Consider the following 55682-nt stretch of genomic DNA (forward strand, 5'->3'; position numbering starts at 1 on the left):
AGCGCGGGCTTGAGCAGGTTGGAAGCGTCCATCGCCCCGCCGCTGGTCGCGCCGGCGCCGATCACGGTGTGGATCTCGTCGATGAACAGGATCGCGTGCGGCATCTTCTCCAGTTCGGAGACGACCTGCTTCAGCCGTTCCTCGAAATCACCGCGATAGCGGGTGCCGGCCAGCAGGCTGCCCATGTCGAGCGAATAGATCACCGCGTTGGCCAGCACCTCGGGTACTTCGCCTTCGACGATCTTGCGCGCGAGGCCTTCGGCGATGGCGGTCTTGCCGACGCCCGGATCACCCACGTAGAGCGGGTTGTTCTTGGACCGGCGGCACAGGATCTGGATGGTGCGGTCCACTTCGGGGCCGCGCCCGATCAGCGGATCGACCTTTCCGCCCAGCGCCTTCTCGTTGAGGTTGACGCAGAACTGGTCGAGCGCGGAATCCTTCTTCTGCCCCTTGGCGTCGGCCTTTTCCTCCGGCTTGGGCTGGTCCTCGTCCGTGCCCTTGGGGTTGCGGCCTTCCACCTGCCGGCCGCCCTTGCCGATGCCGTGGCTGATGTAGCTGACCGCGTCGAGCCGGCTCATGTCCTGCTGCTGCAGGAAATAGACCGCGTAGGAATCGCGTTCGGAGAACAGCGCCACCAGCACGTTGGCGCCGGTCACGGTATCCTTGCCGGACGACTGGACGTGCAGGATGGCGCGCTGGATCACGCGCTGGAACCCGGCCGTGGGCTGTGGATCGGCCTTTTCCTGCGTTTTCAGCGACTGGTATTCCTGATCGAGGTACTGGCGCACCACGTCGCCCAGGTCACCCAGGTCGACTCCGCACGCCTGCATTACCTGCGACGCATCGGGATCGTCGATCAGGGCCAGCAGGAGGTGCTCGAGAGTCGCGTATTCGTGGCTGCGCTCCGAGGCGTTGGCGAGCGCGGCGTGCAGCGTTTTCTCAAGGCTCTGTGCGAAACTGGGCATAGGCTCTTACTTTCTGGCTTGCGCCGGGTTGTCCCCGTTCTTCAAAAATGCACGGACATGGTTAACAGGGGCCAAACCAGCCGCGGAAAGGGCACCGGAAAAGTGCCTTGAAAATGCACCGAAGCGGATCGCTGCGGTGACCATACGGGATATATGGGTATGCCGCCCGGAAAGAGGAAGGGCGGCCCGGTTCATCGCGGAGTGCCGTCCGGCGGAGAGCTTCGGAACAGCGCCTCGGCCGCAGCGCGGTGGGCCGAAGCCCGTTCCCGGTGCGCGGTAACCCGTTCGATTTCCTGCTTCAGCAACGCGATGCGCGCGTCGAGTTCGGCGCGCGAATAGGTGTCGAGCACTTCCCCGGCCAGTTGGCTGGCCAGATCGCCTTTGCGACGGGGGCGGTCTTCTTCATCCATTGCAGTGCACAATCTTGGACGGCAAGTGCTTGCTGTCAACGGGGTGCGTGGCTAGTCCTTGCAATTGACGGGGGTTTCGTCGCGAAAAGGGGGCTGGACCATGGCGACAACGGTGTCGGAAACGATGACGGCGGTGGGCTTCGATGCCCCGGGCGGTCCCGAAGTGCTTCGCCCCGAAACCGTGCCGGTGCCCCAACCCGGCCCCGGGCAGGTCCTGCTGCGAGTCGCCTATGCCGGAGTCAACCGGCCCGACGTGATTCAGCGCCAGGGTTTCTACCCCCCGCCGCCGGGTGCGTCGCCGCTGCCGGGGCTGGAAGTCTCCGGGCAGGTCGCGGCCATCGGCGAGGGCGTGGTTACGCTGCTGCCGGGCCAGAAGGTCTGCGCGCTCGTCGCCGGGGGCGGCTATGCCGAATATTGCCTGGCCGAAGCCGGCCAGTGCCTGCCCGTGCCAGAAGCCCTGTCGATGGCGGAGGCCGCGGCGATTCCGGAAACCCTGTTCACCGTGTGGCACAACGTGTTCGAGCGCGGCTGGGCCAGGGAGGGCGAGACGCTGCTGGTCCATGGCGGCACCAGCGGGATCGGCTCGATGGCGATCATGCTGGGCAAGCTGTTCGACCTGACGGTGATCGTCACCTGCGGCGGGGCGGACAAGTGCGCGGCGGCGCTGGCGATCGGTGCAGACCACGCGATCGACTACAAGGAGAGCGACTTCGTAGCGGAAGTGGCGCGGATCACCGATGGCGCCGGCGTCCATATCGTGCTCGACATGGTGGCGGGCGACTATGTCGCGCGCAACCTCAAGTGCCTGCGCGACGATGGCCGGCATGTCACCATCGCGGTGCAGGGGGGCGTCCGGGCCGAGATCAACATGGCCGAAGTGATGCGCCGGCGCCTGACGCTGACCGGATCGACGCTGCGGCCGCGCTCGAACGAGTTCAAGGCGCTGCTGGCCAGCGAGATCATGGAGCTGGTGTGGCCGCTGGTAGCCGATGGCGCGCTGCGTCCGGTAATGGACCGCGTGTTTCCGCTCGCCGATGCCGCCGCCGCGCACGCGCGGATGGAATCGGGCGGCCATATCGGCAAGATCGTGCTGGCGGTGGGTGCCGCCGCGGATATCGGGTGACCCCTTCGCGCGGCGGATTTCCGGCGATATTTCCGAAGGTTGCTGGATAGAGCTTGCCGTTTTCGGGCGCGTGGCCTACATCGTCACTCTGCACGGCCGCTCCGCAAGGGGCGGCCCTTATTGTATCCGCATTCGGAGACTTTCCCGTGAGCAACCAGCCCGCGTATCCGCTGATGCCGCACGCGACGGCGTCCTGGCTTGTCGACAACACCGCGCTCACTTTCGAGCAGATTGCCGAATTCTGCGGCCTGCACCTCCTTGAAGTGCAGGCGATGGCGGACGATCTGGCTGGCGCGAAGTACACCGGCCGCGATCCCGTGCGCTCGGGCGAACTGACCCAGGTCGAGATCGAGCGCGGCCAGGCGAACGCTGAATATCGCCTGCGCATGCAGAAGGCCCCGCTGTCGGTCAACCGCACCAAGGGGCCGCGCTACACCCCGGTGTCGAAGCGCCAGGACAAGCCCGATGGCATCGCCTGGATCCTGCGTCACCACCCTGAAATCTCGGACGCGCAGATCGGCAAGCTGATCGGCACCACGCGCAACACCATTGCCGCGATCCGCGATCGCAGCCACTGGAACATCCAGAACATCAACCCGAAGGACCCGGTCACGCTGGGCCTCTGTTCGCAGCGCGAACTGGACGGGCTGGTCGCCAAGGCGGCCAAGCGTGCGGGCATCACCGAAGAGGACGCCGGCGGCGACAACCGCCTGGGTTCGGATCGCGATGCGCTGATCGAGGAACTGCGTGCCGAGCGCGAGGCCCAGCACAAGGCCGCCGTGGAAGCCGCGCAGGAGGCCGAGGCCCGTGCCTGGCTCGAAGCGCGCCGCGCCGAAGGTGTGTCGGACAGCTAAGTCGCGTTCGAGGGATTGCACCAGAAGGGCCGCCGGGAGCGATTCCGGCGGCCTTTTCGCGTGTCCATCCGCGCCGTGGCATGGAGCGCGAAATGGTCCGGTCCTCGTCAATGCTCTGGACCGTCCGCGCCATTTGCGCGAACAAGGACGCCGGAAGAGGATAACAGCCGGATCACGCCATGAATTTTGCCGATCGCGTCACCATCACTGTCGAGAACCATGTCGCCCACGTCCTGCTGGACCGGGCGGACAAGCTGAACGCGCTCGATGACGCCATGTTCGGCGCCATCGTCGATGCGGGCCACGCCCTGTTCGACCTTGGCGGCGTGCGCGCCGTCGTCCTGTCCGGCGCGGGGCGGGCGTTCTGCGCCGGGCTGGACCTGGCGAGCATGGGCAACACCGATCGCTGGAAAGAGGGATCGCTGGTCGATCGCACCCACGGCAACGCCAACCGCGCGCAGGAGGCTGCGATGGTCTGGCGCAAGCTGCCGATGCCGGTGATCGCGGCGGTGCACGGGGTGTGCTTCGGCGGCGGGTTGCAGGTGGCGAGCGGGGCCGACATCCGCATCGTCGCGCCCGATGCGCGGCTGGCAGTGATGGAAGTGAAGTGGGGGCTGGTGCCCGACATGGCGGGCTACGCCCTGTGGCGCGGCAACGTGCGCGACGATGTGCTGCGCGAACTGACTTATACCCACCGCGAATTCGGCGGTGAGGAAGCGGTCCGGCTGGGCTTCGCCACGCATGCCGCCGCCGATCCTCTGGGCGCCGCCCTGGCGCTGGCGCACACCATCGCCGGCAAGAGCCCGCACGCGGTGCGCGCCGCCAAGCAGCTCAGCAACCGCGTTCCCGATCTGCCGGAGTCGGACGTGCTGCTGGCCGAAAGTGTGGCCCAGCAGGAACTGATGTACAGTCCGAACCAGCGCGAGGCGGTGCTGGCCGGGTTACAGAAGCGCGCCGCGGACTTCATCGATCCCTGATGGCGGCGAACACGGCACGCACGGCCAGGGCTGACTCCACACGATGAAGGCATTGCACGACCCGCAGGGCATCCTGTCGCAGGGCCTCGCCGCGATACGCGACCGCTTCCAGGTGCCGCAGGGTTTTCCCGCGCCGGTGCTGGCGGCGGCCGAACAGGCGGCGAAGCGCGTGCCATCGCTTCACGTCGACCGGACGGCCGAGCCCTTCGTCACGCTCGATCCCGCCTCGTCCACCGATCTCGATCAGGCGTTCACCATTGCCCGGTCGGGCGCGGACCTCGTGCTGCGCTATGCCATCGCCGATGTCGCGTGGTTCGTGGAGGATGGCGATCCCGTTGATGAAGAGGCATGGCGGCGCGGCGAAACGCTCTACCTGCCCGATGGCAAGGCCGGCCTCTATCCGCCGGCGCTGGCCGAAGCGGCGGCCAGCCTGCTGCCCGCGGGGCCACGCCCGGCCGTGGTCTTCACCGTTCGCGTCGCGCCGGATGGCGAGGCACGGCTGGACGGGGTGGAGCGCGCACTGATCCGCAGCCGGGCCAAGCTGGCCTATGCCACCGTGCGCGATGGCGATCTGCCGCCTGATTTCACCGAGCTGGCTGCGCGGGTCGCTGCCGCCGAAGCGCGTCGCGGGGCGGCGCGCGTCGATCCGCCCGAACAGGAAGTGGTCGCGCTGGGGCAGGGGCGCTATGCGCTGGCCTATCGCCCGCTGCTGCTATCCGAAAGGCGCAATGCCGCGCTGTCGCTGGCGACCAACCTGGCCGTGGCGCAAGCCCTGCTGGCGCACGGCACGGGCCTGTTCCGCGTGATGGCCGGTCCCGACGACAAGGCGGTCGCGCGGCTACGGCAAACCGCGCTGGCGCTGGCGCTCGACTGGCCGGCGGCGATGCCGCTGGCCCAGTTCGAAAAGACGCTCGATCCGGCACAGCCCCGGCAGGCGGCGTTCATGATGGCGGTCCGCCGCGCCGGCAACGGCGCCGGCTATGCCCCGCTCCAGCCGGGCATGCCGCCGTGGCACAGCGCCATCGCGGCCTCCTATGTCCACGCCACCGCGCCCTTGCGGCGGCTGGCCGACCGCTACGTGATCCGTGCGGCGCTCGCCGTGTGCCATGGCGATCCGGTGCCCGAAGCGGTAACCCGCGCCTTTGCGGCCCTGCCCGAGGTGATGGCGCGGGCCGACGCGCTGGCCGGGCGGATCGAACGCGGCGTCATCGACCTGGCCGAAACCGTGATGCTGCGCGACCGGACCGGGGAGCGGTTCGATGCCGTCGTCACCGACAGCGAAGGCGATTCGGCGCGCATCCAGCTTGCCGGGCTGCCGGTGGTCGCGCGCGTCCGGGCGGCCGGCGTCCTTCCCGGTACCCGCATCATGGTGCGGCTGGACCAGGCGGACTCCGCCAACGGACGGCTGGCCTTCAGCCTCGCGTCCTGAACCGGCGCCACATCCGGCGCCACATCCGGCTTCGCGCCCAAACCGATACCTGGCAAAAATCGGAAGAATCCGATTGCGGCCAACCGGCGTTCCGGCTAACCGCCCCTCTCTCCACGCGCTTGCCGCGCATCGAGGCCCGATGGCGGAGTGGTGACGCAGCGGACTGCAAATCCGTATACGCCGGTTCGATTCCGGCTCGGGCCTCCACTTCTCCCTATCGCGCGTTTCGCATCGCTCTTGGCAACCGCAGCGCGCTGCCGGACCAAGTTCGGCATTGCGCTTTGCCGCATGAATGACGACGTAGGCAGGCATGACTGAAGAAGAAAAGAACCGGGAGCTTATCAACCGGAAGTTCTACAAGGCCGAGCAGGAAGCGGGCTTTGTCGAATCCCACCCCAGAACAACCCCGCAGCAGCAGGATCCGGCCTATCGGCTGGCGTTCCGCGATACCGATTTCCTCCTGCGCGAGGAATTGCGGCCGGTGCGGTTCCAGCTCGAACTGCTCAAGCCCGACATGCTGCTGGACGAAGCGGGCATCGGCTCCACGCTGGTGATGTACGGATCGGCGCGGATTCCCTCCCCCGATCACGTCGAGGGGCTGCTGGCTGCCGCCACCTCGCCCGAGCGCAAGGCCGTGGCCGAGCGGCTTGCGGCCAAGGCGCACTATTACGACGAGGCCCGCAAGCTGGCCGGCATCGCCAGCCGCTGCGCCGTGGTGGAAGACGGCAAGCGCCAGTTCGTGATCTGTTCGGGCGGCGGGCCTTCGATCATGGAAGCGGCCAACCGCGGCGCGGCGGAGGCAGGCGCGGAATCGATCGGGCTCAACATCGTGCTGCCGCACGAACAGGCGCCGAACGGCTATGTCACCCCGCACCTGTCGTTCCAGTTCCACTATTTCGCGCTGCGCAAGATGCATTTCCTGCTGCGCGCCCGGGCCGTCGCGGTGTTTCCGGGCGGGTTCGGCACGTTCGACGAATTCTTCGAATTGCTCACGCTGATCCAGACGGGCAAGATGAAGCCCATCCCGATCCTGCTGTTCGGCAAGGATTTCTGGAACCGCGTGGTGAACTTCGAGGCGCTGGCCGAGGAAGGCGTGATCAACTTCGATGATCTGAAGCTGTTCCACATGGTCGAAAGCGCCGAGGACGCCTGGCGCCACATTACCGGCTTCTACGATCTGGAATGCGAGTGAGCGGCCGGCCTCAGGGCCCGGGATCGAGGTCTTGGCGCACCGCCTGATGGCCCAGCGGGCCGTGCCCGGCGCCGAAACCGGGCGCGGCTTCCAGCGCGGCGCGCACGAAGCGGCGCGCGCCGTCCACCGCGTCCTCCAGCGCAAGGCCCCGGGCCAGCAGCGTGGCGATCGCGCTAGATAGCGTGCAGCCGGTGCCATGGGTGTGGCGCGTGACGATGCGCGGCGCGGCCCAGACCCGCTCTGGCCGGCCGGGCACGACCAGCCGGTCCACCACCTCTTCGCCATCGGCATCGCCGCCCTTGGCGATATAGGCGACGCCGCGCGCGCGCATCGCCGCGTCCCCGCCCAGCGCCGCGAGTTCGGGCACGTTGGGCGTGGTCAGCGTGGCCGCGCGCATCAGCCGCTCGAACGCGGCGATGGTCGCCGCGTCGGCCAGCGCCGCGCCGCTGGTGGCGATCATCACCGGGTCGAACACCACGGGCACGGCCAACCGCTCCACGCGATCGGCCACCACGGCGGCGATCGCCGGCGAACCGAGCATGCCGATCTTCACCGCATCGACGCCGATGTCGTTCAAGCAGGCATCGATCTGCGCGGCGACCATCACCGGATCGACCGGCAGCACGGCGTGCACGCCGGTGGTATCCTGCGCCGTCAGCGCGCAAATCGCGCTCATGGCATAGCCACCCAGCATCGTGATCGTCTTGATGTCGGCCTGAATGCCGGCGCCACCGCCCGAATCGGACCCAGCGATGGTGAGGATGCGGGGCGGGCGGATCATGGCTGCGGGCAAAAGTTGCGCGCCATCACGCCTTGAACTTGCGCTCGCTGGACGGCGGATGCTTGGCGTGAAGCGCCTTGGCGCGCGTGGGCCGGTCCATCAGCTCGCCGCCGCAGTTGGGGCAGCGATCATCCAGCTCCTCGGCGCATTCGGCGCAGAAGGTGCATTCGAACGAGCAGATGAACGCACCGGGCGCCTCGGCCGGCAGGTCGGTTCCGCAGCGTTCGCAATCGGGGCGCATTTCCAGCATGGCCAGTTCCTTCCGCAAGGGCGCCTACTTCCCCGCCCACCCCCAACCCCTCCCGCAAGNNGGGAGGGGAGCGAGACTTGCGCCGCCGCAGGTGGCGTTAGTCGCAGCGGGGTAGGCCTGTGGTACGCACGGCTACCAACACCCACTGGCCGCGAAGCACAAAACCATGCCCCCGACAAGCGCGCCGTCAACAAGCGCGCGCGTTACGCCGCCTTGCGCACGGCGTCGCAGATCGCGTCGACCACGCGTTCCACTTCTTCGGCATCGTCGCCTTCTGCCATCACGCGGATGACCGGTTCGGTGCCGGACGGGCGGATGACCAGCCGGCCCTTGCCCGCCAGCCGCGCTTCGGCATCGGCGATCGCCGCCTTCACCGTGTCGGCCTCCAGCGGCTTGCCCCCGGCGAAGCGCACGTTCTTGAGCAGTTGTGGCACCGGATCGAACAGGTGGAGCAGTTCGCTGGCCGGCTTGCCCGAGGAGACCAGCGCCGCCAGCACCTGCAGCGCGGCGATCGTGCCGTCGCCGGTGGTGGCATGATCGGCCAGGATCATGTGGCCCGATTGTTCGCCGCCCACGTTGTAGCCGCCCTCGCGCATCTTCTCGAGCACGTAGCGATCGCCGACGGCGGTGCGGATCAGGTCCAGCCCCTTGCTCTTGAGGAAGCGTTCGAGGCCGAGGTTGGACATGACCGTGGCCACCACGCCGCCGCCGCGCAGTTCGCCGCGCGCGGCCAGCTGGCTGCCGATCAGCGCCATGATCTGGTCGCCGTCCACCGTCTGCGCCTTTTCGTCGACCACGATCAGGCGATCGGCATCGCCATCCAGCGCGATGCCGATGTCGGCGCGCACTTCGCGCACCTTGGCCTTGATCGCTTCCAGGTGCGTGGAGCCGACGTTGAGGTTGATGTTCTTGCCGTTGGGCTCGACGCCCAGCGTGATCACTTCCGCGCCCAGTTCCCACAGCGCGGAGGGCGTGACGTGATAGGCAGCGCCATTGGCGCAATCGAGCACGATGCGCAGGCCGTCCAGCCGCACGTTGTCGGGCAGCGAAGCCTTGACCGCGTGGATATAGCGGCCGCGCGCATCCTCGATGCGGCGGGCGCGGCCGACTTCGGTGGCGTCGGCCAGCGGCAGATCCTGTTCGAGCATCGCCTCGATCGCGAGTTCCGCCTCGTCCGACAGCTTGTAGCCATCGGGGCCGAACAGCTTGATCCCGTTGTCCTCGAACGGATTGTGGCTGGCCGAGATCATAACGCCCAGATCGGCGCGCATCGACCGGGTCAGCATGGCCACGGCCGGCGTCGGCATCGGCCCCAGCAGCACCACGTCCATACCCACGCTGGTGAACCCCGCCACCATCGCGCTTTCCATCATGTAGCCCGAAAGGCGGGTGTCCTTGCCGATCACCACGCGATGGCGGTGATCGCCCCGCTGGAAATAGCTGCCGGCGGCCTGACCGACCTTCATCGCCGTTGCCGCGGTCATCACCCCGGCGTTGGTCCGGCCGCGAATGCCGTCGGTGCCAAAGAACTTCCGTCCCATGAAAACCCTTTATCCCTGTTCGCGCGCCCTGGCGGGTCGCCGCGCATTGCGCTCTTGCCCTACACGATTAAATGTCACCAGCGCATGAACCAAGCGATTAACGATCCGTCATCGCCCTCCGCCTTGCCGCCGATCGCGCAAGTGCCGGCCCTGTGGACTTTCGCCGCGCTGACGGCGGGCCTGCTGGGCGGGCTGGCGTTGGCCTTCGCGGCGCCACAGGCGCTGCCCGCCGTGCTGGGCGTGGTGGAGCCGGTGGGCGACCTGTGGCTGCGCGCGCTGAAGGCCACGATCGTGCCGCTGGTGGCGGCGCTGCTGTTCACGGGCATCGTGCAGACGGTGGCGACGGCGCAGGCCGGGGCGATGGCGCGGCGCAGCCTGGGCGCGTTCCTGGCCTTCCTGGCGTTCAGCGCGGCGATGCCGATGGTAGTGACGCCCGCGCTGCTGGCGCTGCTGCCGATCCCGGGCGGGTCCGGGTCGGCGCTGCGCACCAGCCTTGCCGGCAGCGCGCCTGTGACCGGCGCCGTGCCGGGAATCGGCGAATTCCTGCGCTCGATCGTGCCGACCAACGTGATCGATGCCGCCGCCAACGACCGGATGCTGCCGATGATCCTGTTCATGGCGGTGTTCGCGCTGGCCAGCACCCGCATCGCGCGGCCGCAGCGCGATATGCTGGCGACGTTCTTCGCCGCGCTTGCTTCCGCCATGCTGGTGGTGATCGGCTGGGTGCTGGCGCTGGCGCCGCTGGGCGTGTTCGCGCTCAGCCTGTCGGTCGCGGCGAAAAGCGGGACGTCGGCGATCGGCGCGCTGGCGCACTACGTGGTGATCGTGGTGCTCACGGGATCGGTGGTGTTCCTGGCCGGATACGCGATCGCGGCGCTGATCGCGCGCAAGCCGTTGATGGGCTTCGCCCGCGCCGTCCTGCCCGCGCAGACGCTGGGGCTTTCGACGCAAAGTTCGCTGGCCTCGCTGCCGGCGATGCTCGGCGCCTGCCGCACGCTGGGCCTGCGCGAAACCACCGCCGAATTCGTGCTGCCACTGGCCGTGGCGCTGTTCCGCGCGACCAGCCCGGCGATGAACCTCGCCGTCGTGATCTATGTCGCGCACTGGTATGGCGTGCCGCTGGCGCCGGCGCTGATCGTCTCGGGCTGGGCTATGGCGATCCTCGTCTCGCTCAGTTCGGTCAGCCTGCCCGGCACGATCAGCTTTGTGGCCTCGGTCGGCCCGATCGCCATCGCCATGGGCGTGCCGGTCGAACCGCTGGCACTGCTGGTGGCGGTGGAAGTGCTGCCCGATCTGATGCGCACGCTGGGCAACGTGACGATGGACGTGGCGATCACCGCCGTGATCGATCGCGCAGCGGGAACAGGGGGAGACGAGGAGCCACGGTAATCGGCAAACGCACCATCGCTGATTAGAAAAAATCGCTGGAAAATCGGCGCGAATGCCATAGGCGGCGGGCAACCAAACGTCTTCCCGGGCGTTGGTTGCACGAACCGTTTTCTCCCCACGATCGATCTGGAGCGACCATGGCCATTTCCCTGATTACCCTGCCCTATGCCGAAGACGCGCTGGCTCCGGCCATTTCCGCGACCACCGTGCAGACGCACCATGGCAAGCATCACCGCACCTATGTCGATCGCACCAACACCGCGATCGAGGGTGGCGACCTGGCCGACAAGCCGCTGGAAGACATCGTCGCCGCCGCCGAGGCCAAGGGCGACAAGGGCCTGTTCAACAATTCGGCGCAGACCTGGAACCACGGCTTCTACTGGTTCAGCCTCGCCCCGTCGTCGGCCGCGCCGACCGGCGATCTCGCCGCCGCCATCGAAAGTTCGTTCGGCTCGTTCGACGCGCTGAAGCAGGAACTCGCCGCGCAGGGCACCGCGCACTTCGCGTCGGGCTGGGTGTGGCTGGTCGAAAAGAACGGCAAGCTCTCGGTGGAACAGACCCATGATGCCGCCACTTACACCACGCTCAGCGGCAATCCGCTGCTGGTGATCGACCTGTGGGAACACGCCTATTACCTCGACCACAAGAACGTGCGCCCGAACTACCTCAAGGACGTGATCGACAATCACCTGAACTGGGAATTCGCCGCCGAGAACTTCGGTCGTGGCGCGCTCTGGACCTATCCGGCCTGATCGGTCCGGTCTGGACGTGACAGTCCGGACGTGACAGGCTGACAACATGCGCAGGGCCGGCCCGTCAGGGCTGGCCCTGTTCCGTTTCGTAAGACGCGTGCCCCAGCGATGGCATCGGCCCCTCCGGCTCCACCGTGTCGATGCCCGGCTCGAACAGCGGTTCCCCGAACAGGAAGCCCACCACGTTGGGGTGCCCCAGATGCTCCAGCAGCGCCGAAATGGTCAGCAGGATGGGGACCGACAGCAACGCGCCCAGCACGCCCCAGATCCACGTGAAATAGCTGATCGCCAGCAGGATCGAGACCGGATTGACGGTGAAGCGCGCGCCCAGGATCGAGGGCGTGATCAGATTCGATTCGATCGCGTGCAGGCCCAGGTAAAGCAGCATCGGCAGCAGCCCCAGCGCCACGGTGGAGGCGGTGCCCAGACCCACCAGCGCCAGCAGCGCCATCATCGTCAGCGGTCCGATATAGGGCAGGAAATTGAGCACGAAGGCCAGGCCGCCCCACATGATCGGCGCGGCGAGGCCATAGCCCCAGGCGCCGCCCGCCACGATCAGCCCCACCCCGAGGTTGATCTGCGCCACCGTGAGCATGTACGAGGCCACGCGGTCCTGCACGTCACGCATGACCTTGGCCATCCGCACCGACGCGCCGAAGCTGTGCCGGTCAAGCAGCAGGCGCCGCTTCATGCGGATGCGCGCCTCGATCATGAAAAAGGCCATCAGCAGCGTCAGCAGCGTTTCCAGCACCACGCTGGGCGTGGCGAATGCGACCTGTTCGATCACCGATGGCCCGGCCAGCACGACCTCGCGCGCGGGATGGCCGGCGATGCGCCCCAGTTGCCGGTTGATATCGCCCAGCCACGCGAAGTTGTCGCGCAGTTCCGCCGACCGCTGGCTGATCTGCCGCACCAGTTGCGGGACCTGATCGACCATGACGAAGGCCGGTTGCAGGATCAGCGTCAGCGCGGCGACGATTACCGCGATCATGGTGACGATCGCCACAAACGAGGCGAGCATGTTGGGCAGGCCCAGCCGGACCAGGCGATCCGCCAGCGGCGACAGCACGATGGTGAAAATCATCGCCGTTACCGGTGGCAGGAATACCACCGATCCGATCGACAGTACGAAGGGCAGCGCCAGGAACAGCCCGGCGCCCAGCAGCAGCAGGATTGCCGATTGCAGGCGCGCCTGTGGATCGGCAGCCGCATCGGCGCCTGCTGCGGGAACGGTGGCGGGTCGGTCTTCAGGCTGCGGCACGGCACGCGCTTTCGGATAGGATCGCTGTCACCCTACGCAAGGGTGCCGCGCCGGTTCAAGCCCCGCGATGGTCGGCCATGGGGTCGATCCCGTGATCTATCCTGCCCGCACGGCGCTGCCGCCGGGCGCGGTCACGCTTACGCGCCGGACTGCACCGATGCGTCCAGTTCCGCCATGATCGCATCATGGGCCACATCGTTTCCGCTGCGGCGCGGCAACTGCCCGCTTTCGATCATCTGCGCCAGCGCGGCGCGGGCGCGTCCGACGCGGCTCTTGATGGTTCCCACCGCGCACTGACAGATCTGCGCCGCTTCTTCGTAACTGAAGCCGCCAGCGCCCACCAGCAGCAGCGCCTCGCGCCGTTCCGGGGGCAGCGTCAGCAGCGCCCGGTGCATGTCCGAAAGGTGGAGCGGCGCTTCCTGCCCGGCGGGGGCCACGAGGATGCGCTCGGCCACGACTTCGTCGTAGTCGGCGCGAAAGCGGTTGCGGCGCATATCGGTGAGATAGGCGTTGCGCAGGATCACGAAGGTCCAGGCGCGCATGCTGGTGCCCGGCTCGAACCGGTCCTGCGCCGCCCACGCCTTGAGCAGCGTTTCCTGCACGAGATCGTCGGCAAGGTCGGGCCGTCCGCACAGCCCCCGCGCGAAAGCGCGAAGGTGGGGGATCACAGCGGTCAGTTCGCGCTTGAACGACGCGGCGTTGGAAGAGGTCGCGTCCTTTCGGGGTGCGTCGTCTCCGTTCGTCACGCGTTCACGCCGGCCGCTCTCCGGGATCCGGGCGGGCTCAGCCATGCTGGTCGTCATCGAGCTGGTCAAGCAGGCGCGCGAAGCTGTCGGGCAACGGTTCCTCCACGACGGAATCGTAAAGACGCTTCAATCCTTCGGCCCATTCGGGCTTCGTGGACTTTGCACCGGGCCGATGAGGCGCATCGAGGGACTTCATGGGTTTCTCTTTCGGCATTCGTTCTTGCGAGCCTCCCCCCCTTTGAGGATCATGGCAAAAAGGATCCGCAACGCGGCGATGTGAGCATTAGCCCGCCACGGAGCCGGCAAGCCAGCGATCATGACGGGACGTTTGATTGTGGAACGAAACCGGCGGCGGGAAGTTCCCCCGAAATTGCCGGGAACGCCCGATCGGGCAAGACATGGACCCGTGCGCCGGCCATAAACGTTTGGCATGGTAGTCTGGCACGATCATCGACGGTGATCAGCCGCAAGCAAGGATAACAAGCGGGTGGAGACACGCCTGTCGCGCAGGACCATGAAGTCACGCTGGTATGCCCGGTTTCCCCGGGCCGTGCCGGTGGGGATTTTCGTGCTGACGATGGCGATCACCGGCGTCAGCGTCTATGCGATCGAGCGCGCCGAACGGCAGCGTGAAACCGCGCAACTCGGCCAGATCGCGCAGTCCGTGGCGTCGGGCCTCGAACGGCGCGCCAACGCCAGTTCCGCCTATCTGCGGTCGGGCGCCGCGCTGTTCGCGACGCAGCGCGTGGTCGAAGCGCCGCTGTTCCAGACGTTCATTGGCCAGTTGCATCTCAACGGCACCTATGCCGGTTCCGACGGCATCGGCTGGGCCATGAAAGTGAACCGGCAGGATATCCCCACGGTGGAGGATGTGATCCGCCGCAACGGTGATCCCGCCTTTGCCATCCGTCCCCGTCCGGCGGCAAGCGCACGCTTCGTGGTGCCGATCATGTATCTCCAGCCGGACAGCGAGCGGAACCGCCGCGCGATCGGCTTCGACATGCATTCCGAGCCCGTCCGTCGCAGCGCGATGCAGACCGCGGAACGCCTGGGCCGCCCCACCGCGACGGGCAAGGTCGTGCTGCAACAGGAAGGCCCCGGCGGCGGTTCTCCCGGATTTCTCATCTACATGCCGGTCTATGGCCTGGGCGGAACGCGGATCGAACAGAACCTGCGCGGGTTCGTCTATAGTCCGTTCAACGCCCGCCAGTTCCTGGAAGCCTCGATCGACACGGTCAGCATGGAACCGGCGGGCATTCGCCTCTACGATCAGGCCGTCGCCCCGGCCAACCTGCTGGCGGAAGTGCCGCTGGCCAGCCGTTCGGGCCTTGTCGCCCGCCGCGCGATCGATCTCGCCGGCCGGCGCTGGGTGCTGGAAGTGGAAGCGCCGGCTTCGGCCATGCTCAGCGGCATGTCGGTAATGACCTTGCTGTTCGGGTTGCTGGTGGCCACCCTGCTGCTGGTCCTCGCGCGCGTGCTGACGCATCAGGCTTCCGAAGACCGCGAGGCGCTGGCCTGGTTCGAGCAGCAGGCCTCGATCCGCAACTCGCTGACGCGCGAACTGAACCACCGGGTCAAGAACACGCTGGCCAACGTGCTGTCGATCATCGCGCTGACACGCCGGCGCGCGACCAGCCTCGACAGCTTCGCGGACAGCCTTGAGGGACGCATTCGCGCGCTGTCCGCCACGCACGACCTGCTCACCCAGTCCGAATGGGGCGCAACGCCGATCCGCGCGATCGTGAAGGCCGAAATGGCGCCTTACGCGCAGGATGCGGAACGCCACCTTGTTCTGGACGGGCCGGACGTGGATCTTGCCCCGAACGACGCGCTTTCGCTCGGCCTTGCCATTCACGAACTGGCGACCAATGCCGCCAAGTATGGTGCGCTAAGCGTGGAGGATGGGCAGGTGTCGGTGCGCTGGGCGATGGTCGCGGACAATCTGGCCCGGATCGAATGGCAGGAGCGCGGCGGCCCGGCGGTTTCGGTGTCCGGGCGCCGCGAACGCGGCTTCGGCACCGATCTGATCGAGAAGATCGTCGCGCACGAACTGCGCAATCCGGTCGATCTGCGCTTCGATCCGGAGGGGGTGTCCTGCACGCTGACCGTGCCGGTGCGCCGTCGCGGCGATTTCGCGATCCGCGAGAGCAAGGCCTAGGGCCGGGACCCATCGCAGGCGCCCGCTACAAGGCAGGCCCGCCTCCTTGCGGAAACGAGCCTCCATCGCTTTAGCGCGGCCTCAGACCAGCGGTTGGCTTGATCCGAAGAACAGCGCCTGGCTTATCGCCGCGCGCACCGTCGCTTCCTGGAACGGCTTGGTCACCAGGTAGGTCGGCTCGGGCCGGTCCCCCGTCAGCAGACGTTCGGGATAGGCGGTAATGAAGATCACCGGCACGTCGGCGATGGCGAGGATGTCGTCCACCGCGTCCAGCCCCGAACTGCCGTCGGCCAGCTGGATATCGGCCAGGACCAGGCCCGGCGTGTGGTCCGCCACGATCGCGCGCGCCTGCGTGCGCGTGGCCGCCATGCCGCAGACGTCGTGTCCCAGCGACCGCACCAGGTCTTCAAGCTGCATGGAGATCAGCGGCTCATCCTCGATGATCAGGACCGACGTCGCCGATTCCAGATCGATCTCTGCCACCGCTTCGCGCACGAAGTCCTCGATCGCGGCTTCGTCGACACCCATGATCATGGCGGCTTCCGGCGTGGAGAAATCCTCCAGCGTGGTCAGGAGCAGCGCCTGGCGGTTCAACGGCGTGATCGCGGCAAGGCGTTCCTGCACGGCCGCTTCATGCAACCCCGCCACACCGCTGCCCGCACGTTCGCCGATGTCCACGAAGCCGCTTGACCACACGCGGTGAAACGCATGGTACAGCTGAGGCCGGCCTTCGCCGATCAGCGCGCGCAATTCGCCATCGGCCAGCGCCGCTTCCAGCGTGGCGCGCACGAAGGCGTCGCCGGTGGACTGGCTGCCCGTCAGCGCGCGCGCGTACCGGCGCAAATAGGGAAGATTGGTGGCAACCTTGGCACCCAATGACATGCAAATCCTTTCCCGATCGATCGGATATCGCCCCTAAACGCGCGTGCCTCGCATCTGGTTCCCGCCGGCATCGAACATGGTTTCCCGGCGCGGACTATTATGGATCAAAACAGTCGGAAATATTTTTCCATGGCCGGGAACCGGCCGTCCGGTCGCGCATTTAGCATTTGTCACTGCCGAGACCCCCCTCCCGTCCAAGCGGCCGTGACACGATCCCTGAAGGCTCTCGCCGGTACCCCCGGCGAGAGCCTTTTTCCTTGATGACATTGTCAGAGCCGGTCGCGGATCGGAAAAACGGGGCCGGAAAACATCCGGCCGGACAAACGGGAGGCGGGCGGCGCTTACAGCGCCTTCTGGTAGATTTCGTATTCCTTGTTCACATGGCTGTCGATCGCGTCGGCAATGGCGATCATTCCCTGGTTGTCGTCCAGGATCCAGCCGATCTCGCCGCGGCTTGCGCCATAGTTGGCCACCGAATTGCGCCGGATGTACTCGATCATCATGAAGGCGAGCTGGCTGGCGAGGCGCGAGGCCTGCAGCCGTTTGCGCACGCCCATCAGCGGCACGCGCATCGTGCGCACCTTGGGCTTGCGCAGCCACAGCAGCAGCTTGATCCAGTTGAACGGGAACAGCTTGCCCTTCATCGGCCGGAGCACTTCGTTGAGATCGGGCAGCGTCATCATGAACGCGACCGGTTCGCCCTCGTATTCGGCGACCATGATCAGATCCTCGCGCACGATCGGCTTGAACTTCTTGCCGGCGTAGGCGATTTCGCGGTCGGTGAAGGGCACGAACCCCCAATTGTCGGACCAGGCATCGTTGAGGATGTCGAGAATGAGCGCTGCCTCGGCATCGAACTTGCTCTTGTCGACATTGCGGATGCGGATCTTCGGATTCTTCTCGCCCGACTGGACGATGCGCTGGATCAGCGGCGGAAACTCCTTCGAAATGTCCAGCTCATAGGTCTTGAGCGTCTTGGCCGGGGTATAGCCCTGCGCCTCGATATAGGTCTGGTAGCGCTTGGGCTGGTGCCCCATCATCACCGTGGGCGGATGATCGTGCCCGCGCGTGAGCTGGCCCGGCTCCTCCCACACCGACATCGACAGCGGCGCCAGCACGCGCGTCATGCCCTTGCCGCGCAGCCAGTCCTCCGCCGTGGCGATCAGCGCGCGGGCGACGTCGCCGTCCTCCGCCTCCAGCAGCCCCCAGTTGCCGATACCCGGCCCCATCCCCTGCTCCGGGTCCATCGCCAGCGCCAGGTGATCGAGATGCGCCGAGATGCGGCCGACCACGCGACCATCGCGACGGGCCAGGAAGAACTGGACATCGGCGTGGCCAAAGAACGGATTCTTCGCCGGATCGACCAGTTCCAGTGCTTCCATCCGCAGCGGCGGCACCCAGTTCGGCTCGTCCGCGTTGATGCGATAGGCAAGGTCCACGAAAGCCTCGCGCTCCGCCTTGCCGGAAACGGGAGTGATGACTACTTCGCCGTGAGCCACGATCTTGCCTTTGTTTGGGATTAGAGGGTCTTCACCGGCGACCTGCGGTTGGTCCCGGCGACTTGTCAAGCCGGACGGAGCGTGAGAGCCCGGCATCGAATCAGGAACCGGTTCCCAGGCCGGCCAGGGTCACTGTGGAATAAAGACATGATTGCTTCCGACATTCTCGAAACCCCGGCAACCACGCCGTCCGGCGTCGCCAGCGGCCGGAGCCTGGCCGGCACGCCCGACGACAAGGACATGCTGCGCGCCGCCGTGGACCTCACGCGCGATATCGCGACGGCGCAGCCCGGAATCTACTGGCCCGACATGCTGGCTTCGGCCACGCTGGGTTATGCCGCGCTGGCGGGCGCGATCCTGCTGGCCAGCCCCTGGGCCGCGCTGGCCTGCGGCGTGCTCGCGGCGCTGGCGCTCTACCGCGCGCTGCTGTTCATCCACGAACTGACGCACATCCACAAGAACGCGCTGCCGGGCTTCCGGCTGGTGTGGAACCTGCTGGTCGGCATCCCGATGCTCACGCCGTCCTTCATGTACGAAGGCGTCCACACCCTGCACCACGCCCGCACCCGCTATGGCACGGCGGAAGACCCGGAATACCTGCCGCTGGCGCTGATGAAGCCGTGGTCGCTGCCGGTGTTCCTGATCTCGGCGATCCTGCTGCCTCTGGCGCTGCTGATCCGTTCGGGCATTCTGGTGCCGCTGGGCGTGGTCATCCCGCCGTTGCGGACGCTGGTGTGGGAACGCGCCTCGGCGCTGGCGATCAACCCCGCGTTCCGCCGCCGCCCGCCCGAAGGCGATTTCGCGCGGATGGTGTTCTGGCAGGAACTGGGCGCGTCCGCCTGGGCCATCTTCCTGCTCGGTTGGTCGGCCACGCACGGCTGGCGGCCGCTGGCGATCGGCCTGGCGGTGATTTCCGCCACGGCGGTGCTCAACCAGATCCGCACGCTCGTCGCCCACCTGTGGGAGAACGAGGGCGATGCCATGACCGTGACGGGGCAGTATCTCGATTCGGTCAACGTGCCGCCGCCGGCGCTGCTCGCGCCGCTGTGGGCGCCGGTGGGCCTGCGCTACCACGCGCTGCACCACCTGCTGCCCAGCATGCCCTATCATTCGCTGGGCGAAGCGCACCGGCGGCTGCGCGCGCAGCTGGGTGGGAAATCGACCTACGAACAGGCCAACTATCCGGGGCTGCTGCCGCTGGTCGGCCGATTGGCGCGCAGCACCATGGGCGCGCGCTGATACGTCGGGAAGGGCGCGAACCGTTCGCGCCCGCTTCCCCGGCACTACTCTTCGGTTCGCACCAGCACCGTTTCGCCGATCAGCAGGAACAGGAAGAACGGCGCCCAGGCCGCGAGCAGCGGCGGGTATCCGCCGAAGTTGCCCATGGCGAGCGCGGCATTGTCCACCACGAAATAGGCGAAGCCCAGCGCCATGCCGCCGATCGCGCGGATGAACAGGTGGCCCGAACGGGCTAGGCCGAACGCCGCCGTGGCGCCCAGCAACGGCATCAGCAGGGCTGAAAGCGGCCCGCTGAACTTGTGCCACCACTTGCCGTCGATCTCGCCCGTGCGGAATCCGGCGGCGCGGATCGCCTCGATCGAGCGCGACAGGTGCGTGACCGATTCGCCATCGGCATCGACGTTCTTGATCACCACCTGCACCGGCTCGACGCTCTGGGCATAGACCTGCGGCCCGGGCAGGTCGGTCTGCCGCGCGCTCTGCACGTCGAAGGCTGTCGGCCGGTCGAACCGCCAACCCGGCCTGGCATAGCTGGCCGAAGGCGCGGCCACGATCTCGGTCACCATGCCGGTCGGATCGCGGCGATACCAGCTCACGTCGCTCATGCGGATCGCGGCGCCTTCCCCGGTCACCGAGCGCGCGAACAGGATGTTCTGCCCGTCCTGCAGCCACACGTTGGTCTTGACCCCGCTATCCACGGGGATCGGGCCGTAGTCCGCCGCTTCCCACGCCTTCAGCGTGGCGGTGGAGCGCGCCACGACCCGTTCGTTGAACGCAAAGGTCACCAGCGATGTCACCGCCGCCACCAGAAACAGCGGCGCCAGCACCTGATGGGCGGAAAGGCCGGACGCCTTCATCGCGATGACCTCGCTGTTCTGGTTCAGCGTCATCAGCGTGATGATCGTGGCAAGTAGCACCGAATAGGGCAGGAAGCGGCTGACCAGTTGCGGAAAGCGCAGGCTGACGTAGGTCAGCAACTGGGCCTGGCCGTTGCCGGGCGCGGCCAGGATCGATCCGCTTTCGCTGAGCAGGTCCAGCATCTGCAGGACCAGGACCAGCATCAGCAGCACCGCCACGATCCGCACCGCGAACATCTTGGCGATGTAGAACGTCATCGTCCGCGACGGGAAGAACTCAAACTGCACCGGTCGTCTCCGCGTCGCTTGCCGCCGGCGTGGCGCGTTCGTGGCGCTGCGCGAACAGCTTGCCCACCGCGCCGGCCAGCTTGGCGAAGCCGCGCTCCAGCGCGCCGATCGGCTGACCGCCCGGCACATAGGCCAGCCGCCAGTACATCCACACGATCAGCGCGGCGAACAGCAGGAACGGCCCCCACAGCGCCAGCGTCGGATCGATTCGGCCCAGGCTGGCGACATCCTGCCCGTACTGGTTCACCTTGTGATAGGCCACGACCATGACGATCGACAGGAACACGCCGAGCGAGGAGGTCGATCGCTTCGGCGGCACCGCCAGCGCCACCGCCAGCAGCGGCAGCAGGACCATCATCACCACTTCCACCAGGCGGTAATTCAGGCTCGCCCGGCTCTCGTTGCGCATCTGCTCGGAATACTTGTCGTTCCAGCCGATCTTGAGCAGTTCGGGCAGGAAGTATTCCCGGTCCTCGTTGCCGCGCTGGCGGAACTGCTCGATCTTGGGCAGGTCGATCGGCAGGTCATGGCTGGCGAACGAGAGCACGCGCGGCGAATTGATGCCCTGACCTTCCTGCACGATCTGGCCGTCGGTCAGGCGCAGGATCACCGTGTCCGGGTTCTCGCGGTTGGCGAAGAACCGCCCCTCGCGGGCCGAAACGACCAGCGTCTGCCCTTTTTCGGTCACGATCCGGGCGAAGATGCCGCGCAGGTCGCGCCCCTCGTCACGGCTCGCGTCCACGCGCAGCGCGGTCTTGTCCTGCAGCGAGTTGAATTCCCCGACCTTGATCGAGGCGCCCAGCGCGCCCGAGCGCAGCTCGAACTGGAGCTGTTCGTAGTAATAGCGCGAAAGCGGCTGAAGATAGCCAACGATCAGCAGGTTCACCCCCGCCAGCACGATCGCGAAGATATAGGGCACGCGCAGCAGCCGCGTGTAGGACAGCCCCACCGCGCGCATCACGTCGAGCTCGGAACTGGTCGCCAGCTTGCGGAAGGCGAACAGGATGCCCAGCATCAGGCCCAGCGGAATCGCCAGGCTGGCGTATTCGGGCAGGAGGTTGGCCAGCATCTTGAACACGACGCTGACCGGTCCACCTTCCGTCGCCACGAAATCGAACAGCTTCAGCATCTTGTCGAGCACAAGCAGCGACGCCGCGATCGCGAACACCGACAGCATCGGCACGATCACGAGCCGGGCAATGTAACGGTCTGTGGCGGTGAGAAATTTCACGTCTGGGGCGATCTTCGTCGTGCAAATCCGGCGGGTCCAGCTTCCCGCATCGCCCCGACTAGCGGGGAAACCGTGCGCGCGAAAGTGGCAATCGCGGTGTTACGCTTTGGGAAAAAGGTAACAAGACGGTTGTCAGAGCGAAGCGGCGGCGGAATAACCACGCCGGCCAAAACCGAAATACGGCTGTCACAGCGGCCCGGCAGTCGGGTCATGGGCTTGATCGCGGGGGATGGAAGCGTTGTGAGCCAGGAGGCAACCGGCGCCGTATGGTGGAAGCGGCAACTGGCGCGCAACTGCGCGCAGCCGGACGATCTGCACCTTCTGGCCCGGCAGTGCGAACAACTGCACCCCGATGAACAGCATATCGGGTTCGAACAGGTGCTGCGCCTGCTCGCCGACGCGGGCCTCGCCCAGGGAAAGGCGGCGCCAGGCAAAGCGGCTCCCGGGCTGGCCAGCGCGGATCCGGTGATGCTGTGGGTCAGCCTGCTGGCGGATTCGGGGGCCTATGAAAGCGCGGCGATGGCCATCATGCCGTCCGACGCGGTCTATTCCGGCGGGCGTCGGGCCGATGGCCTGCATAGCGCGCAAGTGACCCTGCCGGGCGGGGCCGCCGCCGATTCCCGCGCCGCGCGCTCGCAGGCAATGGCCTGGCTGGCCGCCCTGCTTCGCGCGCTGGCGCACGCGATGCTCAAGCGGCACTGAGCGGATTACCCGGTAGGGGTCAGGCCTTTTCCAGCGTGCATTGCAGCGGGTGCTGGTTCTGCCGGGCGAAATCCATCACCTGGTTCACCTTGGTCTCGGCAATTTCGTAGGGGTACACGCCGCACACGCCCACGCCTTTCTGGTGAACGTGCAGCATGACCCGGGTCGCCTGTTCCAGATCCATGTGGAAGAAGCGCTTGAGCACCATCACCACGAATTCCATCGGCGTGTAATCGTCGTTGAGCATCAGCACCTTGAACATGCTGGGCTTCTTGGGCCGTGCGCGGGTCTTGGTGGCGATGCCCACCACATCATCGCCATCGGTGCCGTGATCGCCGTCCCCGTCTTCACCGGGGCCGTCACGTACGATCAGATTGTGGTGCGACATGGCAAAGGCGCGCGCGCCGCCGCAGGGGACTGCGGCCGGGCCGGGCCGGCTTCCGGAAATCGAGACGGGGTCAAAGGCCATTGCAGTCCGAATATCGCATCGCGATGCCCCGGCGACAAGGGGGGCACCCCCCGCTCATGCGCGAAAGAGGTTGCCGGGGGGTAAATGGCGCGACCGGCCGAAAACGCGAACGGACCGGCCGATCGCTCGGTCCGGTCCGTCACGGAATAATTCGGTGCGGCGCGCGCAAGCGCACGCCGCGAACCCGAGATCAGGCAGCCTTCTTCACCTTTTCGACCGCGAGCGAAACGCGGGTCGAGATCGGCTGGAACGCTTCGTTGGCGAGCTTGAGGAACGCTTCGCTGTTCTTCGAGCTGGTGGCGACGACCGCGTCGAACTGCTTGCGCAGCAGCGCGCTCTGCTTTTCGAAGAACTCGGTGGGCGACTTGGCCGACGCCAGTTCCTTGATGTCGGCCGACATCGTTTCGAACGAAGCCTTGCCTTCGCTGACGTAGCCCTTGCCGAGTTCCTGCAGGCCCGAAGCGAGGATCTTGCCCGATTCGACCAGCGCTTCGACGTTGCCCTTGGCGAACTCGCCGGCTTCGCCGAACGCGCCCTGGCTCTTTTCGAAAGCGGCCTTGGCCTTCTCGGCGGCGTCCTTGAACGTGGTCTGCAGCTTGTCGGTGAATTCGGTGGTGGTAGCCATGATGAAAAGTTCCTTCCTGGGGGCCGGCGCGGCGGCGGCGGCGGGTTTCACGCTGGTCCGTACCGGCGCGGACTTTGCCGCAACCGGTTTGATGGCGGCGGGCTTGGCGGTGGCGGTCTTGACAGTGACAGGCCTGGTTGCCTTGACGACCGGTGCCTTTGCGACGGGCGTCTTGATCGCCGGGGACTTCACCGGCTTGGCTTTTACAGGCTTGGCAGCCGCTACCGGCTTCGGCGAAACCGAAGCCTCTGGCGCTTTGGTGGTCTTCGGGGCCGGTTTGGCCTTCTGGACCGGTGCCGGGGCTGCCGGGGCGGGCTTTTCCGCCTTCGGCGCCGCGACCAGCGCTGCCTTTGCCGCATCCTTGCGTGGGCGACCGGCCTTCCTCTTGGTGGGAACGGGTTCGGTCACCACGGTCGTCTCTGCCACCGGCGCTTCGGGAGCGGCCGTTGCCTTATCGTCTACAACGACGGGCGCTTCCACCGGAACGGAAACCGTTTCGGCAGAGGTGGTGACGGTGCTGTCCTTCACTTCGTCGGTCATGACCGAGGCGACTCCTGCTATGCGCAAAAAAGCCGGAGCCTGTGGCGCCGACGGCTTTGCTGCAATGCACAAATAAGCATCGCATGCGCGAAGTCAAGGATTTTTGTGCAGTGCACAATATCCGGAATGACAGCAATCGCGAGGGCTTTCCGCCCGGTCAGCGGGCCTTCACATAGCTGCCAGGCGCGTCGCCGAACACTTTATCGCCACGCCCGCCGGGTACCCGCCGGCCCTTGGCGGGAACGCGCGTATCGTCATGGGCGACGATCCAGGAAATCCAGTCGGGCCACCAGCTTCCCCTGGTTTCGCGCGCGCCAGCGACGAACTCTTCGAGCGTCGCCGGGGCGTCGTCGTTGAGCCAGTACTGGTACTTGCCCGAGGATGGCGGATTGACCACGCCGGCGATGTGCCCCGATCCGGCGAGAACGAACTTCCACGGACCGGAAACGTGCCGGGTCAGCTTCCACACGCTTTCCGCGGGCGCGATATGATCCTCGCGCCCCGCCTGGATATAGAGCGGCGTGGCGATGCGGTGCAGGTCGATCGGAGTGCCGTCGATCACGAGCGAATCCGGCACGACCAGCCGGTTGTCGCGATAGAGCTCGGTCAGATAGGCCTTCTGCCACTTGAACGGCAGGTTGGTGGTGTCGCCGTTCCAGTGGAGCAGGTCGAACGCCGGGTATTCCTCGCCCAGCAGGTAGTTGTTGACCACGTAGCTCCAGATCAGGTCCCGCCCACGCAGCATGTTGAACGTCGCCGCCATGTAGCGCCCGTCGAGGAAGCCGTCGGTCGCCAGGCTTTCGAGCAACTGGAGCTGCTGGTCGTCGATGAAGTTCTTGAGGTCACCCGCCTTCTCGAAATCGACCTGGGCGGTGAAGAACGTGGCCGATGCCACCTTGTCCGCCTCGCCGCGCCGGGCCAGGAACGCCAGCGTCGCCGCCAGCGTCGTGCCTGCCACGCAATAGCCGATGGCATGGACCGCCGGCACCTTCAGCCGCGCGCGCACCACGTCGATCGCTTCCACCTGCGCGCGGATGTAATCGCCCCACAGCACCTCGGCCATCGCGGCATCGGCCGATTTCCACGAGACGATGAACACCGACAGCCCTTGTTCGACCGCCCAACGGATGAAGCTTTTCTGCGGGTTGAGATCGAGGATGTAGAACCGGTTGATCCACGGCGGAAAGATCACCAGCGGCACCGCCAGCACGTTCTCGGTGGTCGGGCTGTACTGGATCAGCTGGAACAGCGGGGTTTCGTGCACGACCTTGCCCGGCGTCGTCGCCAGGTTGCGGCCCAGCTCGAACGCGTCGGGATCGGTATGGGTCAACTGGCCCTTGCGCAGGTCGGTCAGCAGGTGCTCCACGCCCTTGACCAGATTCTCGCCCTGCGTTTCCAGCGTCCGCTCGATCACCATCGGGTTGGTCAGCGGGAAATTGGCCGGCGAAAGCGCGTCGGTAACGACACGGGTCAGGAACCGGATCTGCTCGTGCCGTTCGGGGGACACCCCGGAAAGATCGTTCGCCAGCGCGTTGATCCGCTCGGCCAGCAGCAGATAGGTCTGGTGGATCAGCGCGAACACCGGCTGTTCGCGCCAGCGTGGATCGCCAAAGCGGCGGTCCTTGCGCGGCAGTTCCGGCGCCTCGCCCTTCCGCGTCGTGAAGCCGCTGCCGTATTGTTCCAGAATCGCGTTCCACAGCGCGATGCTGTCTTCCACCAGCTTCGCCTGCGTGTCGGGATTGGCAAGCGGCAGGGCACCGGCGATCTCGGCCAGCCACTTGTTCCACTTCGCCTGCCAGCCGTCCGTGCCGCCGGCACGCGCCAGCAGCGATTCGCCTTGCCCCACCTGTTCGGCGCCGAAATCGAGCCACATCTTCTGGAGCTTGGCGGCGGACATCGCCCAGTGCTGGAGGTCCATCGGATCGGGAACGCGGGCGCCGGCGGTCGGCAGGAACGGCGCGAACAGCGCCTGCACCGCCTCTCCCTGCTGGCGGAACAGATCCTCGATCACGGCGGCATCGGTGGTCTTGTCCTGCACCATTCGCATTCCTTCCCGCTTCCTCGCCAGGCCAGCCAAGCACGCCGGCCGGTTCGCCCCTGCCACCCGTACCGATCTATACACCGCCCGCCGCCACCGTGAAGACTGTCGCTCCACCCGCGCCTTCCGCGATCGTCCACTCCGGATCAATCGCAGCAGCCTTGCCACCTCGGCCCCCGCCCCTGCGCCGCCATACCCTGCGGCAATGGCGGCAGTTGGGTTTCCACCCGCGCCGGATTGGCGTAAGGGCCGGGAAGCGGCAATTCCGCCGCGCCATCAAGAGTATCCCACCCGTGGACGAAGAATTCTACCGCATGAAGCGCCTGCCGCCCTACGTCATCGCCGAAGTCAACGGCATGCGGGCCGCAGCACGCGCCGCCGGTAGGGACATCATCGACCTGGGCATGGGCAACCCCGATCTGCCGCCGCCCAGCCACGTGATCGACAAGCTGTGCGAAGTCGCGCAGAAGCCCGATGCGCACGGCTATTCGGCCTCTTCGGGCATTCCCGGCGTGCGCAAGGCGCAGGCGAACTATTACGGCCGCCGCTTCAACGTCGATCTCGATCCGGAAACGGAAGTGGTCATGACGATGGGGTCCAAGGAAGGCCTCGCCAGCCTGGCCACCGCGATCACCGCGCCGGGCGATGTCGTGCTCGCGCCCAACCCCAGCTACCCGATCCACACCTTCGGCTTCATCATCGCCGGGGCCACGATCCGCTCGGTCCCGACGACGCCCGACGAACGCTATTGGGATTCGCTCGACCGCGCGATGAAGTATTCGGTCCCGCGCCCTTCGATCCTGATCGTGAACTACCCGTCGAACCCCACGGCGGAGACGGTCGACCTCGCGTTCTACGAACGGCTGGTCGCCTGGGCGAAGGAGAACAAGGTCTGGATCCTGTCCGACCTCGCCTATTCGGAACTCTATTACGACGGCAATCCCACGCGCTCGATCCTCGAAGTGCCCGGCGCCAAAGACGTGGCGGTGGAATTCACCTCGATGTCCAAGACATTCTCGATGGCGGGCTGGCGTGTCGGCTTCGCCGTGGGCAACGCCCGCCTGATCGCCGCCTTGAAGCGGGTGAAGTCCTATCTCGATTACGGCGCGTTCACGCCGATCCAGGCCGCCGCCTGCGCCGCGCTCAACGGACCGCAGGATATCGTCGAGAAGAACCGCCAGCTCTACCAGAAGCGGCGCGACGTGATGGTCGAGGCGTTCGGCCGCGCCGGGTGGGAAATCCCCAGCCCGCGCGCGTCGATGTTCGCCTGGGCGCCGCTGCCGCCGGCGCTCAACCACCTCGGCAGCCTTGAATTCTCCAAGCAGCTGCTGACCCATGCCGAAGTCGCGGTCGCGCCCGGCGTCGGCTATGGCGAGGATGGCGAGGGCTTCGTGCGCATCGCGATGGTCGAGAACGAGCAGCGGCTGCGCCAGGCCGCGCGCAACATCAAGCGCTACCTGACCAGCATGGGCGTCAACGTCACCGCTGCCTGATATGCCGGTTTTCGATCATCCCGCGTCCGCCTGGACGCAGGGATGATCGGGGACGGGAACCAGGATCAGCTGACCAGCGTCAGCGTCGATTCGCCGGCCGGCGCGGCGCGTGGCGCGAAGCGGCCGTCGACCTGCGCGCCCTGCTCGATCGTCAGCGCGTCGTAGCTGACGTCGCCGTGGATGCGCGCGCTGCGCAGGATCACCAGTTCGCCGGCCTCGATCGCACCGTGGACCGTGCCCGAAAGGCGCGCGGTCTGCGCCTTCACCGCGCCTTCGATCACGCTCGCTTCGCCCTGCACCAGCGCGGCGCAGGTGATATCGCCCTTGACCCGCCCGTCGATATGCAGGTCGGCGGTGGCGGCAACGTCGCCCGTGACGACAAGGTCCGCGCCAAGGACCGAGAACGTCCCGCCCGCGGTATTGCGGCTGGCCATAGTGCTAGCTCCGGTTGCTGGCCGGCTGCCCGGCGCGGCCTTCCTGGAAAACATTCGGTCTTGCCTCCAGAAACGGGCGCGGATTGACCGGCTGGTCGTTGATCCGCACTTCGAAATGCAGGTGGGGGCCGGTGGAACGGCCGGTGCTGCCGATCTGCCCGATGACGGCGCCGGCCGCAACCTTTTCCCCCACGCGCGCGCCGATGCGCGACATGTGGGCGTAGCGGGTCATCAGCCCGTTGCCGTGGCTGACTTCCACGCAATTGCCATAGCCCTGGCGGATGCCGGCGAAGCTGACGGTGCCGGCGGCGGCGGCATAGATCGGCGCGCCGATCGGCCCACGGAAATCGAGACCGGCGTGGAACGCCGCGCCGCCGGTGAAGGGATCGCTGCGATAGCCGAAGCCGCTCGAGATATATTCGAGGCTGGCGGGCAGCGTATTGGGAATGCGGGCCAGGCCGTCTTCCAGCCCGCTCATCCGTTCAAGGCTGGCGCCCAGCCGCGCGAAGCGCGGATCGACATCGTTGCCGGGGCCGGTGACCAGACGGATCAGCGGGCCGCCCTGCGCGCCGCGGTTCGACGCCATGATCATCGAGGGGTTGAGCCCGACGCGGCGAATCGCGGTTTCGGCGCGCGCCGCGCGGGCATCGGCAAAGCGGGTGAGCTTTTCGATGAAGGCCAGCTGGCGCGCCTCGATCCGGGCAAGCCCGGCGGCCTCGGGCAGCTCCATCGAGATCTTCTTCACGGTCTTGCCGGCTTCGGCGCTGCTGTCGCTGACCGTGCCCTTGGGCAGATCGTTGGGCAGCGCGCCGACATGGCTTTCGACCATCTTCTCGATGAAGTCCTGCCGCTTCTGCAGATCATCGGCCACTTCGCCCAGGCCGTTGCGATACTTCGAGACGCGCGTTTCGGCCGAGGCGACGGCGGCTTCGCGCTGGAGCAGCCGTTCACGGTCGCGCGCGTCGAGATAGCGCGAGACCAGCATCGTCACCATCATCGCCAGCCACAGGCCCAGCGCGGCGGCGATGGCGGCGGCCACGATCATCTGGAGCCGGCTGGTTATCCGGATGAAGCGGACCTGGCCCTGCGAACGCATGAAAAACTCGCGTTCGGGAAACCAGCGCTTCAGCCGGGCGACTAGCCCGTCTCTGGCTGTTGCTGACACGTGTGACGACCCCCGGTGCGGCATCTCTGGCTTTTATCTTTGCTGCCCCTGCGGATGCGCCGGAAGGACGCGGCCGATTACCGGTGCGTCCGCCGCAGGTCGAATCCGATCCCCCTTTGCCGGGTTGAATCGTGCGAGTCCTCCGGTGAAGCGTTGGAACCATGTGATTCCGGCAACGAATCGTTTCGATTCGCCGTGCTTCGCGGCCGCGACTCGCCGGGCAATCCGCGGGAGCGCCGCCATGCGATGCGGGCTGACAGCGGCCGGGGCGCGTGGTAGGGCGCGCCCATGTCCAGCCAGCCCCAGATTTCCCCCGATTCCGTGACCGATCTCGTCGAAGGCCTCGCCCGCGCCGGCCGCGTGGCGCAGCGCGTTCTGGCGCGGATGCCGGCACCGGCGAAGGAACAGGCGCTGCGGCTGGCGGCGGCGGCGTTGCGCCGCGCCGAACCGGAAATCCTCGCCGCGAACGCGCGCGATGTCGCCGCGGGCGAAGCGAATGGCCTGTCCGGCGCGCTGCTCGACCGGTTGCGGCTCGATTCGGGCCGGCTCGCGGCCATGGCCGATGCGGTGGAGCAGGTCGCCAGCCTGCCGGATCCGGTGGGCGAGGTGATCGACAGCGCCACGCGGCCCAACGGCATGGTGCTGCAGCGCGTGCGGGTGCCCATCGGCCTGATCGGCATCATTTACGAAAGCCGCCCCAACGTGACGGCGGACGCCGCCGCGCTGTGCGTGCGCTCGGGCAATGCCGTGCTGCTGCGCGGCGGCAGCGAGGCGGTGCATTCCAACCGCGCGATCCACCAGGCGCTGGTCGCCGGGCTGGCCGAGGGCGGCGTGCCCGCCGATGCGGTGCAGCTCCTGCCCACGCAGGACCGCGCGGCCGTGGGCGCTATGCTGACGGCGGCGGGCTTGATCGACATGATCGTGCCGCGCGGGGGCAAGAGCCTGGTCGCGCGCGTCCAGTCCGATGCGCGCGTGCCGGTGCTGGCGCATCTCGACGGGATCAACCACACCTACGTCGATCACGCCGCCGATCCGGCCCGCGCCGCCGCGATCGTGTTCAACGCCAAGCTGCGCCGCACCGGCGTGTGCGGGGCGATGGAAACGCTGCTGATCGATGCGACCTATCCCGATCCGCATGGGCTGATCGCGCCCTTGCTCGACGCTGGGTGCGAATTGCGCGGCGATGCCCGCGCCCGCGCCATCGATCCGCGCATCGGCCCCGCCAGCGCGAACGACTGGGACACCGAATACCTCGACGCGATCCTGGCGGTCGCGGTGGTGGATGGACTGGAGGAGGCGCTGGGCCATATCGCGCGCCATTCCTCGGGCCATACCGACGCGATCGTGACCGAGGACCAGGCCGCCGCCGACCGCTTCCTGTCCGAAGTGGACAGCGCGATCGTGATCCACAACGCTTCCAGCCAGTTCGCCGATGGCGGCGAGTTCGGGCTGGGCGCGGAAATCGGCATCGCGACCGGGCGGCTGCACGCGCGCGGGCCGGTCGCGCTTGAAGGGCTCACCACCTACAAGTGGCTGGTGCGCGGTTCAGGCCAGACCCGGCCCTGATCGCCGCATCCCCCTTCGACAAGCACGCGGCCGGTCGCTAGTTTGGCCGCAAACCCGAAGGCAGAGGATTCTTCCATGCGTACCAACCGTTTCGGCAATACCGGCCTGATCGTTTCCGAGCTGTGCCTCGGCACGATGACGTTCGGCGAATCGCAGGGCCGGTTCGGCCCGATCGCGGGGCTGGATCTGGCGGCGTCGACCGCGCTGGTGCGGCAGGCGATCGACGCCGGGATCAACTTCATCGATACGGCCAACGTCTATTCGGAAGGCCGGTCCGAAGAGATCCTGGGCCAGGCGCTGCGCGATCTGGGCGTGAAGCGGCCAGACGTGGTCGTCGCCACCAAGGCCATGGGCACGATGGGGCCGGGGGCGAACGAGGCCGGCGCCTCGCGCTTCCACCTGCTGCACGAGATCGACGCCAGCCTCGCCCGGCTGGGCATGGACCATGTCGATCTCTACCAGATCCACGGCTGGGATGCGCTGACCCCGATCGAGGAAACCCTGCGCGCGCTGGAGGACATCGTGCGCAGCGGCCGCGCGCGCTATATCGGCGTCAGCAACTGGGCGGCCTGGCAGATCATGAAGGCGCTGGGCATTTCCGAACGGCTGGGCATCGCCTCGTTTGCCTCGCTCCAGGCCTATTATACCGTTGCCGGCCGCGATCTGGAGCGCGAGATCGTGCCCCTGCTGCAAAGCGAGGGGCTGGGCCTGATGGTGTGGAGCCCGCTGGCCGGGGGGCTGCTTTCGGGCAAATACACCCGCGCCACCGACGGCGGCAACAGCGGCCCCAACCAGGGCGAAGGCCGCCGCGCGGTGTTCGATTTCCCGCCGGTGGAACTCGATCGCGCATACGATCTGATCGAGGCTATGCAGGAGATCGCTGCGGGCAAGATGGTTTCGGGCAAGCCGGCCACGGTCGCGCAAGTGGCGCTCGCCTGGCTGCTCTATCAGCCGGTGGTGACGACGGTGATCGTCGGCGCCAAGCGCGCCGACCAGCTCGCCGACAATATCGCCGCCTGCGAGGTGGAACTGACGGCGGACGAGCTTTCGCGGCTGGATGCACTCTCGGCCCTGCCGCGCGAATATCCCGGCTGGATGTTCGCCATGCAGGGCGCCTATCGCGCCAAGGCGGCTTCGCCCCGACGCGTGGCGCGCTAGGCGGGGTGGCGGAGCCTTCATCCTGACCGGTCCGATTCCTTCCCCCCGCGTCGGCCTGCCCCGAATCGGCCTGCCCCGCGTCGGTCTTCTGGGCGGCAGCTTCAACCCGGCCCATGGCGGCCACCGCCGCATCAGCCTGTTCGCGCGCGAGGCGCTGGGGCTGGACGAGGTGTGGTGGCTGGTATCGCCGGGCAACGTGCTGAAGCCGGTGAAGGGCATGGCCCCGCTGCCGGCGCGCTATTGTTCGGCGCGGGCGGCGGCCCGCCGCGCGCCGATCCGCGTGACCGCGATCGAGGCGCGGCTGGGCACGCGCTACACCGTCGATACGCTGGCGGCGCTGCACCGGCGCTACCCGAAAAAGCGCTTCGTCTGGCTGATGGGGGCCGACAATCTGGCGCAGTTCCACCGCTGGAAGGACTGGCGGCGCATCGCGCGGGAGACGCCGATTGCGGTTATCGCGCGTCCGGGTTATGATGCGCGTGCCTTGGCGAGCCCCGCCATGGCCTGGTTGCGCCGCTGGCGCCGGCGGCCCGGACAGTTGATTGACGGCGCAAAGCGGAGCGCCCCGGCGCTGACGATCCTGCGTTTCGATCCCGATCCCCGTTCGGCCACGGCCATTCGTGCCGCCGATCCGGAATGGTTTCGCCGCTTCGTCGATGCGGAGCCGTTCGATGCCCTCACGCATCGGCCGGTCGTTCCGCAAACCGGCCCATCCACCGGCAACACGCGCTTCGGCGGGGCAGGCAAGCCCTGAGCCGCGGCGCACTTCCCTTGCGGTCGGTTGCCGGGATTCCGGTGGCCCGGCCCGTTTCGGGGGCCGGGCGATTGACCGGTGCCCGCTTCCTTTTCATTGACAATCCAGCCACGGAGACCATCTCACCGCGATGACAACTGTCCAGACCATTCCGGCCCAGGCCGGGGCCGCCACGTCCACCGCCAGCTCGGGCGCCAAGGCCAAGCCAGCGTCGCTGCACGATCTCGTCCTGCAATCGCTCGACGACGATCAGGCGCAGGAGATCGTCTCGATCCCGCTCGAAGGCAAAAGCTCGATCGCCGATTACATGGTGATCGCGTCGGGCCGTTCGACGCGCCAGGTCGCTGCGATGGCCCAGAAGCTGGCCGAACGGATCAAGCAGGGCGGTTACGGCCACGCGCGGCTGGAAGGCCTGCCCGCCGCCGACTGGGTGCTGATCGATGCCGGCGACGTGGTGGTCCACCTGTTCCGCCCGGAAGTGCGCAGCTTCTACAACCTCGAACGCATGTGGGCGTTCGGAGACGCGGGCGCGGCCTAAGCACGCGCGCGCGCCCTTCCGTCAGGAGGGGGGAAGAGCGTTCCCGATCGGAAACCGGATGCTGCTGCACATCATCGCGCGCGGGAAGATCGGGCGATCGCCCGAGGCCGAGCTGGTCGACCGCTATGCCAAGCGCGTCGCCTGGGGCCTCAAGGTTACCGAGCTGCCCGATCGCGGCGGCACGATCCCGCCGCCCGCGGCCACGCCCGTCCGCACGGTCGCGCTCGACGAGCGCGGGCGCCAGCTGACCTCGACGGAGTTCGCCGGCATTCTGGGCCGCTGGCGCGACGATGGCGTGCGCGAGGCGCGCTTCCTGATCGGCGCGGCTGACGGGCACGATGCGGACGTGCGCGGCAAGGCCGATCTCCTGCTTGCCTTCGGCGCGGCGACCTGGCCGCACATGCTGGCCCGCGCCATGCTGGCCGAGCAGTTGTGGCGCGCCACCAGCATTATCGCTGGCCATCCCTATCACCGCGAAGGATAAGCGCCGCGTCATGACGTCGCGCACGCTCCTTCTCGCCACCATGGCCGCGCTGGCCGGCGTGTTAGGCTGGCAGCTTGCCGTGGCGCAGCAGGCTGCGCCTTTCGACGATGCCGGGCAGGCGGGCGACGCGCTGCGCCAGGCAACCCGCGAACTGACGATGGCGCGGGCACGCGGCGAACAGCTGGAGGCGGAAGCGCGCAAGGCCACCGAAGCGGCCGACCGTACCGCGCGCGAAACGGCGGCGGTGGCCGCGCGCATCCAGCAGTCCGAAGCCGAAATCCAGGTGGCGCAGGCGAAGATCGCGCTGATCGACCGCCAGCGCGAAGCGCTGCGGCTGCGTATCGCCGCGCGGCAGGAACCGGTGGTGCGGCTGACCGCGGCGCTGCAGCTCATGGCGCGCCGCCCGCTCGCCTTCAGCCTGATGCGCGCCGATACCCTGCGCGATACCGTCTATCTGCGCGCGGTGCTGGAAACGATGCTGCCCGAAGTGCGGCAGCGCACCGCGGGGCTGCGGCAGGAAATCATGCGCGGCCGCGCCCTGCAGGCCAGCGCGCGGCTGGCCGCCGACCAGTTGCGGCAGGGCGAACAGGGGCTGACCGCGCGGCGCCAGCAGCTTGTCGCCCTCGAAAGCCGCCAGCGCATCGAATCGCGCGCGGCGCAAGGGACGGCCAGCCGCGAGGCGGACCGCGCGCTCGCGCTGGCCGAACAGACGCGTGATCTGCGCGCGCTGATGGACCAGTTGCAGGCCGATGGCTCGCTGCGGCAGAAGCTGGCCGCGCTGCCCGGCCCGGTGCCGCGCCCCGAACGGCCGGGCGACGCGCTGATGGTGGCGGATACCGGCCCCACCCCTTCGGCTTCGGCGGCGCTTTCGTGGATTCTGCCGGTGGGCGGACGGATCGTGACCGGCTTTGGTGAACGCGGCGCGGGCGGGCTGTCTTCCGGCCTCACCTTCGCGCCGGTCGGCGGCGCGCAGGTGGTCGCGCCGGCGGCCGGGCGCGTGGCGTTCGCCGGCCCCTATCGCGGCTATGGCCGGATCGTGATCATCGAACACGATGGCGGCTGGACCTCGCTCGTCACCAATCTCGGCCGGCTTGACGTGAACGTGGGCGAAACCGTGGTGCAGGGCGCGCCGCTGGGCGCGGCCGGGCCGGGCCGACCGACGGTGACGGTCGAACTGCGCAAGGATGGCGCTCCGATCAATCCGCTGCAGGCACTGCGCGGATGACGATCCCCGGATGACTCACCGTGTCACGCCATCTGGCGTTCATCGCGCTGCCGCTATAGAACGCGGCCCCATGGCCCCCTTGAAGCGAAAGTCCCCGATGGCGAAGACCCCGTTCACGAAGACCGTGGCCTCCCTCTTCCGTGCCACCGCGCTCGTGTCGGCAATCGCGCTGATCCCGGTGACGACCGCCGGGCTGGCCGCCGTGGACGCCAAGACCGGCCCCGAATTCACCCGGCTGATGGCGATCTACGAGCGGATCAAGGCCAATTACGTGGAGCCGGTGGACGACGACAAGCTGTTCAAGGGCGCGATAGACGGCATGCTGGCCACGCTCGATCCGCACAGTTCCTATCTCGACGCGCGCGATTTCGAGAACCTGCGCACGCAGACCGATGGCTCCTATGGCGGGCTGGGCCTGTCGGTGACGCTGGAGGACGGCGCGGTCAAGGTGATCGCGCCGATGAAGGGCACGCCGGCCGATCTCGCCGGGATCAAGGCGGGCGACTACATCACCCATCTCGACGGCAAGCTGATCTATGGCGGCTCGCTCGACGACGCGGTGGACCAGATGCGCGGCGAAGTGGGCACGCAGATCCGCCTCACCGTGTTCCGCCCCGGTCGCGACGAGCCGCTTGACCTGACCATCACGCGCCAGGTGATCGAGCTGAAGCCGGTCGAATGGAAGGTGAAGGACAATGTCGGCGTGATCTCGGTATCGAGCTTCAGCGCCAACGTCGGCACGCAGGTCGCCGCCGCCTGGCGCGATATTCGCGCCAAGACGGGCAACCGCCCGGCCGGCCTGATCCTCGATCTGCGCGGCAACCCAGGCGGGTTGCTGGACGAAGCCGTCTCGCTGTCGGACCTGTTCCTCGAAAAGGGGCCGATTGTCTCGCAGCGTGGCCGCTATGCCCGCGACAACGAGGTGTACAACGCCACGCCGGGCGATATCGCCAAGGGCGTGCCGATGATCGTGCTGATCGATCAGGGGTCGGCCTCCGCTTCGGAAATCGTCGCCGGCGCGATGCAGGACCAGCACCGCGCGGCGATCATGGGCGAGCGCAGCTTCGGCAAGGGCAGCGTGCAGACGCTGATCCCGCTGACGCGCGACACCGCGCTCAAGCTGACGACGGCGCGCTACTACACCCCGTCGGGCCGTTCGGTGCAGGAAGGCGGCATCGATCCCGACGTGCGCGTGCCGCAGATTTCCGATCCCGACATGCGCAAGCGCGCGCTGCGGTCCTATCGCGAAAGCGATCTGCGCGGACACCTGATCAACGAGCTGAAGGACGATAAGGATCTCGAGACCGACAAGGGCGAAGATCCGCGCTTCAAGATGACGGCCGAGGAACTGAAGGCCAAGGGCATCGACGACTTCCAGCTCTATTACGCGGTGCAGACGCTGGGGCGGACCGCGCAGCAGGCGCTGCCCCTCCGGGCATCGGCGGGAAAGCGCTGACACGATGACGCCGGTCCAGTCCCGCAACGCCGCCTATACCCTGGCGCTGCTGATCCCCGCCGCGCTGATGGGCGGGGCGCTGATCGCGCAGTTCGTGTTCGGCCTGCCCCCCTGCGAGATGTGCTGGTGGCAGCGCTATCCGCATATCGCCGCGATCGTCATGGCGCTGATCGCGCAAACGCAGCGCCGCACCGGCGGGGGCGACATGCTGGTCGTGCTGGCTGCCGTCGCCACGGGCATCAGCGGGCTGATCGGCGCGTTCCACGCCGGCGTCGAATACGGCTGGTGGGAAGGCATCACCACGTGCTCCTCGCACAAGCTGGGCAACGATCCGCTGGCGGCGATCATGTCGGCGCCGGTGATCCGCTGCGATGTCGCGCCGTGGACGCTGTTCGGCGTGAGCCTGGCGGGCTACAACTTCCTCATTTCCATGGCCGGCGCGATTACGGTGTTCAGACTGCTGGGCCGCGCTCGCCGTTTCGCCGGAGGATTGCAGCCATGAGTGACAGGTTCGCCGCGATGATCCGGGTCGATCAGGCCGGCGAATACGGCGCCGTGCGCATCTATGCCGGGCAGATGGCGGTGATGGGCGATCGCGCGCCGCATTCGGCCGAAGTCGCGGCGATGGCGGCGCAGGAAGCCGATCACCGTAAGCGGTTCGACGCGCTGCTGGCACAGCGCGGCGTGCGGCCGACGGCGCTGCAGCCGGTATGGTCGGTCGCCGGGTTCGCGCTGGGTGCGGCAACCGCGCTGATCGGGCCGGAAGCGGCTATGGCCTGCACCGCCGCCATCGAAACCGAGATCGACCGCCACTATACCGAACAGCTCGACGAACTGGGCGACGACGACCCGGAGCTGGCCGCGATGGTGCGCGAATTCCGCGACGACGAGCGCGAGCACCGCGATGCCGCGATCGCTGCCGGGGCCGAGCGCGCGCCGGGCTATCCGGTGCTGTTCCACGCCATCCGCTTCGGCTGCCGTGCGGCGATCGCGCTTTCGAAGCGGATCTGAGGGGCGAAACGGATCTGACGTATCTGATTGATTCAGGTCAGCGACGGGGCTTCATCTACCATTCAAGAGGGTGCGGCCCTATATGGGCACCAGACCCAGCTGGAGAGTCACGATGACGCGCTTCTTACCCCGGATCACCGCCCTGGCGCTGATCGCCACCGCCGGCATCGCGGCATCGCAGCCGGTCCTGGCGCAGGACGCGACATCGGGCGAGAAGGTCAACCAGCTGATCATCTATGGCGACGATCCCTGCCCGGCCTCCAACGCGGGCGAAATCACGGTCTGCGCGCGCAAGGACGAATCCGAACGCTTCCGCATTCCCGCGCCCTTGCGTGACAATCCCAACGCTGCGGCCAACCAGGGCTGGACAGAGCGTGTCCGGGCCTATGAAACGGTGGGCGCGGCGGGCGTGAACTCCTGCTCCCCGGTCGGTTCGGGCGGGGCATCGGGCTGCGTCTCGCGCCTGATCAACGCCGCCTATGCCGAGAAGAAGCAGTCGAGCGACGTGCAGTTCGGCCGGCTGATCGAGGAGGAGCGCGCCAAGCGCCTGCAGACGATCGATGCGGACACCGCCGCCGAACAGGCGCGGGTGGAAGTGCTGGAAAAGCAGTACGAGGAAAAGCTGGCCAAGGAACGCGCGGCCGAGGATGCCGCCGGCGCGGCGACACCGCCGCCGGCCATCACCCCGCCGCATCCCTGACGGACGGCCCCTCCTCCCGCTAACGAACGGAAGGGCGTCTCGTCATCAGCCCAGTGCGATGTCGGGCGCGTCTTCCTGCTTCATGCCGACCGTGTGGTAGCCCGCGTCGACATGGTGGACTTCGCCGGTCACGCCCGAGGACAGGTCCGACAGGAAATAGAGCCCCGCCCCGCCGACGTCCTCGATCGTCACGTTCCGCCGCAGCGGCGAGTTCAGCTCGTTCCACTTGAGGATATAGCGGAAATCGCCGATTCCGCTGGCCGCCAGCGTCTTGATCGGACCGGCCGAGATCGCGTTGACGCGCACGCCCTGCGGCCCGCAATCGTTGGCGAGGTACTGCACGCTGGTTTCCAGCGCCGCCTTGGCCACGCCCATCACATTGTAGTGCGGCACGACCTTTTCGGCGCCGTAATAGGTCAGCGTGAGGATCGATCCGCCTTCGGGCATCATCGCGATGGCGCGCTTGGTCACGGCGACGAGGCTGTAGGCCGAGATGTTCATCGTCGTCAGGAAATTGTCGAGCGAGGTGTCATAATACCGGCCGCGCAACTCGTTCTTGTCCGAAAAGCCGATGGCATGGACCACGAAATCGATCGTCGGCCATCGCGCCTTCAGCGTTTCGAACGCGGCATCGAGCGCCGCCATGTCCGATACGTCGCATTCGATCAGGAAATCGCTGTCCAGGCTTGCCGCCAGCGGGCGGACGCGCTTTTCCAGCGCCTCGCCCGGATAGGAGAAGGCCAGTTCGGCGCCTTGTTCACGCAGCTTGCGGGCGATCCCCCACGCCAGCGACTTGTCATTGGCGAGGCCCATGATCAGGCCCCGCTTTCCTTCCATCAGTCCGGTCATGCGCCCTCTTGCTCGATGCTCATCCGGCGCGCCCTGCGCGCGCGATCGTCAGCCTGCCCCACCACATCGCGCTCTTCGGGCGTTTCCGCGAGCGCAGCGTTGAGTTCGGCTCCTACCACCATCCCTAAGCCGACAAGCCAGAAAAAGAAAAGCGCGATCATCACGCCGGCAAGGCTTCCGTACGTTAGGTTGTAAGTGAAGAAATGGCGCAACACTCCCGGCAGCGCCCCGGTGACCGCCAGCCACCACAGGCTGACGAGCAGCGCGCCGGGCCATTTGGGATAGCGCCGGCCCCGGTAAGCGCCGGGGGTCAGCGAGATGAACAGCAGCCACAGCGCCAGGAAGAAGATCACCGCCGGCACGAAGCGCGACAGCGACAGGCTGGCGATCCATCCGCTGAACTGCGGCATCCACGCCTCGATCGCCTGTTGCGCGGTGCCGATCGCCACTTGCGCGGCGATGGAGAGCAGGATCAGGATCACCGAGGCCACGATCAGTCCGGTGGACGCCAGGCGATAGCGCCAGAAGGCGTGCTCCCAGCGCGTGCCATAGGCGCGGCGCAGGATGTCGCGGATCGTTTCGACAAGGCTGCCCACCGTCCAAAGGCCGATCAGCCCGCCTACCCACAGCAGCCAGCCGGTGCGCATCTCCACCACGCTGCGCGCCACAGGATCGAGCGCTTCGGCCACCACCGGCGGCATCGCGATCAGCACGGTGTTGATCGCGGCGGCGCGCTGGCTGGCCTCGCCCAGCGCGGAAAAGATCGCCGCGCCGGTGATGAAGAACGGGAACAGTGCGATCAGCACCATGTAGGCGAAGTTGCCGGCGTGGATGAACCCGTCGTGATAGACGCCGGTCCACACCCGGCGGATCACTTCCAGCGCCCGCGCGTGGCGGGCGGGCGGCACGGGCGCTGCAAAACCCTGCGAATCCGGGGGGAGCTGCAGGGCGGCGCGACGGCGGGCTTCGGGCGAAAGGTCGGGAACATCGATCAGCGGCGCGATCGGTGGTCCGGCCGGCGAGGATGCAGCCCGTTCCGTTCCGTCATCGCCCGGCCCGGGCGAAAGGCCGGATACGGGAGTCATGCCGTCTTAAACGCCCAGCTTACCGCGCGGGTTCCGGGTGTCCTGCCATCCTGCGAGCCGGGTCTGGAGATCGGCGCCCAGTTCGCTGTCGGCGGGCGGGAGGTCGATCTGCAGCGTCACCAGCTGATCGCCGCGCGTGCCGTCCTTGCGGGTAAAGCCCCTGCCCTTCAGCCGCAGCGTGCGTCCGCTGCTGCTGCCGGGCGCGACGGTGAGCATCACCGGGCCATCCACGGTCGGCACCTTCACCTTGCTGCCGTTGACCGCCTCGTCGAGCGTGACCGGCAGGTCGAGCCGGATGTTGTCACCATCGCGTTCGTAAAACGGGTGGCTGCCCACCTCGATCGTCACGATCGCGTCGCCGGCGCCACCGGGGCCTTGTTCGCCCTTGCCGGGAAGGCGCACCTGCTGGCCGCTTTCCACGCCCGCGGGCAGCTTGAGGTCGATGGTCTTGCCGTCCGACAGGGTGATGCGCTGGCTGGCCCGGCTGGCGGCGTCGGTGAACGAAACCTGCAGCCGATAGCCGACATTCGCCCCCTTGGGCGGCGGGCCACGCCGCGCGCCGCCGAAGCCGCCGAAACCGCCACCGCCGCCGGGCTGGCCGCCGCGCCCGCCGAACAGGCCCTCGAAAATGTCGCCGATGTCGATGCCCTCGGCACCGGCGCCCTCGAAGCCGCCCGAATGGCGATAGCCGTGCTGCGCCCCGCCAAAGCCGCCGCCCGCGCCGCCGAAGCCGAAGGGGCTTGTGGGATTGCCCTCGGCGTCGATCTCGCCCCGGTCGAACTGGGCACGCTTGTCCTTGTCGGACAGGAGGTCATAGGCCTGCGTCACCTCGGCAAACCGTTCGGCCGCCTTGGGATTGTCCTTGTTCCGGTCCGGATGGAGTTCCTTGGCAAGCTTGCGGTACGCGGATTTCACGTCCTTTTCGCTTGCGCTGCGGTTTACGCCAAGAATGGAATAGGGGTCTGCCATGGTTCCCTAGCTAGGTGCCGAAACGCCGCGCCGCAAGCGGCGCTTTCCTACTGCACGGGGGTAGGATAGGCGATGCCCATGAACCTTGATCCTCGTCATGGCTATCTCGCGCTTTGCCGGCCACACGACAGCCTGTCCGCGGCGGGCGGCCGTTTGCCTCTGAACCGTGTCAACTGTGTCAACTTCGTCAGGAAAATGCCGTGAAACCTGAACAAGCGCGCGATGCCATCCCCCATGCCGATCCGTTCGCCATCTTCGAGGAATGGTTCGCGCAGGCGCGGGCCAGTGAACCCAACGATCCCAACGCCATGGCGCTCGCCACCGCGACGCCGCAGGGCGTGCCGTCGGTGCGGATGGTGCTGCTGAAAGGGCATGGGCCGGATGGCTTCGTGTTCTACACCAACTTCCACAGCCGCAAGGGCGGCGAACTGGCGGCGAACCCGCACGTCGCGTTGCTGTTCCACTGGAAATCGCTGCGCCGGCAGATTCGCGTCGAAGGCACCATCACCGAAGTGACGGCGGCCGAGGCGGACGCCTATTTCGCCAGCCGGCATCCCGAATCGCGGCTGGGTTCGGCCGCCTCGGACCAGTCGCGCCCGCTGGATTCGCGGCAGACCTACCTTGACCGGGTGGACGCCCTGCGCGCGCAATACCCGGACGGAGAGGTCACGCGGCCGGCGCACTGGTCCGGCTATCGCGTGAAGCCCGCCGCCATTGAATTCTGGCAGGACCGCGACCATCGCCTGCACGAACGCCGCCACTTCGTGACCGATGGCGCCGACGGCTGGACCAGCACGCTGCTTTACCCGTAAAGCGAATGGCATGAGCGCGATCCCCTCCGATCTCAACCGGCGCGCGGCGATGGCCAGCATGGCCGTGGCGACGCTGCTGGCCGGCCTGAAGCTGTGGGCGGTGATCTCCACGCATTCGACCGCGATGCTGGGAAGCCTGGCCGATACCGGGCTGGACCTGGTGGCCAGCGCCGCCACGCTGCTGGGGGTATGGGTCGCGGCGCAGCCGGCCGATCACAACCACCGCTTCGGGCACGGCAAGGCCGAAGCGCTCGCGGCGATGTTCCAGGTCGTGCTGATCTCGATCTCGGCGCTAGGCCTGGCCTGGCGCGCGGTGGGGCAGTTCCTGGGCGGAGAGCGGGTGGCAGAGGCCGAATCGGGCGTGATCGTGTCGGTGGTGGCGATGGTGGCCACGGTGGCGCTGCTTGCCTATCAGCGACACGTGATCCGCCAGACCGGCAGCCTCGCGATCAGCACCGACAACGTCCACTACAAATCGGACCTGTTTCTCAACCTCGCGGTGATCGCCGCGCTCGTGCTCGATCATTACCTTGCGCTGGGCGGCGTCGACGCGGCTTTCGCGTTCGGCATCGCGCTGTGGCTGGGCTGGGGTGCGTGGGGCGCCTCGCAGGATGCGATCGAGCAGTTGATGGACCACGAATGGCCGCTCGAAAAGCGCGAGCGGTTCCTCGAGGTCGTCGCCCAGCACCCCGAGTTGAAGGGCCTGCACGATCTGCGCACGCGCACCAGCGGCGATCGCGATTTCGTGCAGTTCCATGTCTGGGTCGATGGCAAGATGACCGTGACCGAGGCGCACCGCGTGATGGACGAGATCGAGGAAAAGCTGATGGAGGCCTTCCCCGGCGTGGAAGTGCTGATCCATCCCGATCCCGAAGGTCTGGTGAACGAGGCGCCGCTGGGTGCCCGCGATCTTCTCGCGCCCGGCCCGGACGGGGAAAGCCCGGCGCTGGCGGTGCAGGGCGCGCCCGCCGGGGAACCTGCTACCTGAACGTGTCGACGATGTCGGCGAGGTGGCCCGTCACCGCGCCCAGCTTGTCGTCGGGCGTCTTGCCCAGACGCACGACCACCAGCTTGCGGCTGGGCGAGACCAGCACGTACTGGCCCAGGTGGCCGATGCAGGCGAACAGGTCCTTCGGGCCGCGATCGGGGAACAGCGCGGGCCGGTCCTTGCCGCTGGGCGTGCGGTTCAGCCAGATCTGCGCGCCGTATTGCGCCTGCCGCGGCGATGGCGTGGTCATGAAATCGATCCACTGGCGCGGGATGATCTGCGCCCCGCGCACCGATCCCTTGTTGCGCAGGAACTCGCCGAACCGCACCCAGTCGCGCGCCGTACCGTGGATCAGCGATCCGCCGATCAGCGTGCCCGCCGCGTCGAATTCCGGCAGCATCGAGCGCATTCCGGCCGGTTCGAACAGGCGCGTGCGCAGATATTCGGCCACGGCGCGGCGGCGGTGCTCGGCATCGGGCACGGGCGCCAGCGCGCGCGCGGCGAGATCGGACAGGATCACGCTGGTCGCGGTGGAATAGCGGAAGGTCTTGCCCGGTTCGCTGTCGAGCGGCTGGTCCTCGGCATAGCGCGCCATGTCGTCGCGCCCGTCCAGGAACAGCATCCGCACCTCGTCGGATTCATACACGGGATCGCCCGCCTCGACATGCTTGAGCCCCGATCGCATCTGCAGCAGCTGCCGCAGCGTGATCTCGCCACGCGGATCGCCGGGACGCTGCCACGCGGGGACGGGCGCTGATTCGTTGAGTCGCAGCCGCCCGTCCGAGACCAGCATCCCGATCATCACCCCGGTGATCGACTTGGCCATCGACCAGCTCACGAAGCGGGTGTTCTCGTGGTAGCCGGGGGCATAGCGTTCCGCCACGATCCGCCCGCCACGCATGACGATCACCGCGCGGGTCTCCGCAGCCGCCTCGTCGGTGAACAGCGCGTCGACCGCGCGGGCCAGGCCTTCGCGATTCGTCCCCGGGTCTTGGACCACCGCCTTCATCGCGGCGTCCGACAGCGGCGGAGGCGGCGGTGCGGGCGCGTCTCCGGACCTGCCGCAGCCGATCAAGGCTGGCACAAGCAGCAGGGGGAGGATATGGGACAAGCGCGGGCGGGCCATGGCGTCAGTCCTTTCCTCCAGATGGCCCGGACATGGCAACCGCAAACGCATCTTCTTCCGCAAAGTCTGACCGGAATGGATCGAACCCGGACGGCTCCCCGGCCAACGGCGCGCCACCGCGCGGGCGGCGGCGCTGGCGTCTGGTCCTGCCGGTCGTGGCGCTGCTGGTGGCCGTCTTCGCCTATTTCTGGCCGGCGCTTCACGGCTACGCGATCACCGGCGCATCCTACGGCGCGCGCGTCGGCTGCTCGTGCCGCTATGTCGGCGGGCGCACGCTCAGCGATTGCCGGAAAGATTTCGAGGCGGGCATGGCAATGATCACGCTGTCGGAAGACCCGCAGGCGCGCAGCGTTACCGCGCGTTTCCCGCTGCTGGCCCGGCAAACCGCGACATACCGTGAGGGATCGGGCTGCGTGCTCCAGCCCTGGAACGACTGATCCGGGAGCGGATCAGGCCGCGTCCTGCCAGCGGCCGGTTTCCGCGATCCAGCCGCCGCCGATCACGCGATCCCCGGCATAGAGCACTGCCGCCTGCCCCGGCGCCACGCCGTATTCCGGCTGCAGAAAACGGATGGCGGTTTCCGCGCCATCCCCGAACGGGCCTTCGAGCACGACCGGCACCGGCTTGGCCAGCGACCGCACCTTGGCGGTTAGCGGCGCATCCTGCGGCAGGGCGCCGATGCGGTTGGTCTCGATGATTCGCGCCTGGCCCACGGCAAGCATGGCTTTCGGCCCCACCAGCACGCGCCGGTGCGGCGCGTCGAGCGCGGTGACATAGAGCGGTTCGGGCTGGCCGCCGATCTCCAGCCCGCGCCGCTGGCCGACCGTATAGTGGATGATGCCGCGATGCTGGCCGAGCACTTCGCCGGTGGCAGCATGGACGATCTCGCCCGGCGCGTCGCCTTCGGGGCGCACCGAACGCACGACGCGCGCGTAATCGCCATCGGGAACGAAGCAGATGTCCTGGCTGTCGGGCTTGGCCGCCACGCCCAGGCCCAGGTCGGCGGCGATCCGGCGCGTCTCGGTCTTGGGCAGGCCTCCCAGCGGAAAGCGCAGGAAGGCGAGCTGTTCTTCCGTGGTGCCATAGAGGAAATAGCTCTGGTCGCGCGCGGGATCGAGCGCGCGGTGCAGTTCCGGCCCGGCCGCGCCGGCCACGCGGCGCACGTAGTGCCCCGTGGCCAGGCAATCCGCGCCGAGTTCGCGCGCCATGCGCAGCAGGTCGGTGAATTTCGGCCCCATGTTGCAACGGATGCAGGGAATCGGCGTGCGGCCGGCCAGGTAATCGTCGGCGAATCGTTCGACCACTTCCTCGCGAAAGCTCGATTCGTGGTCGAACACATAATGCGCGATGCCCAGCCGGTCGGCCACGGCACGGGCATCGCGGATGTCGTCGCCCGCGCAGCAGGCGCCCTTGCGCCCCGTGGCGGCGCCGTAATCGTAGAGTTGAAGCGTCACCCCGATCACTTCGGCGCCGCTGGCGGCGGCGAGGCCCGCTACGACCGAGCTGTCCACGCCGCCCGACATCGCCACGACGATCCGCCGCGCGCTCAATGGCTGCGGCAGATCGAAAAATGTAGCGTAATCGTAAACGGAGGAAAGACTGGCCATGCGCCGTCCCATAAGCACATTTGCGGAGGGAATGCAGGAAAAATGCGCAATTCCCCGCCTTGCCCGGCTGGTGCGCCGGACGATGGAAGCAATTAATTGCCGCCAGAATGGCTATTCCTAACTCTTGGTAAAGGCGGCCTTTACCGTCCCTTATGACTGCCCGGGCTAGAGACCCGCTCATGGAAATGGGATTCAACGATATCCGGCCACCGGGTGATTCGTGCCTCGTCGAAAGCGGGGGGCAGGGCGAACGCCTGCGTCCGCTCGGCTGGCACGAACTGTGCGCGCGTCTGGTCGCGGCGCAGGATCTGCGCAAGGCGGTGAAACAGGCGTTGCCGGGCAGCACCACGCTGCAAGGCGGCGCGAGCTTTCACGGGCTTGCCGCACGGCTCCTGACGGGCGGCGAAAATGTTGAAACTCCCGTTAACCCAACCCGTTCAACGAATGGCAAAGCGGAAGGAGGAACATTGCCGGCGAAGCAAACGCCGCCCTCCCCCCCTGTCGAGCCGAGCTGATCGACGAGTATTGCCATGATCGAGAACCAGAAAATCAGACCGGCGCAAGTTATCGGACCTCTCGGCGAACCGCTGACGGTCGATAGCCTGCCGCCTCCCAACACCAAGCGCTGGGTCGTCCGGCGCAAGGCCGAAGTCGTGGCCGCCGTCAATGGCGGGCTGCTGACGATCGACGAAGTGTGCGAACGCTATAGCCTGACGATCGAGGAATTCGCCTCGTGGCAGCGGGCGGTCGACCGCTCCGGCATGCAGGGCCTGCGCGTGACGCGCATCCAGCACTACCGCGATTTGTACGAGCGCCAGCTCAAGTACTGACGCTTTTTTACCGGTTATCCACGGGCAGCCGCTCCTGTTTTCAGGAGCGGCTGTTTCCGTTTGGGCAATGCCGGTCCCGAAACGGACCGCGCGCGCTCAGCTGCCGGGATCACGAATACCTACCCGGACGACCACCTTCGCCCGGCCGGACCGGTCCAGAACGGCGCAATGCCTTCAAGGGCATGGATCGTTCTTCGTCGAGCCAGAATTGCCACTCGTCGTTTCGACGTCTATTGCCATGAACAAAGGTGCCAAGCTTGCGCAGAAGGCCTGCTTGCAGCCACTGCCATACACGTATAATACACCTTGGTTTGAAGGAAGGGGCAGGTCTCCCCGGCCACCGTGGAGACCGACGCGTGAAAACGATGAACTACGAAACCAGCATCAGTGCGGACATGAACGACGCCGGCCGGCAGGCGGATGCCGCCCATGCGGGTGTCGCGTCGGGTTACATGGAAGTTGGGCGGACCGGCGGCGGATGGTCGCGCGGCCGCGTGCTGCTGGTCGTGGCACTCGTCCTGCTCGCGCTGGGCGGCGCCTACTACCTCAAGCACCGCAACGCGGCAGCGACCGCAAGCGCGGAGCAGGGCGGGGCGCAGGCGCAGACGGTCACGGTCATCACGCCCGGCATGACCTCGGTGCAGGGCACCATCGTCGCCAGCGGCACGATCGCCGCGCGGCGCGAGATGCCCGTCGGCGTCGCCGGCGAAGGCGGCAAGGTGGCGAGCGTGCTGGTCGACGCCGGCGACTGGGTGCAAGCCGGGCAGGTCCTGGCGGTCATCGACCGGTCGGTGCAGGCCCAGCAGGTCGAAAGCCAGGCCGCCAACGTGGAAGTGGCCGCAGCCAACGCCCGGATCGCCCAGTCCAATCTCGATCGCGCGCTCAAGCTTGTCGACAAGGGCTTCATTTCCAAGGCCGACGTCGATCGCCTGACCGCCACGCGCGATTCGGCAGTGGCGCAAGTGCGCGTGGCGCAGGCCACGCTGGGGCAGTTGCGTGCCAGCACCGCGCGGCTCAACATCCTGGCGCCCGAAGCGGGCCTTGTGCTGACGCGCGGCGTGGAGCCGGGGCAGGTGGTCAGCAGCGGCAGCGGCGTGCTGTTCCGTATCGCCAAGGGTGGCGAACTGGAAATGCAGGCGCGTCTGGCCGAAGCCGACATGGCGAAGCTGTCCGTTGGCGTCAGCGCGGACGTGACCCCGGTGGGCACGGCCACGCCGTTCACCGGCCAGATCTGGCAGTTGGCGCCGACCATCGACGCGACCACGCGCGAAGGCATCGCCCGGATCGCGCTGCCGTACAACGATGCGCTGCGGCCCGGCGGTTTCGCCAGCGCGACGATTCGCAGTGGCACCGTCACCGCACCGATGCTGCCCGAATCGGCGATCCTCAACGATCAGAACGGCGCCTTCGTCTATGTCGTGAACAAGGATGACAAGGTGGAACGCCGCCCCGTGAAGGTCGGCGACGTGACGGCGGCCGGCATCGTCGTGCGCGAAGGGCTGAACGGCAGCGAACGCATCGTGCTGCGCGCGGGCGGCTTCCTCAATCCGGGTGACAAGGTGCGCCCGGTGGCGGGCGGGAAAACGGCAGCCAAGCCGGCCACCGGCCACTGATCCGGAGCCCGGCGCNNTGGGGCTGACGCTGGCCGGGCTGGTTTCGTTCATGGGCATGAAGGTCCAGAACAATCCGGACATCGAGTTCCCGATGGTGATCGTCGAGATCTCGCAACCGGGCGCGGCGCCGACCGAAATCGAGAACCAGATCACCCAGAAGGTCGAATCCAGCGTCCGCACGATTGCCGGTGTGGATACGATCACCTCGACGGCATCCGAAGGCAGCAGCCAGACGATGGTCCAGTTCAAGATCGGCACCGACATCAACGCCGCCGTCAGCGAGGTGAAGAACAAGGTCGACCAGGTGCGCGGCGAACTGCCCGATGGCATTCTGGAACCGTCGGTGTTCAAGGCGGAAACCTCGTCCGATCCGATCGCCTATTTCGCGGTTTCGGCCGACGACATGACGATCGAGCAGCTTTCGTGGTTCATCGACGATACCGTGGCCAAGCGGCTGCTGGCGCTGCCGGGCATGGCGGAAGTGGCGCGTGCCGGCGGGGTCAACCGCGAAATCGCGGTCACGCTGGATCCGATGCGGATGAAGTCGCTGGGCGTTACCGCCAACCAGATCAACGCCACGCTGCGCCAGGTCAACCTGAACGCCGCCGGCGGCAAGGCGGAAGTGGCCGGCGCGCGCCAATCCGTGCGCGTGCTGGGCAATGCGCGGTCGGCCTTCGACCTTTCGCAGACGCAGATCGCGCTGAGCGGCGGGCGCACCGTGAAGCTGGCCGACGTGGCCGACGTGCGCGACAGCTACAGCGAAATCACCTCCATCGCCAAGTTCAACGGCAAGCCGGTCGTCACCTTCAGCATTGCCCGCGCGCGGGGCGAATCCGACGTCAGCGTCTATGACGAAACGGTCAAGGAACTGGCCAAGCTGCAGGCGGAACAGGGCAACAAGGTCCGCTTCCAGCAGCTGTTCAGCAGCGTGGGCTACACCAAGGACGAATACCGCACCTCGATGTCGTCGATGGTGGAAGGCGCGGTGCTGGCGGTCATCGTGGTGTTCTTCTTCCTGCGCGACTGGCGCGCGACGATCGTTTCGGCGATCGCCATCCCGCTGTCCGCCATCCCCACGTTCTGGGTGATGAGCCTGATGGGCTTCACGCTGAACACCATGTCGCTGCTGGCGTTGGGCCTGGTCGCGGGCGTGCTGGTGGACGATGCGATCGTGGAGATCGAGAACATCGTCCGGCACATCCGCATGGGCAAATCCGCTTATCAGGCCTCGATCGACGCGGCGGACGAGATCGGGCTGGCCGTGCTGGCCACGACGTTCTCGATCGTCGCGGTGTTCTTCCCGGTGGCGCTGATGCCGGGCGTTTCCGGCCAGTTCTTCAAGAACTTCGGCATGACCGTGGTGGTGGCGGTGCTGTTCAGCCTGCTGGTGGCGCGCATGATCACGCCGATGGTCGCGGCCTATTTCCTGAAAGCGCACGGCCACGCCGAACATGGTGGCGGGCCGTGGATGGACCGCTACATGAAGATCCTGACCTGGTCGCTCGATACGTCGCGCGTGCAGGCCTACCTCGCCTCGGTCCGCGCGCGGGGCATCCGTCCCGGCTTCCGCCACTGGACCATGGCGCGCCTGCGCGACCATCGCCTGTGGATGATGGGCATCGGCTTTGCCGCGCTGCTGCTGACCGGCGTGATGTTCATGGTGATCCCGCAGCAGTTCTTCCCCGATACCGACAACGATTTCAGCACGATCACCATCGACATGGTGCCCGGCACCACGATCGAGCAGACCGAACAGAAGGTGGACGAGGTGCTGGCGCTGGTGAAGGACCAGCCCGACCTGGGCGTGGCGCTGGAGCGCATCCGCGAAGGCAACGGCCGCGTGTTCCTCAACTGGAAGAAGGACCGCAAGGAAAGCAGCCTCGTCCTCGAGCGCAAGCTGACGCCGGTGCTGCAGCAGGTTTCCGACGCGCGCGTCAACTTCCAGTCGCAGAACGGTGGCGGCCCCGGCGGCGGATCGGGTCGGCCGATCAGCGTGATGCTGTCCGGCTCCGATCCCGAACTGCTGCAGAAGACCGCACAGACGCTGGTCGAACAGATGAGCGGGTTGAAGGAAGTGGTCGCGCCGCGGATCAGCGCGGACCTGCGCCGTCCCGAAATCGTGATCACGCCGCACATGGACCTTGCCGCCTCGCTGGGCGTGACCACCCAGGCGCTGAGCCAGGTGATCCGCATCGCCACGCAGGGCGAAATCGACCAGAACAGCGCCAAGTTCTCGCTGTCCGACCGGCAGGTGCCGATCCGGGTGAAGCTGCCGGTCCTGTCGCGCCGCGATCTGTCGACGTACGAGAACCTGCCGGTGCCCACCGCGTCCGGCGGATCGGTGCCGCTGGCCCGCGTGGCGACGATCTCGTTCGGCTCCGGCCCCACCACGATCCAGCGCTACAACCAGAACCGCCGCGTCTTCGTTGGCGCGGACCTGCCGCCAGGCGTGGTCAAGGGCACGGCCGACAAGGCGATCAAGAACCTGCCGATCATGCGCAACCTGCCGCAGGGCGTGTCCAACGCGCCCGCCGGGGAGGACCGCTGGCAGCAGGAAATGCTGAACAACTTCTTCGTCGCGCTGGCGGCGGGCGTGCTGCTGGTGTTCTCGGTGCTGGTGCTACTCTACCGCCGCTTCATCTCGCCGCTGGTCAACATGGGCTCGCTGTTCCTGGCGCCACTGGGCGGACTGCTGCTGTTGCTGGTGCTGGGGCAATCGCAATCGCTGCCGGTGTTCATCGGCATCCTCATGCTGTTCGGCATCGTCGCCAAGAACTCGATCCTGCTGATCGACTTCGCGATCGAGGAAATGGAAGCGGGCACGCCCAAGCTGGCGGCGATCCTCGAAGCCGGGCACAAGCGCGCGCAGCCGATCGTGATGACCACGGTGGCGATGGTGGCGGGCATGGTGCCCACCGCGATTTCGCTGGGCGGCGATGGCGGCTGGCGCGCGCCGATGGGCACGGTGGTGATCGGCGGGCTGACGCTGTCGACGCTGCTCACGCTGCTGATCGTGCCGGCGGGCTTCAGCCTGGCCGACGGCGTCGAGAAGCGCATCGGCCCGTGGCTGGGCCGGCGCGTGCTCACTTACGATCCGCATGATCCCCGGCACAAAACCGCCGACGGAGCGTTACCGGCCGAGTGACGGATTTCTCCGACGATCCGGCGGGGAGGGCGATGCCCTCCCGCGCCTCTTCCCGGACCCGCACGGCCGCGCGCCTGAAAGGGACACTTCTTCCCGATGATCGGGCCGATGACCGCGCACGCCGGCTGCGCTTGTTCGCGACCGGCCTGCTGCTCGTCATGGCCGTGCTGTTTTTCCTCGCCCGCCAGGCCGAACAAGGCGGCGGACCGCCCGCGTGGGGCTTCCTGCGCGCCTTTGCCGAGGCGGCGATGGTCGGCGGGCTGGCCGACTGGTTCGCGGTGACGGCGCTGTTCCGGCATCCGCTGGGGCTGCCGATTCCGCACACCGCGATCATCCCGGAAAACAAGGACCGCCTGGCCGATTCGATGGCGGCGTTCCTGCGCGAAAACTTCCTGACCCCGCAGGTGGTGGCGCGGCGGCTTGCCGGCATGAACGCGGCGGCCATGGCGGGCGGCTTCCTGGCCGATCCGCGCGGCGGAGAGGGCCGGGTGCGCGCGGGCGCGGCCAATCTGGTGGCCGATGTGCTCGAATCGCTCGATCCGGAAAAGCTGGGCGGCCTCGCCAAGGGGGCCTTGCGCGGCCAGATCGCCAAGTTCGATCTGGCGCCGTTGCTGGGGCAGTTGCTGGGCGCGATGATCGCCGATGGCCGGCACATGCCGGTGATCGAGGGGCTGGCGCGCCGCGCGGCGCTGGCGCTGGAAGCGAACGAGGAACTTGTCCGCACCATGATTCACGATCGCGCCAACGCGATCCTGCGCTGGACCGGGCTGGACGAACGGCTGGCCAACGGGATTCTCGATGGCCTGTACAAGCTGCTGGCGGAAACCGTGGTGATGCCGGACCATCCGCTGCGCCGGAAGATCGAAGAAGGGCTGGAGCAACTGGCGCACGATCTGGTGCATGACGAGGCGATGCGGGCGCGGGTGGAGGGGATGAAGGAAGAAGTGCTGGCCAATCCCGCCTTTGCCGCCTGGCTCGATGCCGTGTGGGAACGCGGGCGCGCCGGCCTGCTGAAGGCGGTGCGCCAGCCCGATGGCGTCCTCTCGGGCCAGTTTGGCGCCAGCCTGGGCGAGCTGGGCCGGGCGCTCCAGCACGACGCACGGCTGCAACTGCTGGTCAACCGCTTCGCCCGGCGCACGCTGGTGGGCGTGGCAACGCGCTATGGCGGGCAGATCGTGCGGCTGGTATCGGAAACGGTGCGCCGCTGGGATGCGCGCACCGTGACCGACCGGATCGAAGGCGCGGTCGGCCGCGATCTCCAGTTCATCCGCATCAACGGCACGCTGGTGGGCGGGCTGGTCGGTGTTTCGATCCATGCCGTGGACGTGCTGCTATGAACGACGACGAACCCTTCCTGCTGACCGAACGCCTGGCCTTGTGGAAGCCGCGCGCGTCCGACCGGGCCGAACTGTTCGCGATGGTCGCGCCGCCCGAAGTCCGGCGCTTCCTGGGCGATCGTCCGACGAGCGAGGCGGACGAGTTCGCACGGCTGATCCGCAATGCCGGAAGCTGGGCGCTCTATGGCTACGGCACGTTCATCTGCCGCGACCGCGCCGACGGCCGGCTGGTGGCGCTGTGCGGCCTGTTCCATTCGTGGCGCGGCTTCGGCAAGGGGCTGGACGACGCGATCGAGGCGGGCTGGATCGTGGCGCAGCCGGATTGGGGCAAGGGCATCGCCGGCGAGGCCATGCGCGCGGCCATCGCCTGGTTCGACGCCGCGATCGGCCCGCGCCGGATCGCCTGCATGATCGAGGAGGGCAACGACGCCTCGCTCGCGCTCGCCGCCCGGCTGGGCTTCGTGCGCTATGCCGTGGAGGACATGGGCGAGGAACGCCCGCTCATCCTGCTGGAACGGCTGCCGGAAGGCGCTGCGATTTAGGCGGCTGTCTGGACACGACAACGATTGCGGGCTTTGGATATCAGAAACCCCGCTCGTCCTGAGCTTGTCGAAGGACGCGCGATCCGGTTGATCTTGGGGCGGTTTGCCGCGCAAGGCCAGCACCGCGCGCGTCCTTCGACAGGCTCAGGACGAGCGGCCATGGGGATTGGCGGTATTCCGCTTTCCGCCTGCCTCCGGTAAGAGCGGCCGTTCCGGACACGACGTCATTGCGGACATCGAAGGTCCGATTTAGATTGCCGGTGTGTGGCTAGTTCTCATCGCAATCCTAGCATCCATTTTAGCGGGCTTTCTGCCCGCTGGTAAGCTACGGGTTGTTGCCATAATCGGCTTGTGGTTGTTTCCGCTTTGGTGCGCTCTGTGGTTCACAGCCGCATACCCAAACGACATCGAACATGAATTTGGCGATTGGTGGTTTTACTGTGCTTTTGTTCCGATCCTTTTGGCCCCTTGGGCTATCGTAACAATCTTTCCGTTTATGCTGACGGCCAAGTTTTGGAAAATCCACCGCCGCTTTTGAAAGTCGTGACGCCCCCGCCTAAATCGTTGCATCTGCAACCGGAGTCCGCCAGTCTCCGCGCGGGACCGCGCTGGAGACGGGAAAAATTGGCATGAAACAGGGTTTTGCAGCGCTGGCCGCGCTCGTGCTGGCGCAGGTCATGACGCCGGGCGCGGCGCTGGCGGAGACGGTCTATGTCCGCGCCGGGCGGCTGGTCGATACCGAAAAGGGCGCCGTGCTGCCCGCGCGCCTGATCCGCGTGGACGACGGCCGCGTGGTGTCCGTGACGGCGGACGGGCCGGTTCCGCAGGGCGCGACCGTGGTCGACTGGTCGGCCTATACCGTGCTGCCCGGCCTGATCGACATGCACGTTCACCTTGCCGATCTGGAGCAGAGCGAGAACGTGGCCGAACCGCTGCTGCACGCGCCGATGGAAATCGCCTATATCGGCGCGCGCAACGCCCGGCGCACGCTGCTGGCCGGCTTCACCAGCGTCCACGATGTCGGCTGTTTCCGCGCCTTCGCCGATGTCGAGCTGCGCAACGCGATCAACCGGGGCGACGTGATCGGCCCGCGCATGAGTTCCGTCGGCGCCTATGTCACCATCCCCGGCGGCGGCGGCGAGGTGACCGGCTTCGCGCCCGACGTGAAAGTGCCCGATGACATGCGCGCGGGCGTGGTCACCGATGCCGCGAACACTGTGGAGAAGGTCAACTACCTGTTCCAGCACGGCGTGGATTCGATCAAGCTGATCGCCACCGGCGCGGTGCTGGCGCAAGGCACCGAACCCGGCCAGCAGGAACTGACCGAGGAAGAGATGCATGCCGCCGTGACCACCGCCGCCTCGCGCGGATCGTGGGTGACGGCGCACGCGCACGGCGCGGAAGGCATCAAGTCCGCCATCCGCGCGGGCGTGAAATCGATCGAGCACGCCTCGCTGATCGATGATGAGGGCATCGCGCTGGCCAAGGCGAAGGGCGTGTTCCTCGACATGGACATCTACAACGGCGATTTCATCAACGATTACGGCAAGGCCCACGGCTGGCCGGCGGACATGCTGCGCAAGAACGTGGACACCACCGACGCGCAGCGCGAAGGATTTCGCAAGGCGGTGAAGGCCGGGGTGAAGCTGACCTTCGGCACCGACGCGGGCGTCTATCCCCACGGCCTGAACGCGCGCCAGTTCAAGTACATGGTCCGCTATGGCATGACGCCGATGCAGGCGATCCAGTCCGCCACCACGGTTTCGGCGGAGCTGCTCGGCTGGTCGAAGGACGTCGGCGCGCTGTCCCCCGGCCATTTCGGCGACATGATCGCGGTGAGCGGCGATCCGCTGGCCGACATCACCGTGCTCGAAAACGTGCAGCACGTGATGAAGGGCGGCGACGTGGTGAAATGAGGCGCTGAAGCAGGCCCTGAATCAGGCCGTGAATCAGGCGCGGCCGGACAGGTCCAGCGTCAGGCACTGGCTGAAATCGTCGATCACGTAATCGGCAAAGGCGGGGCACGGCACGAAGCCATGCTTGCGATAGAGCCCGACCGCGGGGTGGAACGGTTCGGTGCGCCCGGTTTCGAGGCTGACCCGGGCGTAACCCCGGCGCCGGGCCTCGGACAGGAGATGCACCAGCATCGCCTCGCCCACGCCGTGCCCGCGCCATTCCGGGGCGGCGCGCATCGATTTCAGTTCGCCATGATCGTCCGCCAGATGCCGCAGGGCGCAGATGCCGGCGATGGCTTCCCCGATCCACGCCGACCAGAAGGTGACGTCCGGCCGGCGCAGCGCCGTCACCGGCAGGGCGTGGACCTTGTCCGCCGGCGAATGCCGCTGCATGTCGGCCAGATGGTACGCGACCAGGGCCTGTACCTCCTCGCCGGACAGCGCGTCCTCGACGAAGCGCAATGCGGTGATGTCGTGCCGGCCCATGCCCGTTCTCTTGTCCGTGACTGTTTTTCAGGGACATGCTGCCCCATCCGGTTTCATCTGCTATCGCTTCCGGCATGACCGAGACAAGCGAAACACGCGCGGATTCCGCTCTGCGCTGGAGCATTGCGATTCACGGCGGCGCGGGATCGATGCGCC

General features: G+C 67.3%; 55 protein-coding genes and 1 tRNA gene. 33 read left to right on the forward strand and 23 right to left on the reverse strand.

Translation table 11 applies throughout. The features are described 5' to 3' along the window. Together B3547_RS05880 and B3547_RS05885 are read right to left on the reverse strand one after the other, a co-directional pair. Nucleotides 1-965 (reverse strand): AAA family ATPase (locus B3547_RS05880; RefSeq protein ID WP_292961145.1); only part of this gene is annotated, 965 nt, incomplete at its 3' end. A gap of 191 nt (nt 966-1156) precedes the next feature. Next, a complete protein-coding gene (locus B3547_RS05885) occupies nt 1157-1375 on the reverse strand; it encodes a DUF1192 domain-containing protein (RefSeq protein WP_124809855.1) in 219 nt (72 codons plus the stop codon). 100 nt (nt 1376-1475) lie between these two features. Here B3547_RS05885 and B3547_RS05890 point away from each other — a divergent pair, with 100 nt between their 5' ends. From B3547_RS05890 to B3547_RS05915, 6 genes are all read left to right on the forward strand, one after another. Further along, the gene (locus B3547_RS05890) at nt 1476-2498 is read left to right on the forward strand and encodes an NAD(P)H-quinone oxidoreductase (RefSeq protein WP_292961147.1); all 1023 of its coding nucleotides are present in this window, start codon (nt 1476-1478) and stop codon (nt 2496-2498) included. 173 nt (nt 2499-2671) lie between these two features. Continuing rightward, nucleotides 2672-3352, forward strand: a complete 681-nt coding sequence (locus B3547_RS05895; RefSeq protein WP_190287271.1) for a DUF1013 domain-containing protein — start codon at nt 2672-2674, stop codon at nt 3350-3352. A gap of 179 nt (nt 3353-3531) precedes the next feature. Next, nucleotides 3532-4329 (forward strand): crotonase/enoyl-CoA hydratase family protein, encoded by a 798-nt coding sequence (locus B3547_RS05900; RefSeq protein ID WP_292961151.1) that lies wholly within the window; start codon nt 3532-3534, stop codon nt 4327-4329. Nucleotides 4330-4372: 43 nt separating this feature from the next. Continuing rightward, a complete protein-coding gene (locus tag B3547_RS05905; protein ID WP_292961153.1) occupies nt 4373-5758 on the forward strand; it encodes an RNB domain-containing ribonuclease in 1386 nt (461 codons plus the stop codon). A 133-nt stretch (nt 5759-5891) separates the two neighbouring features. Further along, nucleotides 5892-5965 (forward strand) — tRNA-Cys (locus tag B3547_RS05910). Nucleotides 5966-6068: 103 nt separating this feature from the next. Next, entirely contained in the window at nt 6069-6950 is an 882-nt protein-coding gene (locus tag B3547_RS05915) for an LOG family protein (protein ID WP_125954211.1), read from the forward strand. A gap of 10 nt (nt 6951-6960) precedes the next feature. On the opposite strand, the gene thiD is transcribed toward B3547_RS05915, so the two are convergent. The 3 genes from thiD to glmM form a co-directional block, all read right to left on the reverse strand. Beyond that, nucleotides 6961-7731 carry a bifunctional hydroxymethylpyrimidine kinase/phosphomethylpyrimidine kinase gene (thiD, locus tag B3547_RS05920; protein WP_292961158.1) on the reverse strand — a complete coding sequence of 257 codons (771 nt, stop codon included), beginning with the start codon at nt 7729-7731 and terminating at the stop codon, nt 6961-6963. Between the two features lie 25 nt (nt 7732-7756). Then, complete coding sequence (locus B3547_RS05925) at nt 7757-7981, reverse strand: DUF1272 domain-containing protein (RefSeq protein WP_125954209.1); 225 nt, start codon at nt 7979-7981, stop codon at nt 7757-7759. 203 nt (nt 7982-8184) lie between these two features. After that, on the reverse strand, nt 8185-9522 hold the full coding sequence (gene glmM / locus B3547_RS05930; protein WP_124809863.1) for a phosphoglucosamine mutase: 1338 nt from the start codon (nt 9520-9522) through the stop codon (nt 8185-8187). 84 nt (nt 9523-9606) lie between these two features. On the opposite strand from glmM, the gene B3547_RS05935 reads away from it, so the two are divergent. Both B3547_RS05935 and B3547_RS05940 read left to right on the forward strand, forming a co-directional pair. Beyond that, nucleotides 9607-10911: a dicarboxylate/amino acid:cation symporter gene (locus B3547_RS05935; protein WP_292961162.1), complete on the forward strand. Its 1305-nt coding sequence runs from the start codon at nt 9607-9609 to the stop codon at nt 10909-10911. Between the two features lie 137 nt (nt 10912-11048). Beyond that, nucleotides 11049-11663, forward strand: a complete 615-nt coding sequence (locus B3547_RS05940; protein WP_194918944.1) for a superoxide dismutase — start codon at nt 11049-11051, stop codon at nt 11661-11663. Nucleotides 11664-11727: 64 nt separating this feature from the next. On the opposite strand, the gene B3547_RS05945 is transcribed toward B3547_RS05940, so the two are convergent. The 3 genes from B3547_RS05945 to B3547_RS05955 form a co-directional block, all read right to left on the reverse strand. After that, complete coding sequence (locus B3547_RS05945; protein WP_125954206.1) at nt 11728-12924, reverse strand: AI-2E family transporter; 1197 nt, start codon at nt 12922-12924, stop codon at nt 11728-11730. Between the two features lie 137 nt (nt 12925-13061). After that, nucleotides 13062-13715 carry a sigma-70 family RNA polymerase sigma factor gene (locus tag B3547_RS05950; RefSeq protein WP_124809867.1) on the reverse strand — a complete coding sequence of 218 codons (654 nt, stop codon included), beginning with the start codon at nt 13713-13715 and terminating at the stop codon, nt 13062-13064. Then, complete coding sequence (locus B3547_RS05955; protein ID WP_223806667.1) at nt 13708-13866, reverse strand: NepR family anti-sigma factor; 159 nt, start codon at nt 13864-13866, stop codon at nt 13708-13710. Before B3547_RS05955 ends, B3547_RS05950 begins: the two co-directional genes overlap by 8 nt. 318 nt (nt 13867-14184) lie before the next feature. On the opposite strand from B3547_RS05955, the gene B3547_RS05960 reads away from it, so the two are divergent. Beyond that, nucleotides 14185-15828, forward strand: a complete 1644-nt coding sequence (locus B3547_RS05960) for a CHASE domain-containing protein (protein ID WP_292961169.1) — start codon at nt 14185-14187, stop codon at nt 15826-15828. 81 nt (nt 15829-15909) lie between these two features. Here B3547_RS05960 and B3547_RS05965 read toward each other — a convergent pair whose 3' ends face one another. After that, complete coding sequence (locus B3547_RS05965) at nt 15910-16710, reverse strand: response regulator (protein WP_292961171.1); 801 nt, start codon at nt 16708-16710, stop codon at nt 15910-15912. A gap of 341 nt (nt 16711-17051) precedes the next feature. Further along, entirely contained in the window at nt 17052-18209 is a 1158-nt protein-coding gene (locus B3547_RS05970; protein ID WP_292961175.1) for an N-acetyltransferase, read from the reverse strand. Nucleotides 18210-18356: 147 nt separating this feature from the next. Between B3547_RS05970 and B3547_RS05975 the strand changes: the two genes are divergently transcribed. Beyond that, nucleotides 18357-19448: a fatty acid desaturase family protein gene (locus B3547_RS05975; RefSeq protein ID WP_292961178.1), complete on the forward strand. Its 1092-nt coding sequence runs from the start codon at nt 18357-18359 to the stop codon at nt 19446-19448. Nucleotides 19449-19492: 44 nt separating this feature from the next. On the opposite strand, the gene lptG is transcribed toward B3547_RS05975, so the two are convergent. Continuing rightward, a complete protein-coding gene (gene lptG, locus B3547_RS05980; protein WP_125954202.1) occupies nt 19493-20593 on the reverse strand; it encodes an LPS export ABC transporter permease LptG in 1101 nt (366 codons plus the stop codon). Next, complete coding sequence (gene lptF / locus B3547_RS05985) at nt 20583-21824, reverse strand: LPS export ABC transporter permease LptF (RefSeq protein WP_124809873.1); 1242 nt, start codon at nt 21822-21824, stop codon at nt 20583-20585. Before lptF ends, lptG begins: the two co-directional genes overlap by 11 nt. 240 nt (nt 21825-22064) lie before the next feature. On the opposite strand from lptF, the gene B3547_RS05990 reads away from it, so the two are divergent. Further along, nucleotides 22065-22526, forward strand: coding sequence for a hypothetical protein (locus B3547_RS05990; RefSeq protein ID WP_124809874.1), 462 nt, complete (start codon nt 22065-22067; stop codon nt 22524-22526). A gap of 19 nt (nt 22527-22545) precedes the next feature. Here the strand turns inward: B3547_RS05990 and clpS are convergent, their stop codons facing one another. Both clpS and B3547_RS06000 read right to left on the reverse strand, forming a co-directional pair. Continuing rightward, on the reverse strand, nt 22546-22914 hold the full coding sequence (gene clpS, locus B3547_RS05995) for an ATP-dependent Clp protease adapter ClpS (protein WP_233497430.1): 369 nt from the start codon (nt 22912-22914) through the stop codon (nt 22546-22548). Nucleotides 22915-23185: 271 nt separating this feature from the next. Next, nucleotides 23186-23620, reverse strand: a complete 435-nt coding sequence (locus tag B3547_RS06000) for a phasin family protein (RefSeq protein ID WP_223806668.1) — start codon at nt 23618-23620, stop codon at nt 23186-23188. On the opposite strand from B3547_RS06000, the gene B3547_RS06005 reads away from it, so the two are divergent. Further along, nucleotides 23619-24236 carry a hypothetical protein gene (locus B3547_RS06005; RefSeq protein WP_292961185.1) on the forward strand — a complete coding sequence of 206 codons (618 nt, stop codon included), beginning with the start codon at nt 23619-23621 and terminating at the stop codon, nt 24234-24236. The genes B3547_RS06000 and B3547_RS06005 overlap by 2 nt on opposite strands. Nucleotides 24237-24317: 81 nt before the next feature. Here the strand turns inward: B3547_RS06005 and B3547_RS06010 are convergent, their stop codons facing one another. After that, nucleotides 24318-26207, reverse strand: a complete 1890-nt coding sequence (locus B3547_RS06010; protein ID WP_125954199.1) for a PHA/PHB synthase family protein — start codon at nt 26205-26207, stop codon at nt 24318-24320. A gap of 284 nt (nt 26208-26491) precedes the next feature. On the opposite strand from B3547_RS06010, the gene B3547_RS06015 reads away from it, so the two are divergent. Then, on the forward strand, nt 26492-27691 hold the full coding sequence (locus tag B3547_RS06015; protein WP_124809877.1) for an LL-diaminopimelate aminotransferase: 1200 nt from the start codon (nt 26492-26494) through the stop codon (nt 27689-27691). 65 nt (nt 27692-27756) lie between these two features. On the opposite strand, the gene B3547_RS06020 is transcribed toward B3547_RS06015, so the two are convergent. Together B3547_RS06020 and B3547_RS06025 are read right to left on the reverse strand one after the other, a co-directional pair. Further along, nucleotides 27757-28125 (reverse strand): bactofilin family protein, encoded by a 369-nt coding sequence (locus tag B3547_RS06020; protein ID WP_125954198.1) that lies wholly within the window; start codon nt 28123-28125, stop codon nt 27757-27759. 4 nt (nt 28126-28129) lie between these two features. Next, the gene (locus B3547_RS06025) at nt 28130-29314 is read right to left on the reverse strand and encodes a M23 family metallopeptidase (protein ID WP_219730922.1); all 1185 of its coding nucleotides are present in this window, start codon (nt 29312-29314) and stop codon (nt 28130-28132) included. Between the two features lie 264 nt (nt 29315-29578). Between B3547_RS06025 and B3547_RS06030 the strand changes: the two genes are divergently transcribed. From B3547_RS06030 to B3547_RS06075, 10 genes are all read left to right on the forward strand, one after another. After that, the gene (locus B3547_RS06030) at nt 29579-30856 is read left to right on the forward strand and encodes a glutamate-5-semialdehyde dehydrogenase (protein ID WP_125954197.1); all 1278 of its coding nucleotides are present in this window, start codon (nt 29579-29581) and stop codon (nt 30854-30856) included. Between the two features lie 75 nt (nt 30857-30931). Next, a complete protein-coding gene (locus B3547_RS06035) occupies nt 30932-32014 on the forward strand; it encodes an aldo/keto reductase (RefSeq protein ID WP_292961198.1) in 1083 nt (360 codons plus the stop codon). Between the two features lie 70 nt (nt 32015-32084). Beyond that, nucleotides 32085-32768 (forward strand): nicotinate-nucleotide adenylyltransferase, encoded by a 684-nt coding sequence (locus tag B3547_RS06040; protein ID WP_125954290.1) that lies wholly within the window; start codon nt 32085-32087, stop codon nt 32766-32768. 130 nt (nt 32769-32898) lie between these two features. Further along, nucleotides 32899-33306 carry a ribosome silencing factor gene (gene rsfS / locus B3547_RS06045; RefSeq protein ID WP_124809882.1) on the forward strand — a complete coding sequence of 136 codons (408 nt, stop codon included), beginning with the start codon at nt 32899-32901 and terminating at the stop codon, nt 33304-33306. A 58-nt stretch (nt 33307-33364) separates the two neighbouring features. Beyond that, nucleotides 33365-33790, forward strand: coding sequence for a 23S rRNA (pseudouridine(1915)-N(3))-methyltransferase RlmH (locus B3547_RS06050; RefSeq protein WP_124809883.1), 426 nt, complete (start codon nt 33365-33367; stop codon nt 33788-33790). A gap of 10 nt (nt 33791-33800) precedes the next feature. Then, nucleotides 33801-35015: a murein hydrolase activator EnvC family protein gene (locus B3547_RS06055; RefSeq protein WP_292961202.1), complete on the forward strand. Its 1215-nt coding sequence runs from the start codon at nt 33801-33803 to the stop codon at nt 35013-35015. Nucleotides 35016-35112: 97 nt separating this feature from the next. After that, complete coding sequence (locus tag B3547_RS06060) at nt 35113-36471, forward strand: S41 family peptidase (RefSeq protein WP_124809885.1); 1359 nt, start codon at nt 35113-35115, stop codon at nt 36469-36471. 4 nt (nt 36472-36475) lie between these two features. Beyond that, nucleotides 36476-36973, forward strand: coding sequence for a disulfide bond formation protein B (locus tag B3547_RS06065; RefSeq protein ID WP_292961205.1), 498 nt, complete (start codon nt 36476-36478; stop codon nt 36971-36973). Further along, a complete protein-coding gene (locus tag B3547_RS06070) occupies nt 36970-37482 on the forward strand; it encodes a demethoxyubiquinone hydroxylase family protein (RefSeq protein WP_190287269.1) in 513 nt (170 codons plus the stop codon). Before B3547_RS06065 ends, B3547_RS06070 begins: the two co-directional genes overlap by 4 nt. A 112-nt stretch (nt 37483-37594) precedes the next feature. Continuing rightward, nucleotides 37595-38182, forward strand: coding sequence for a hypothetical protein (locus B3547_RS06075; protein WP_292961211.1), 588 nt, complete (start codon nt 37595-37597; stop codon nt 38180-38182). 45 nt (nt 38183-38227) lie between these two features. Here B3547_RS06075 and fabI read toward each other — a convergent pair whose 3' ends face one another. Genes fabI through B3547_RS06090 form a run of 3 tightly spaced genes read right to left on the reverse strand, consistent with a single transcriptional unit; the run spans nt 38228 to nt 41085 of the window. Beyond that, nucleotides 38228-39031, reverse strand: coding sequence for an enoyl-ACP reductase FabI (gene fabI, locus B3547_RS06080; RefSeq protein WP_124809888.1), 804 nt, complete (start codon nt 39029-39031; stop codon nt 38228-38230). Beyond that, on the reverse strand, nt 39028-40116 hold the full coding sequence (locus B3547_RS06085; protein ID WP_292961214.1) for a YihY/virulence factor BrkB family protein: 1089 nt from the start codon (nt 40114-40116) through the stop codon (nt 39028-39030). The genes fabI and B3547_RS06085 overlap by 4 nt, the downstream gene beginning before the upstream one ends. A gap of 6 nt (nt 40117-40122) precedes the next feature. Further along, on the reverse strand, nt 40123-41085 hold the full coding sequence (locus tag B3547_RS06090) for a DnaJ C-terminal domain-containing protein (RefSeq protein WP_125954190.1): 963 nt from the start codon (nt 41083-41085) through the stop codon (nt 40123-40125). A gap of 200 nt (nt 41086-41285) precedes the next feature. On the opposite strand from B3547_RS06090, the gene pdxH reads away from it, so the two are divergent. Beyond that, on the forward strand, nt 41286-41897 hold the full coding sequence (pdxH, locus tag B3547_RS06095) for a pyridoxamine 5'-phosphate oxidase (RefSeq protein WP_292961217.1): 612 nt from the start codon (nt 41286-41288) through the stop codon (nt 41895-41897). 10 nt (nt 41898-41907) lie between these two features. Next, a complete protein-coding gene (locus B3547_RS06100) occupies nt 41908-42885 on the forward strand; it encodes a cation diffusion facilitator family transporter (protein ID WP_124809892.1) in 978 nt (325 codons plus the stop codon). Here B3547_RS06100 and B3547_RS06105 read toward each other — a convergent pair. Then, nucleotides 42878-44011, reverse strand: a complete 1134-nt coding sequence (locus B3547_RS06105) for a serine hydrolase domain-containing protein (protein WP_292961219.1) — start codon at nt 44009-44011, stop codon at nt 42878-42880. The two genes, B3547_RS06100 and B3547_RS06105, sit on opposite strands and share 8 nt — an antisense overlap. Nucleotides 44012-44043: 32 nt before the next feature. On the opposite strand from B3547_RS06105, the gene B3547_RS06110 reads away from it, so the two are divergent. Beyond that, entirely contained in the window at nt 44044-44448 is a 405-nt protein-coding gene (locus B3547_RS06110; RefSeq protein WP_124809894.1) for a hypothetical protein, read from the forward strand. Nucleotides 44449-44460: 12 nt separating this feature from the next. On the opposite strand, the gene mnmA is transcribed toward B3547_RS06110, so the two are convergent. Further along, the gene (gene mnmA, locus B3547_RS06115; protein WP_292961222.1) at nt 44461-45618 is read right to left on the reverse strand and encodes a tRNA 2-thiouridine(34) synthase MnmA; all 1158 of its coding nucleotides are present in this window, start codon (nt 45616-45618) and stop codon (nt 44461-44463) included. Between the two features lie 179 nt (nt 45619-45797). Between mnmA and B3547_RS06120 the strand changes: the two genes are divergently transcribed. From B3547_RS06120 to B3547_RS06150, 7 genes are all read left to right on the forward strand, one after another. Further along, complete coding sequence (locus tag B3547_RS06120) at nt 45798-46133, forward strand: hypothetical protein (protein ID WP_124809896.1); 336 nt, start codon at nt 45798-45800, stop codon at nt 46131-46133. 15 nt (nt 46134-46148) lie between these two features. Beyond that, a complete protein-coding gene (locus B3547_RS06125) occupies nt 46149-46448 on the forward strand; it encodes a DUF1153 domain-containing protein (protein ID WP_124809897.1) in 300 nt (99 codons plus the stop codon). Nucleotides 46449-46813: 365 nt separating this feature from the next. Then, nucleotides 46814-48061, forward strand: a complete 1248-nt coding sequence (locus B3547_RS06130; protein WP_414690505.1) for an efflux RND transporter periplasmic adaptor subunit — start codon at nt 46814-46816, stop codon at nt 48059-48061. A gap of 49 nt (nt 48062-48110) precedes the next feature. Continuing rightward, a complete protein-coding gene (locus B3547_RS06135) occupies nt 48111-51206 on the forward strand; it encodes an efflux RND transporter permease subunit (protein WP_414690503.1) in 3096 nt (1031 codons plus the stop codon). A 125-nt stretch (nt 51207-51331) separates the two neighbouring features. Then, nucleotides 51332-52543 carry a DUF445 domain-containing protein gene (locus B3547_RS06140; protein WP_292961239.1) on the forward strand — a complete coding sequence of 404 codons (1212 nt, stop codon included), beginning with the start codon at nt 51332-51334 and terminating at the stop codon, nt 52541-52543. Beyond that, complete coding sequence (locus B3547_RS06145) at nt 52540-53085, forward strand: GNAT family N-acetyltransferase (RefSeq protein ID WP_292961226.1); 546 nt, start codon at nt 52540-52542, stop codon at nt 53083-53085. Before B3547_RS06140 ends, B3547_RS06145 begins: the two co-directional genes overlap by 4 nt. A 629-nt stretch (nt 53086-53714) precedes the next feature. After that, nucleotides 53715-55001 (forward strand): metal-dependent hydrolase family protein, encoded by a 1287-nt coding sequence (locus tag B3547_RS06150; RefSeq protein ID WP_414690504.1) that lies wholly within the window; start codon nt 53715-53717, stop codon nt 54999-55001. Between the two features lie 33 nt (nt 55002-55034). Here the strand turns inward: B3547_RS06150 and B3547_RS06155 are convergent, their stop codons facing one another. Further along, nucleotides 55035-55526, reverse strand: a complete 492-nt coding sequence (locus B3547_RS06155; protein ID WP_292961229.1) for a GNAT family N-acetyltransferase — start codon at nt 55524-55526, stop codon at nt 55035-55037. Nucleotides 55527-55682 lie beyond the last annotated feature (156 nt).

It is taken from the genome of Novosphingobium sp. UBA1939 (assembly GCF_002336885.1).
Lineage (GTDB): Bacteria > Pseudomonadota > Alphaproteobacteria > Sphingomonadales > Sphingomonadaceae > Novosphingobium.

What these genes read in the sequence shown, in the direction of transcription:
- B3547_RS05885 (WP_124809855.1), bottom strand. Translation starts at nt 1,375, where the DNA reads ATGGATGAAGAAGACCGCCCCCGTCGCAAAGGCGATCTGGCCAGCCAA.
- B3547_RS05890 (WP_292961147.1), top strand. Translation starts at nt 1,476, where the DNA reads ATGGCGACAACGGTGTCGGAAACGATGACGGCGGTGGGCTTCGATGCC.
- B3547_RS05895 (WP_190287271.1), top strand. Translation starts at nt 2,672, where the DNA reads ATGCCGCACGCGACGGCGTCCTGGCTTGTCGACAACACCGCGCTCACT.
- B3547_RS05900 (WP_292961151.1), top strand. Translation starts at nt 3,532, where the DNA reads ATGAATTTTGCCGATCGCGTCACCATCACTGTCGAGAACCATGTCGCC.
- B3547_RS05905 (WP_292961153.1), top strand. Translation starts at nt 4,373, where the DNA reads ATGAAGGCATTGCACGACCCGCAGGGCATCCTGTCGCAGGGCCTCGCC.
- B3547_RS05915 (WP_125954211.1), top strand. Translation starts at nt 6,069, where the DNA reads ATGACTGAAGAAGAAAAGAACCGGGAGCTTATCAACCGGAAGTTCTAC.
- thiD (WP_292961158.1), bottom strand. Translation starts at nt 7,731, where the DNA reads ATGATCCGCCCGCCCCGCATCCTCACCATCGCTGGGTCCGATTCGGGC.
- B3547_RS05925 (WP_125954209.1), bottom strand. Translation starts at nt 7,981, where the DNA reads ATGCTGGAAATGCGCCCCGATTGCGAACGCTGCGGAACCGACCTGCCG.
- glmM (WP_124809863.1), bottom strand. Translation starts at nt 9,522, where the DNA reads ATGGGACGGAAGTTCTTTGGCACCGACGGCATTCGCGGCCGGACCAAC.
- B3547_RS05935 (WP_292961162.1), top strand. Translation starts at nt 9,607, where the DNA reads ATGAACCAAGCGATTAACGATCCGTCATCGCCCTCCGCCTTGCCGCCG.
- B3547_RS05940 (WP_194918944.1), top strand. Translation starts at nt 11,049, where the DNA reads ATGGCCATTTCCCTGATTACCCTGCCCTATGCCGAAGACGCGCTGGCT.
- B3547_RS05950 (WP_124809867.1), bottom strand. Translation starts at nt 13,715, where the DNA reads ATGGCTGAGCCCGCCCGGATCCCGGAGAGCGGCCGGCGTGAACGCGTG.
- B3547_RS05955 (WP_223806667.1), bottom strand. Translation starts at nt 13,866, where the DNA reads ATGAAGTCCCTCGATGCGCCTCATCGGCCCGGTGCAAAGTCCACGAAG.
- B3547_RS05960 (WP_292961169.1), top strand. Translation starts at nt 14,185, where the DNA reads ATGAAGTCACGCTGGTATGCCCGGTTTCCCCGGGCCGTGCCGGTGGGG.
- B3547_RS05965 (WP_292961171.1), bottom strand. Translation starts at nt 16,710, where the DNA reads ATGTCATTGGGTGCCAAGGTTGCCACCAATCTTCCCTATTTGCGCCGG.
- B3547_RS05975 (WP_292961178.1), top strand. Translation starts at nt 18,357, where the DNA reads ATGATTGCTTCCGACATTCTCGAAACCCCGGCAACCACGCCGTCCGGC.
- clpS (WP_233497430.1), bottom strand. Translation starts at nt 22,914, where the DNA reads ATGTCGCACCACAATCTGATCGTACGTGACGGCCCCGGTGAAGACGGG.
- B3547_RS06005 (WP_292961185.1), top strand. Translation starts at nt 23,619, where the DNA reads ATGATGAAAAGTTCCTTCCTGGGGGCCGGCGCGGCGGCGGCGGCGGGT.
- B3547_RS06000 (WP_223806668.1), bottom strand. Translation starts at nt 23,620, where the DNA reads ATGGCTACCACCACCGAATTCACCGACAAGCTGCAGACCACGTTCAAG.
- B3547_RS06010 (WP_125954199.1), bottom strand. Translation starts at nt 26,207, where the DNA reads ATGCGAATGGTGCAGGACAAGACCACCGATGCCGCCGTGATCGAGGAT.
- B3547_RS06020 (WP_125954198.1), bottom strand. Translation starts at nt 28,125, where the DNA reads ATGGCCAGCCGCAATACCGCGGGCGGGACGTTCTCGGTCCTTGGCGCG.
- B3547_RS06025 (WP_219730922.1), bottom strand. Translation starts at nt 29,314, where the DNA reads ATGCCGCACCGGGGGTCGTCACACGTGTCAGCAACAGCCAGAGACGGG.
- B3547_RS06030 (WP_125954197.1), top strand. Translation starts at nt 29,579, where the DNA reads ATGTCCAGCCAGCCCCAGATTTCCCCCGATTCCGTGACCGATCTCGTC.
- B3547_RS06035 (WP_292961198.1), top strand. Translation starts at nt 30,932, where the DNA reads ATGCGTACCAACCGTTTCGGCAATACCGGCCTGATCGTTTCCGAGCTG.
- rsfS (WP_124809882.1), top strand. Translation starts at nt 32,899, where the DNA reads ATGACAACTGTCCAGACCATTCCGGCCCAGGCCGGGGCCGCCACGTCC.
- B3547_RS06050 (WP_124809883.1), top strand. Translation starts at nt 33,365, where the DNA reads ATGCTGCTGCACATCATCGCGCGCGGGAAGATCGGGCGATCGCCCGAG.
- B3547_RS06055 (WP_292961202.1), top strand. Translation starts at nt 33,801, where the DNA reads ATGACGTCGCGCACGCTCCTTCTCGCCACCATGGCCGCGCTGGCCGGC.
- B3547_RS06060 (WP_124809885.1), top strand. Translation starts at nt 35,113, where the DNA reads ATGGCGAAGACCCCGTTCACGAAGACCGTGGCCTCCCTCTTCCGTGCC.
- B3547_RS06065 (WP_292961205.1), top strand. Translation starts at nt 36,476, where the DNA reads ATGACGCCGGTCCAGTCCCGCAACGCCGCCTATACCCTGGCGCTGCTG.
- B3547_RS06070 (WP_190287269.1), top strand. Translation starts at nt 36,970, where the DNA reads ATGAGTGACAGGTTCGCCGCGATGATCCGGGTCGATCAGGCCGGCGAA.
- B3547_RS06075 (WP_292961211.1), top strand. Translation starts at nt 37,595, where the DNA reads ATGACGCGCTTCTTACCCCGGATCACCGCCCTGGCGCTGATCGCCACC.
- fabI (WP_124809888.1), bottom strand. Translation starts at nt 39,031, where the DNA reads ATGACCGGACTGATGGAAGGAAAGCGGGGCCTGATCATGGGCCTCGCC.
- B3547_RS06085 (WP_292961214.1), bottom strand. Translation starts at nt 40,116, where the DNA reads ATGACTCCCGTATCCGGCCTTTCGCCCGGGCCGGGCGATGACGGAACG.
- B3547_RS06090 (WP_125954190.1), bottom strand. Translation starts at nt 41,085, where the DNA reads ATGGCAGACCCCTATTCCATTCTTGGCGTAAACCGCAGCGCAAGCGAA.
- B3547_RS06100 (WP_124809892.1), top strand. Translation starts at nt 41,908, where the DNA reads ATGAGCGCGATCCCCTCCGATCTCAACCGGCGCGCGGCGATGGCCAGC.
- B3547_RS06105 (WP_292961219.1), bottom strand. Translation starts at nt 44,011, where the DNA reads ATGGCCCGCCCGCGCTTGTCCCATATCCTCCCCCTGCTGCTTGTGCCA.
- B3547_RS06110 (WP_124809894.1), top strand. Translation starts at nt 44,044, where the DNA reads ATGGCAACCGCAAACGCATCTTCTTCCGCAAAGTCTGACCGGAATGGA.
- mnmA (WP_292961222.1), bottom strand. Translation starts at nt 45,618, where the DNA reads ATGGCCAGTCTTTCCTCCGTTTACGATTACGCTACATTTTTCGATCTG.
- B3547_RS06120 (WP_124809896.1), top strand. Translation starts at nt 45,798, where the DNA reads ATGGAAATGGGATTCAACGATATCCGGCCACCGGGTGATTCGTGCCTC.
- B3547_RS06125 (WP_124809897.1), top strand. Translation starts at nt 46,149, where the DNA reads ATGATCGAGAACCAGAAAATCAGACCGGCGCAAGTTATCGGACCTCTC.
- B3547_RS06130 (WP_414690505.1), top strand. Translation starts at nt 46,814, where the DNA reads ATGAACTACGAAACCAGCATCAGTGCGGACATGAACGACGCCGGCCGG.
- B3547_RS06135 (WP_414690503.1), top strand. Translation starts at nt 48,111, where the DNA reads ATGGGCATGAAGGTCCAGAACAATCCGGACATCGAGTTCCCGATGGTG.
- B3547_RS06145 (WP_292961226.1), top strand. Translation starts at nt 52,540, where the DNA reads ATGAACGACGACGAACCCTTCCTGCTGACCGAACGCCTGGCCTTGTGG.
- B3547_RS06150 (WP_414690504.1), top strand. Translation starts at nt 53,715, where the DNA reads ATGAAACAGGGTTTTGCAGCGCTGGCCGCGCTCGTGCTGGCGCAGGTC.
- B3547_RS06155 (WP_292961229.1), bottom strand. Translation starts at nt 55,526, where the DNA reads ATGGGCCGGCACGACATCACCGCATTGCGCTTCGTCGAGGACGCGCTG.